General features: G+C 55.2%; 47 protein-coding genes. 25 read left to right on the forward strand and 22 right to left on the reverse strand.

The features are described from left to right. From CUC53_RS05780 to CUC53_RS05800, 5 genes are all read left to right on the forward strand, one after another. A partial coding sequence (locus tag CUC53_RS05780) for a 3-hydroxyacyl-CoA dehydrogenase family protein (protein WP_236757878.1) occupies positions 1-890 on the forward strand: 890 nt, incomplete at its 5' end. A gap of 21 nt (positions 891-911) precedes the next feature. Beyond that, complete coding sequence (gene fadA / locus CUC53_RS05785; protein WP_100293272.1) at positions 912-2,075, forward strand: acetyl-CoA C-acyltransferase FadA; 1,164 nt, start codon at positions 912-914, stop codon at positions 2,073-2,075. A gap of 261 nt (positions 2,076-2,336) precedes the next feature. After that, positions 2,337-3,059 (forward strand): response regulator, encoded by a 723-nt coding sequence (locus CUC53_RS05790; RefSeq protein WP_167386694.1) that lies wholly within the window; start codon positions 2,337-2,339, stop codon positions 3,057-3,059. Then, the gene (locus tag CUC53_RS05795; RefSeq protein WP_167386695.1) at positions 3,056-4,489 is read left to right on the forward strand and encodes an ATP-binding protein; all 1,434 of its coding nucleotides are present in this window, start codon (positions 3,056-3,058) and stop codon (positions 4,487-4,489) included. The genes CUC53_RS05790 and CUC53_RS05795 overlap by 4 nt, the downstream gene beginning before the upstream one ends. A 5-nt stretch (positions 4,490-4,494) precedes the next feature. Continuing rightward, positions 4,495-5,733 carry an ABC transporter substrate-binding protein gene (locus CUC53_RS05800; protein WP_100293274.1) on the forward strand — a complete coding sequence of 413 codons (1,239 nt, stop codon included), beginning with the start codon at positions 4,495-4,497 and terminating at the stop codon, positions 5,731-5,733. Between the two features lie 58 nt (positions 5,734-5,791). Here the strand turns inward: CUC53_RS05800 and CUC53_RS05805 are convergent, their stop codons facing one another. Continuing rightward, the gene (locus CUC53_RS05805) at positions 5,792-5,983 is read right to left on the reverse strand and encodes a hypothetical protein (protein WP_100293275.1); all 192 of its coding nucleotides are present in this window, start codon (positions 5,981-5,983) and stop codon (positions 5,792-5,794) included. A 171-nt stretch (positions 5,984-6,154) separates the two neighbouring features. Between CUC53_RS05805 and tusA the strand changes: the two genes are divergently transcribed. Then, the gene (gene tusA / locus CUC53_RS05810; protein ID WP_100293276.1) at positions 6,155-6,400 is read left to right on the forward strand and encodes a sulfurtransferase TusA; all 246 of its coding nucleotides are present in this window, start codon (positions 6,155-6,157) and stop codon (positions 6,398-6,400) included. Between the two features lie 20 nt (positions 6,401-6,420). After that, positions 6,421-6,768: a RidA family protein gene (locus tag CUC53_RS05815; protein ID WP_100293277.1), complete on the forward strand. Its 348-nt coding sequence runs from the start codon at positions 6,421-6,423 to the stop codon at positions 6,766-6,768. Positions 6,769-6,841: 73 nt separating this feature from the next. On the opposite strand, the gene CUC53_RS05820 is transcribed toward CUC53_RS05815, so the two are convergent. Then, positions 6,842-7,498, reverse strand: coding sequence for an OmpA family lipoprotein (locus CUC53_RS05820; RefSeq protein ID WP_100293278.1), 657 nt, complete (start codon positions 7,496-7,498; stop codon positions 6,842-6,844). A 139-nt stretch (positions 7,499-7,637) separates the two neighbouring features. After that, the gene (locus CUC53_RS05825; protein WP_100293279.1) at positions 7,638-8,210 is read right to left on the reverse strand and encodes a DNA-3-methyladenine glycosylase I; all 573 of its coding nucleotides are present in this window, start codon (positions 8,208-8,210) and stop codon (positions 7,638-7,640) included. Between the two features lie 211 nt (positions 8,211-8,421). Here CUC53_RS05825 and glyQ point away from each other — a divergent pair, with 211 nt between their 5' ends. The 3 genes from glyQ (at position 8,422) to CUC53_RS05840 (ending at position 12,685) form a co-directional block, all read left to right on the forward strand. Beyond that, positions 8,422-9,366, forward strand: coding sequence for a glycine--tRNA ligase subunit alpha (glyQ, locus tag CUC53_RS05830; RefSeq protein WP_100293280.1), 945 nt, complete (start codon positions 8,422-8,424; stop codon positions 9,364-9,366). 9 nt (positions 9,367-9,375) lie between these two features. After that, positions 9,376-11,445: a glycine--tRNA ligase subunit beta gene (gene glyS, locus CUC53_RS05835; protein WP_100293281.1), complete on the forward strand. Its 2,070-nt coding sequence runs from the start codon at positions 9,376-9,378 to the stop codon at positions 11,443-11,445. Between the two features lie 283 nt (positions 11,446-11,728). Then, a complete protein-coding gene (locus CUC53_RS05840; RefSeq protein WP_100293282.1) occupies positions 11,729-12,685 on the forward strand; it encodes an FRG domain-containing protein in 957 nt (318 codons plus the stop codon). A 227-nt stretch (positions 12,686-12,912) separates the two neighbouring features. Here the strand turns inward: CUC53_RS05840 and CUC53_RS05845 are convergent, their stop codons facing one another. After that, positions 12,913-13,053, reverse strand: a complete 141-nt coding sequence (locus tag CUC53_RS05845) for a hypothetical protein (RefSeq protein WP_167386693.1) — start codon at positions 13,051-13,053, stop codon at positions 12,913-12,915. A 255-nt stretch (positions 13,054-13,308) separates the two neighbouring features. On the opposite strand from CUC53_RS05845, the gene CUC53_RS05850 reads away from it, so the two are divergent. Further along, positions 13,309-13,935 (forward strand): lysoplasmalogenase, encoded by a 627-nt coding sequence (locus tag CUC53_RS05850; protein ID WP_100293284.1) that lies wholly within the window; start codon positions 13,309-13,311, stop codon positions 13,933-13,935. Positions 13,936-14,039: 104 nt separating this feature from the next. Then, the gene (locus tag CUC53_RS05855; RefSeq protein WP_100293285.1) at positions 14,040-14,354 is read left to right on the forward strand and encodes a putative signal transducing protein; all 315 of its coding nucleotides are present in this window, start codon (positions 14,040-14,042) and stop codon (positions 14,352-14,354) included. Between the two features lie 7 nt (positions 14,355-14,361). Here the strand turns inward: CUC53_RS05855 and CUC53_RS05860 are convergent, their stop codons facing one another. Further along, on the reverse strand, positions 14,362-15,645 hold the full coding sequence (locus CUC53_RS05860) for a dicarboxylate/amino acid:cation symporter (RefSeq protein ID WP_100293312.1): 1,284 nt from the start codon (positions 15,643-15,645) through the stop codon (positions 14,362-14,364). A gap of 743 nt (positions 15,646-16,388) precedes the next feature. Here CUC53_RS05860 and argE point away from each other — a divergent pair. Then, positions 16,389-17,585 (forward strand): acetylornithine deacetylase, encoded by a 1,197-nt coding sequence (argE, locus tag CUC53_RS05865; RefSeq protein WP_100293286.1) that lies wholly within the window; start codon positions 16,389-16,391, stop codon positions 17,583-17,585. Between the two features lie 71 nt (positions 17,586-17,656). Beyond that, positions 17,657-18,955, forward strand: coding sequence for an MFS transporter (locus CUC53_RS05870; protein ID WP_100293287.1), 1,299 nt, complete (start codon positions 17,657-17,659; stop codon positions 18,953-18,955). Between the two features lie 160 nt (positions 18,956-19,115). Here the strand turns inward: CUC53_RS05870 and CUC53_RS05875 are convergent, their stop codons facing one another. Both CUC53_RS05875 and ftnA read right to left on the reverse strand, forming a co-directional pair. Beyond that, entirely contained in the window at positions 19,116-20,300 is a 1,185-nt protein-coding gene (locus CUC53_RS05875; RefSeq protein ID WP_201796720.1) for a BaiN/RdsA family NAD(P)/FAD-dependent oxidoreductase, read from the reverse strand. 149 nt (positions 20,301-20,449) lie between these two features. Continuing rightward, complete coding sequence (gene ftnA / locus CUC53_RS05880) at positions 20,450-20,974, reverse strand: non-heme ferritin (protein ID WP_100293289.1); 525 nt, start codon at positions 20,972-20,974, stop codon at positions 20,450-20,452. A 551-nt stretch (positions 20,975-21,525) separates the two neighbouring features. Between ftnA and CUC53_RS05885 the strand changes: the two genes are divergently transcribed. Further along, complete coding sequence (locus CUC53_RS05885) at positions 21,526-21,960, forward strand: universal stress protein (protein WP_100293290.1); 435 nt, start codon at positions 21,526-21,528, stop codon at positions 21,958-21,960. 74 nt (positions 21,961-22,034) lie between these two features. On the opposite strand, the gene CUC53_RS05890 is transcribed toward CUC53_RS05885, so the two are convergent. After that, a complete protein-coding gene (locus CUC53_RS05890) occupies positions 22,035-22,964 on the reverse strand; it encodes a LysR family transcriptional regulator (RefSeq protein WP_100293291.1) in 930 nt (309 codons plus the stop codon). Positions 22,965-23,055: 91 nt separating this feature from the next. Between CUC53_RS05890 and CUC53_RS05895 the strand changes: the two genes are divergently transcribed. Next, the gene (locus CUC53_RS05895) at positions 23,056-23,937 is read left to right on the forward strand and encodes a DMT family transporter (RefSeq protein WP_100293292.1); all 882 of its coding nucleotides are present in this window, start codon (positions 23,056-23,058) and stop codon (positions 23,935-23,937) included. Positions 23,938-24,387: 450 nt separating this feature from the next. Here the strand turns inward: CUC53_RS05895 and cspE are convergent, their stop codons facing one another. Next, complete coding sequence (gene cspE / locus CUC53_RS05900) at positions 24,388-24,600, reverse strand: transcription antiterminator/RNA stability regulator CspE (RefSeq protein ID WP_100293293.1); 213 nt, start codon at positions 24,598-24,600, stop codon at positions 24,388-24,390. A gap of 907 nt (positions 24,601-25,507) precedes the next feature. Between cspE and CUC53_RS05905 the strand changes: the two genes are divergently transcribed. Beyond that, complete coding sequence (locus CUC53_RS05905) at positions 25,508-26,284, forward strand: glycosyltransferase family 2 protein (RefSeq protein ID WP_100293313.1); 777 nt, start codon at positions 25,508-25,510, stop codon at positions 26,282-26,284. 144 nt (positions 26,285-26,428) lie between these two features. On the opposite strand, the gene ilvC is transcribed toward CUC53_RS05905, so the two are convergent. Further along, the gene (gene ilvC / locus CUC53_RS05910; RefSeq protein ID WP_100293294.1) at positions 26,429-27,910 is read right to left on the reverse strand and encodes a ketol-acid reductoisomerase; all 1,482 of its coding nucleotides are present in this window, start codon (positions 27,908-27,910) and stop codon (positions 26,429-26,431) included. A 119-nt stretch (positions 27,911-28,029) separates the two neighbouring features. Here ilvC and ilvY point away from each other — a divergent pair, with 119 nt between their 5' ends. From ilvY to ubiA, 4 genes are all read left to right on the forward strand, one after another. Then, positions 28,030-28,923: an HTH-type transcriptional activator IlvY gene (gene ilvY, locus CUC53_RS05915; RefSeq protein ID WP_100293295.1), complete on the forward strand. Its 894-nt coding sequence runs from the start codon at positions 28,030-28,032 to the stop codon at positions 28,921-28,923. A 240-nt stretch (positions 28,924-29,163) separates the two neighbouring features. Next, entirely contained in the window at positions 29,164-31,755 is a 2,592-nt protein-coding gene (locus CUC53_RS05920) for a bifunctional acetate--CoA ligase family protein/GNAT family N-acetyltransferase (RefSeq protein ID WP_100293296.1), read from the forward strand. Between the two features lie 132 nt (positions 31,756-31,887). Then, positions 31,888-32,424 (forward strand): chorismate--pyruvate lyase family protein, encoded by a 537-nt coding sequence (locus tag CUC53_RS05925; protein WP_100293297.1) that lies wholly within the window; start codon positions 31,888-31,890, stop codon positions 32,422-32,424. Continuing rightward, positions 32,421-33,290 (forward strand): 4-hydroxybenzoate octaprenyltransferase, encoded by an 870-nt coding sequence (ubiA, locus tag CUC53_RS05930; RefSeq protein ID WP_236757879.1) that lies wholly within the window; start codon positions 32,421-32,423, stop codon positions 33,288-33,290. Before CUC53_RS05925 ends, ubiA begins: the two co-directional genes overlap by 4 nt. A gap of 50 nt (positions 33,291-33,340) precedes the next feature. Here the strand turns inward: ubiA and CUC53_RS05935 are convergent, their stop codons facing one another. Continuing rightward, positions 33,341-35,293: a ligand-gated channel protein gene (locus tag CUC53_RS05935; protein WP_167386696.1), complete on the reverse strand. Its 1,953-nt coding sequence runs from the start codon at positions 35,291-35,293 to the stop codon at positions 33,341-33,343. 323 nt (positions 35,294-35,616) lie between these two features. Between CUC53_RS05935 and pncC the strand changes: the two genes are divergently transcribed. The 3 genes from pncC (at position 35,617) to CUC53_RS05950 (ending at position 37,819) form a co-directional block, all read left to right on the forward strand. Beyond that, entirely contained in the window at positions 35,617-36,108 is a 492-nt protein-coding gene (gene pncC, locus CUC53_RS05940; protein ID WP_100293299.1) for a nicotinamide-nucleotide amidase, read from the forward strand. An 80-nt stretch (positions 36,109-36,188) separates the two neighbouring features. Further along, positions 36,189-37,256 carry a recombinase RecA gene (recA, locus tag CUC53_RS05945; RefSeq protein WP_100293300.1) on the forward strand — a complete coding sequence of 356 codons (1,068 nt, stop codon included), beginning with the start codon at positions 36,189-36,191 and terminating at the stop codon, positions 37,254-37,256. 41 nt (positions 37,257-37,297) lie between these two features. After that, the gene (locus CUC53_RS05950) at positions 37,298-37,819 is read left to right on the forward strand and encodes a regulatory protein RecX (protein ID WP_100293301.1); all 522 of its coding nucleotides are present in this window, start codon (positions 37,298-37,300) and stop codon (positions 37,817-37,819) included. Positions 37,820-37,843: 24 nt separating this feature from the next. Here CUC53_RS05950 and CUC53_RS05955 read toward each other — a convergent pair whose 3' ends face one another. Beyond that, positions 37,844-38,254 carry a hypothetical protein gene (locus CUC53_RS05955; RefSeq protein WP_100293302.1) on the reverse strand — a complete coding sequence of 137 codons (411 nt, stop codon included), beginning with the start codon at positions 38,252-38,254 and terminating at the stop codon, positions 37,844-37,846. Positions 38,255-38,366: 112 nt separating this feature from the next. Then, positions 38,367-39,596, reverse strand: a complete 1,230-nt coding sequence (locus CUC53_RS05960; RefSeq protein ID WP_201796721.1) for a benzoate/H(+) symporter BenE family transporter — start codon at positions 39,594-39,596, stop codon at positions 38,367-38,369. Positions 39,597-40,030: 434 nt separating this feature from the next. Here CUC53_RS05960 and CUC53_RS05965 point away from each other — a divergent pair, with 434 nt between their 5' ends. Then, a complete protein-coding gene (locus tag CUC53_RS05965; RefSeq protein ID WP_100293303.1) occupies positions 40,031-41,698 on the forward strand; it encodes a DUF342 domain-containing protein in 1,668 nt (555 codons plus the stop codon). Positions 41,699-41,923: 225 nt separating this feature from the next. Here the strand turns inward: CUC53_RS05965 and CUC53_RS05970 are convergent, their stop codons facing one another. The 9 genes from CUC53_RS05970 to CUC53_RS06010 all read right to left on the reverse strand — a co-directional run. Further along, a complete protein-coding gene (locus CUC53_RS05970; protein WP_100293304.1) occupies positions 41,924-43,657 on the reverse strand; it encodes an SWIM zinc finger family protein in 1,734 nt (577 codons plus the stop codon). A gap of 75 nt (positions 43,658-43,732) precedes the next feature. Then, a complete protein-coding gene (locus tag CUC53_RS05975) occupies positions 43,733-44,944 on the reverse strand; it encodes a J domain-containing protein (RefSeq protein ID WP_100293305.1) in 1,212 nt (403 codons plus the stop codon). 407 nt (positions 44,945-45,351) lie between these two features. Next, positions 45,352-48,501 (reverse strand): type I restriction endonuclease subunit R, encoded by a 3,150-nt coding sequence (locus CUC53_RS05980; protein ID WP_100293306.1) that lies wholly within the window; start codon positions 48,499-48,501, stop codon positions 45,352-45,354. A 311-nt stretch (positions 48,502-48,812) separates the two neighbouring features. Beyond that, positions 48,813-49,982 (reverse strand): SIR2 family protein, encoded by a 1,170-nt coding sequence (locus CUC53_RS05985; protein WP_100293307.1) that lies wholly within the window; start codon positions 49,980-49,982, stop codon positions 48,813-48,815. Continuing rightward, the gene (locus CUC53_RS05990) at positions 49,982-51,352 is read right to left on the reverse strand and encodes a restriction endonuclease subunit S (RefSeq protein ID WP_201796722.1); all 1,371 of its coding nucleotides are present in this window, start codon (positions 51,350-51,352) and stop codon (positions 49,982-49,984) included. Before CUC53_RS05990 ends, CUC53_RS05985 begins: the two co-directional genes overlap by 1 nt. 95 nt (positions 51,353-51,447) lie before the next feature. Then, positions 51,448-52,497, reverse strand: coding sequence for a PDDEXK nuclease domain-containing protein (locus CUC53_RS05995; protein WP_100293308.1), 1,050 nt, complete (start codon positions 52,495-52,497; stop codon positions 51,448-51,450). Then, complete coding sequence (locus CUC53_RS06000) at positions 52,487-52,693, reverse strand: hypothetical protein (protein WP_100293309.1); 207 nt, start codon at positions 52,691-52,693, stop codon at positions 52,487-52,489. The genes CUC53_RS05995 and CUC53_RS06000 overlap by 11 nt, the downstream gene beginning before the upstream one ends. Further along, positions 52,690-54,393: a class I SAM-dependent DNA methyltransferase gene (locus tag CUC53_RS06005; RefSeq protein ID WP_100293317.1), complete on the reverse strand. Its 1,704-nt coding sequence runs from the start codon at positions 54,391-54,393 to the stop codon at positions 52,690-52,692. The genes CUC53_RS06000 and CUC53_RS06005 overlap by 4 nt, the downstream gene beginning before the upstream one ends. A 177-nt stretch (positions 54,394-54,570) precedes the next feature. After that, positions 54,571-55,538: restriction endonuclease (locus tag CUC53_RS06010; protein ID WP_100293310.1), on the reverse strand; the 968-nt coding region annotated here is incomplete at its 5' end.

A 55,538-nucleotide genomic window follows, 5' to 3' on the forward strand; every position in this document is an offset into this window, starting at 1 on the left:
GTGACGACGCCGTGCTCGCCAGCAACACCTCCACCATTCCCATCTCCCTGCTGGCCAAGGGGCTGAAGCGCCCGCAGAACTTCTGCGGCATGCACTTCTTCAACCCGGTGCACCGCATGCCACTGGTGGAGATCATCCGCGGCGAGCAGACCTCCGATGAAACCATCAACCGCGTGGTGGCCTATGCCGCCGCCATGGGCAAGTCCCCGGTGGTGGTCAACGACTGCCCGGGCTTCTTCGTCAACCGGGTGCTGTTCCCCTACTTCTTCGGCTTCAACAAGCTGGTCGCCGATGGCGCCGACTTCGCCGCCGTCGACAAGGTGATGGAGAAAGAGTTCGGCTGGCCCATGGGCCCCGCCTACCTGCTGGACGTAGTCGGCATCGACACCGGTCACCATGCCGGTGACGTGATGGCGCAGGGCTTCCCGGCACGCATGAGCAAGGAAGGTCGCACTGCCATCGACGTGATGTACGAAGTGAACCGCTTCGGTCAGAAGAACAGCAAGGGCTTCTACGCCTACGAGCAGGACAAGAAGGGCAAGCCGAAGAAGGTGGCCGACGCAGCTAGCTACGAGCTGCTGGCCCCCATTGCCAAGCCGAAACAGGATTTCGACAAGGACGCCATCATCGCTCGCATGATGATCCCGATGATCAACGAGGTGGTGCTTTGCCTCGAAGAGGGCATCGTTGCCACGCCAGCCGAAGCCGACATTGCGCTGGTCTACGGGCTGGGTTTCCCCCCCTTCCGTGGTGGCGTGTTCCGTTATCTCGATACCATCGGGTTGGCCGCTTATGTGGCGCAAGCCGACCAGTATGCCGACTTGGGCCCGCTCTACCGCGTCAGCGACCGCTTGCGCGAGATGGCCGCCCAAGGCAACACCTTCTACTGATTGCCCAAAGGAGATCCATTGATGAAAGACGTAGTGATTGTCGACTGCATCCGGACCCCGATGGGCCGGTCCAAGGGCGGGGCCTTTCGCCACGTGCGGGCAGAAGATCTGTCGGCACACCTGATGACCTCCATCCTGCTGCGTAACCCCAAGCTCGACCCGAACGAGATTGAGGATATTTACTGGGGCTGCGTCCAGCAGACCTTAGAGCAGGGTTTCAACATTGCCCGCAACGCCGCGCTGCTGGCGGGTATTCCCAAGCAAGTGGGGGCGGTCACCGTCAACCGGCTGTGTGGTTCCTCCATGCAGGCGCTGCACGATGCGTCCCGCGCCATTCAAGTGGGCGATGGCGACATCTTCATCATCGGCGGCGTCGAGCACATGGGCCACGTACCGATGAATCATGGGGTAGACTTCCACCCCGGTATGGCCAAGTCGGTGGCCAAAGCCTCCGGCATGATGGGGCTGACTGCCGAGATGCTCGGCAAGCTACACGGCATTAGCCGGGCGCAGCAGGACGAATTTGCGGCCCGCTCCCACCGCCGCGCTTATGCTGCGACCGTGGCAGGGCGCTTTGCCAAGGAGATCGTCGGGCTGGAAGGCCATGACGCCAGCGGCGCCCGCTTCTTCTACGACTACGACGAAGTGATCCGCCCAGAGACCACGGTCGATGGCCTAAGCCAGTTACGGCCCGCCTTTGATCCGGTCAACGGCACCGTCACTGCTGGCAGCTCTTCAGCGCTGTCCGATGGCGCCGCCGCCATGCTGGTGATGAGCGCAGATCGCGCCAAGGCGCTCGGCCTCACGCCCCGCGCCAAGGTTCGGGCCATGGCCATCGCTGGCTGCGATGCCGCCATCATGGGTTACGGCCCAGTACCGGCGACCCAGAAGGCGCTCAAGCGGGCTGGCCTGACCGTTGGCGACATCGACCTGTTCGAGCTGAACGAGGCGTTTGCCGCCCAGTCGCTGCCCTGCGTGAAGGACCTCGGGCTACTCGATAAGCTGGAGGAGAAGGTCAACCTCAATGGCGGCGCCATTGCCCTCGGTCACCCGCTCGGCTGCTCCGGTGCACGCATCTCTACCACCCTCATCAATCTGATGGAGGAGCAGGATGCCACGCTGGGGGTGGCCACCATGTGTATCGGTCTGGGTCAGGGGATCGCCACCGTGTTTGAACGGGTCTAGACCCGACCCGCACGCGCAATGTGAACAAGTAGTGAGCTAGGTGAAATCGACCTAGTAGTGACTTACGGTGGTGGTGCCATCTTGCAACGCCACCGACTGGATCTGCGCGTTGGCCGCTCTCGCTTGAGGCGGCCTTTTTTTTGTTTTCAGTCAGTTAGCGTTAATGGCCGATCTTGGCCTGCACATTTGATAGGACGCTAACTTGCTTTTTGCGGTCCCGACAGGTTCAATCTGCACAAAAATGGGTGGATACACATACATATGTCAATGAGCAAACAGTTGCTGATCGTCGATGACGACCAAGAGATCCGCGAGCTGCTCAACGAGTACCTGACCCGAGCGGGCTTTGCAGTATTAACCGCAGCAGAAGGGGATGAGATGCGCCAGCAACTCGCCCTGCACAGTCCGGACCTGATTATTCTGGATATCATGATGCCCGGCGACGATGGGTTTACCCTCTGCCAACAGATCCGGCGTGACTCTCAAGTGCCCATCATCATGCTGACTGCCGCCTCCGACGAAGCCGATCGGGTGATCGGCCTTGAGCTGGGGGCCGATGACTATATCGCCAAGCCCTTCAGCCCCCGCGAGCTACTCGCCCGGATCAAAGCGCTGCTAAGGCGCGCCGAATTTCGCCAGCCAGAAAAAGAGAAGGAGCCGAGCCGCCGCCTGCGGTTTGCCGAGTGGACCCTCGACACCCTGAGCCACCAGCTCACCCGCGACGACGGCAGCCTGTTGGATCTCTCTGGCAGCGATGCCCAGTTGCTTGGCATGTTGTTGCAACAACCCGGGGTGGTACTGGATCGGGATACCATCTCCGATGCGACCCGTGGCCGCGAAAGCCTGCCGATGGAACGGGGGATCGACGTGCAGATCAGCCGACTACGCCAAAAACTGGGGGATAACGGCAAGAGCCCACGGATCATCAAAACCATTCGCGGCAGCGGTTACATGCTGATCGCCGAGGTACACGAGCTGCCATGAGCCACACCTGGTCGTGGCGGGCACTGCTGCCCCGCTCCCTGCTGTCACGGATGATCTTGCTGCTATTGCTGGCGATTTTGTTGTCGCAAACCATTTTGACCGGCATCTGGATGCAGCAGATCCAAAAGCGTGAGCTGGAAGGGATGCTCAGTACCTCCCGTAACTTGGCCATGTCGGCCGCGTCAACGGTCAGCTTCTTTAAGTCACTGCCACTGCAATATCGCCATATCGCGCTGGATCAGTTGCGCAATATGGGCGGCAGCCGCTTCTTCGTGTCGCTCAACGAGGATGAAATCCATATTCGGGCCATTCCCGACAGTGAGCGCAAAACGCTGGTGCTGCGGGAAGTGCAAAAAGTGCTAGCCGGTAAACTCTCCGATGCGATGACGATCAAAGTCGATTTTTCCCGGCCCGATGAGTTGCACGTCTTTAACAACGAGACCCTACTGGCTGACTTACCCTCCTCGTGGGCACGCTATGCCTTGTCGCTTGAGCCTCTTAATCCGCCAATTTTGGTGACGCAGATTGAGATCAAACCGGGAGAGTGGCTCTATCTGCCAGCGCCTTACATGACGCTGGATGACACCGTGATGCCAAGCAATCAGCTGCGTTTTATCGCCCTGATGACGGTGTTTCTCTGTTTCTTCACCTTTATGTTGGTGCGCTGGCAAACTCGGCCACTGCGCCGCCTCGCCAAGGCCGCCGTCAATTTAGGCAAAGATATCGATCAGCCTCCTCTCAAGGAAGAGGGGGCCTCGGAGATCGTGGCGGCAACCCGCGCCTTTAACATCATGCAACACCGCATTCGCCGTTATATCGATGATCGGGAGCGGCTGTTCAGCTCGATTTCCCACGATCTCAAAACCCCCATCACCCGGCTGCGGTTGCGGGTTGAACTGCTTGGTAATGAGCAGCAAATTGGCAAGTTCAACAAGGATCTCGACGAGCTAGAGCTGATGGTGAAAGGGGCGCTGCAGACGGTGAAAGAGACCGATATTCACGAGAATATCGAGCAAATCGACATCAATGCCCTGCTTGAACAGATGGCGGAGTCGCTCAATCTTCACGACCAACGGCTGACCATCGAAGGCCACTGCAAGTGGCCCTATCGTGGCAAGCTGCTGGCCCTCAAGCGCTGCATCGGCAATCTGTTCGATAACGGCATCCGCTATGGCCAACGGGTACGCGTCATCATCATGGATGACGCCGAGATCCTGACCCTGTTCATCATGGATGAGGGACCCGGCCTGCCCCCCGACCAGTTTGAACGGATCTTCGAACCCTATTATCGGCTCAGCACGGATCAAGCGGGCTCAGGCTTAGGTCTGGGGATCGCCCGCAACATCGCCCACGCCCACGGCGGCGATCTGGTGCTGGAAAATCGTCCGCAAGGTGGTTTGCAAGCCACGCTCTCGTTACCAAGGCAGTAAATGGTATGAAATGGTGTCTGTTGTCCCTTAGCGCGCTGCTCTCCCCTGCGGTGAGTGCGGCGCAGGTCGAGGTGCTCCATTGGTGGACCTCGGGTGGTGAGGCCCGTGCAGTGGAAGTGCTCAAGTCACAATGGGTGGCGCAAGGCAATCAGTGGAGCGATTTTGCCGTACAAGGGGGCGGCGGCAAGAGCGCCATGACGGTGCTGAAAAGTCGCGCGCTGGCCGCCAATCCGCCGGAGGCCGCCAACCTGAAGGGCTACGAGCTCAAAGAGTGGGCCGGATTGGGCTTTTTGCGCGATCTAACCCCCATGGCTGAGCAGCTTGGTTGGTATGATCAACTGCCACCAATGATCCGCGAGAGCCTGAGCCAACAGGGGGCCCTGATGGCGGTGCCCACCGGTATCCATCGGGTCAACTGGCTGTGGCTCAACCGCAAGGTATTCGAGCAGCAGCAGCTGACTCCGCCCGGCGACTGGGCCCAGTTTGTCACCATCGCCGAGCAGCTCAAGCGAGAGGGCATCACCCCGCTCGCCATCGGCAATGAGCCTTGGCAGCTCGCAGTGTTGTTTGAAGTGGTAGCGCTGGGGGAAGGGGGCAAGGCCTTTTACCGCAAGGCGTTTCTCGACCAAGAGAGCGCCACCCTGACTGGCCCCGACATGGTGCGGGTGCTGACTCGCTTCCAGCAGCTGCGCAGCTATGTGCCGCAAAAATATGCGGGGATGAAGTGGCATCAGGCAACCAATCTGCTGGAAAGTGGTGGGGCGGCGATGCAGCTGATGGGGGACTGGGTCAAAGGGGAGCTGAGCGCCGGTCACTATCGGCCGGGCGAAGACATCATCTGCCTGCCAAGCCCCGGCAGCCAAGGGCTGTTTAGCTACAACCTCGACTCCATCGCCCTGTTCAAACAGCGCGACCCGGCCCAGAACCATGCCCAAAACCAGCTGGTTAACCTGCTGATGACCCCGACATTCCAGCAGCAATTTAACCAAGCCAAAGGCTCGATCCCGGCGCTCATTAAGCTGGATATGAAGGGATTTGATCGGTGTGCTATTCGATCTCATCAAGATTTTTTACTGGCAGAACAGCAAGATAGTCTGTTACCCAGCATGGCCGAGGGGATGGCCGTGCCGACCAACATGCGCCAAGCGATCATGGATGTGCTCAGTAGCTTCTTTAACGACCCCAGCGCAGATCCGCAGCAGACTGCGCTGCACCTAGAGCGGGCCATGCGCTCGACCCGCTGATCGCCATCAATAACAAAGGCGGCATCATGCCGCCTTTGTTCGCTCCTGCCGGTGAGGGTCAGGATGGATCGTTTTCATCTTCATCATCATCGTAGCAATCGCTAAATTCGATCCAGACCCCTAATCCCACCATCACTAGGGTACCAAACCAAGTGCCGGTATTACCGATTGGACTCCCCATCACCATCATGGCGAAAGATAAAAAACCCATGCCTGCATAGGCTTGTAACCTGCTGTAAGAGACCTGCATATTCACACCTCCTTGTTGAATATGGTTCAATTTTTATATTACTCATAAGCAGCAAACTCGGTAGGAAAAGCGTGAATTTTAGTGAGATGTGCTGCCTTATCAGGGCTTTGTTTGATTATTTTTTAGCCCTGAGTATCATTGGCCGCCGAATAGCGTGAGGGTGGATAATAGATGAGTGATTTATTCTGCGGTGCAACCCATGAGCTCGATGCCATCGGCTTGCGCTGCCCAGAACCCGTGATGATGGTGCGTAAAAAAATCCGCCTGATTGGCGAAGGGGAGACCCTGTTGGTGCATGCCGATGATCCATCCACCACCCGCGATATTCCCAGTTTCTGCCGCTTTATGGATCACACCCTGATTGCCAGCGAGACAGACCAACTGCCCTACCGCTACCTGATCCGTAAGGGTCAGTAATCCCGAGCAACGGAGTTCCCATGCCCACTATTACCCGAATCGGCACCACCCAGCGTTGGTCTGATGTCGTCATCCACAACGGCACCCTCTACGTGGTGGAAGTGCCCGCGACCGATGAAGCGGATATTCACCAGCAAACCCGCGAAGTGCTGAGCAGCCTGCAACGCCTGCTAGAAGCCAATGGCTCCGGCGTCGACAAGATCCTGATGGCCAATATTTATCTCAAAGACATTGGCGACATCGCGGCGTTCAATGCCCTGTGGGATCAGTGGATTCCTACTGGCACCGCACCGGTGCGGGCCTGTGTGCAAGCGCGCCTCGCCCATGAAGGCTACAAGGTGGAAGTGCAGCTGACGGCTGCTGTTTAACTTAGCGCCCGCCGCAACCGAAAAGGCCCCGCCATTGCTGGCGGGGCCTTTTGCTACCTGAACCTCGGGCGACTTAGGCGGTCGGCGTCAGGGTAATGGTCACGCGGCGGTTCTGCGCCTTGCCCTCGGCGGTGCTGTTGCTGGCAACCGGCTGATCTGGGCCAACGCCCGTGGTGGCGATACGGCTACCGGCCACCCCGTGGCCAATCAGCTGGGCAGCGACGGAATCCGCCCGATCACGGGAGAGCTTCATGTTCAGGTCACGAGCACCAGTGCTGTCGGTGTGGCCAACCACGTTCAGGCGAGTTTTGTCGAACTCGGCCACCACCATGGCGACGCCAGAAAGGGTGTTGGCGCCAGCGGCTTTGAGCTGGGAACTGGCGCTATCGAAGGTAACGTTGTTGGGCATATTGAGGATCAGCTCGTCACCATTACGGGTGACGCTCACCCCAGTGCCTTCAAGCTTCTCGCGCAGCTTGGCTTCTTGCACGTCCATGTAGTAGCCGATACCGCCACCCAGCGCCGCCCCTGCGGCCACTCCAGTCAGAATCCCCTTTTTGCGATCCCCTTTGCTGGAGGAGAGCGCCCCGACCGCCGCCCCCGCAGCGGCGCCAGCCAGCACGCCCCACGCCCCTTTGGAGGTCTGGGATTCGCCAGTGTAGGGGTTAGTTGTACAGCCACTGAGGGCAACGGTCAGCGCCAACGCTGGCACCAAAATTTTGGCTCGCATGAAAAAACCTCTAGTAATCATCTAATCCGGCCCTATGCCGGGTGCCGAATTGTAACCTGCCTGCACGCCATTGCCTGACGCAAGCCTGAATTAACCGCGAGAGTGGTGTCTTTTTGCACAACTAACAGGAATGCCCCAATTAGCGCGGCAGCTGACACTCGCGGTGGCAAGGACAGCTGACCAGATGATCGTTCACCATTCCCACCGCCTGCATAAAGGCGTAACAGATGGTGCTGCCGACAAAGTTGAAGCCGAGCTTCTTGAGCGCCTTCGCCATGGCATCCGACTCCGCTGAGGTGGCCGGAATATCGCCGTTACCCTGGCGCTGGTTGACCATGGGGGCACCGCCGACAAAGCCCCACAGGTAATCGGCAAAGTCGATGCCCTGCTGCTGCAACGCCAGATAAGCGCGGGCATTTCTGATGATCGACTGCACCTTGAGTCGGTTGCGGATAATGCCGCTGTCCTGCATCAATCTATCCACATCCTGCTCGTCGAACTGGGCAATCTGCACCGGATCAAAGTCGGCATAGGCGCGGTAATAGCTGTCAGTGCGCTTCAAGATGGTGATCCACGACAGCCCCGCCTGCTGGCCGTCGAGGCAGAGCTTGGCAAACAGCTCGCGGGCGTCATAGACCGGCCGGCCCCACTGCTGGTCATGGTACTGAATATATTCTGGGTCTTTGGTTACCCAGGCGCAGCGCAGTTCCATCCTACGTATCTCCGGTGATTAGGTTGATACCCGAGCGGCTCATGGCGCTGGGCAACGTGGCGCGTAAAGCGCCAATATCGACGGCGTAACGGGGCTCAATCTCATGAATCCCCTGCAATTTCGCCTATTATCCGACCATGCCAGACGGTATACTCCCTCGGTTCACATTCAGCAAATCTTGCTCTGATTTTCACTTCGCGCGAAAAAAATTATGCAAAAATTCGATGTCAAAACCTTTCAGGGCCTGATCCTGCAGCTGCAGGACTATTGGTCCCGCCAGGGCTGTACCATCATTCAGCCGCTGGATATGGAAGTGGGTGCCGGTACGTCCCACCCCATGACCTGCTTACGCGCGCTGGGCCCAGAGCCCATCGCCTGCGCCTACGTGCAACCGTCCCGCCGTCCGACTGACGGCCGCTACGGTGAAAACCCGAACCGCCTGCAGCACTACTACCAGTTCCAGGTGATCATCAAGCCTTCCCCCGACAACATTCAGGAACTCTATCTGGGCTCCCTGAAAGAGCTGGGCATGGATCCTGAAATCCATGACATCCGCTTCGTGGAAGACAACTGGGAAAACCCGACACTGGGTGCCTGGGGTCTGGGTTGGGAAGTGTGGCTGAACGGCATGGAAGTGACCCAGTTCACCTACTTCCAGCAGGTTGGCGGCCTCGAGTGCAAGCCGGTCACCGGCGAGATCACCTACGGTCTCGAGCGTCTGGCCATGTACATTCAGGGCGTAGACAGCGTCTACGATCTGGTCTGGTCTGACGGCCCGCTGGGCAAGACCACCTACGGCGACGTGTTCCACCAGAACGAAGTGGAGCAATCCACCTACAACTTCGAACACGCCGATGTGGAGTTCCTGTTCCACTGCTTCGAGCAGTACGAGAAGGAAGCCCAGAACCTGCTGGCACTGGAAAAACCGCTGCCGCTGCCTGCCTACGAGCGCATCCTCAAAGCCGCTCACTCCTTCAACCTGCTGGATGCCCGCAAGGCCATCTCGGTCACCGAGCGTCAGCGCTACATCCTGCGCATTCGCACCCTGACCAAGGCGGTGGCGGAAGCCTACTACGCCTCCCGCGAAGCGCTGGGCTTCCCGATGTGCCAGCGCAGCGACGAAGAGCGTCAGCGCAGTGAGAACAAGCAAGGTTAAGGAACGGACATGGCACAACATACATTTCTGGTAGAGATCGGTACTGCTGAGCTGCCGCCCAAAGCCCTGCGCTCCCTGGCCGAAGCCTTTGCCGACAACCTCAAAAGCGAACTGAGCAAGGCCGATCTGGCCTTCGGCGACGTCGAGTGGTTTGCTTCACCGCGCCGTCTGGCGCTGAAGGTGCACGAGCTGGCTGGCGAACAGCCGAGCAAGAGCGTCGAGAAGCGCGGCCCAGCCGTGGCGCAGGCGTTCGATGCCGATGGCAAGCCGACCAAGGCTGCCGAAGGCTGGGCCCGTGGCAACGGCATCACCGTTGAGCAGGCAGAACGTCTGGTTACCGACAAGGGCGAGTGGCTGGTTCACACCGCCAAGGTCGAAGGCCGTCCGGCCGTCGACCTGCTGGGCGAACTGGTTGCTGCTGCACTGGCCAAGCTGCCCATCCCGAAAATGATGCGCTGGGGCGACAAGACCATCCAGTTCGTGCGTCCGGTGTTCACCGTGACCCTGCTGCTGGATGGCGAGCTGGTTCCCGCCACCATTCTGGGTATCGACTCTGCCCGCACCATTCGCGGTCACCGCTTTATGGGCGAGAGCGAGTTCACCATCGACAACGCCAGCCAGTACCCGCAGATCCTGCTGGAAAAAGGCAAAGTGGTTGCCGACTTTATGGTGCGCAAGGCCAAGATCAAGGCTGACGCCGAAGCGGCCGCTGCCGCCTTCGGTGGCGTTGCCGATCTGGATGACGCTCTGCTCGAAGAAGTGACCGCATTGGTCGAGTGGCCGGTGGTGCTGACCGCCAACTTCGAAGAGAAGTTCCTGGCCGTTCCCGCTGAAGCGCTGGTTCACACCATGAAGGGTGACCAGAAGTACTTCCCGGTCTACGACAAGAACGGCAAGCTGCTGCCGAAGTTCATCTTCGTCACCAACATCGAGTCCAAAGACCCGAGCCAGATCATCAGCGGCAACGAGAAGGTGGTTCGCCCCCGTCTCTCTGACGCCGAGTTCTTCTTCAAGACCGACCTCAAGCAGACTCTGGCCTCCCGCCTGCCGCGCCTTGAAACCGTGCTGTTCCAGCAACAGCTTGGCACCGTCAAGGCCAAGGTCGAGCGTATCGAGACCGTCGCCGGCTTTATCGCCGAGCGCATCGGTGCCAACGTGGCTCAGGCCAAGCGTGCCGGCCTGCTCTCCAAGTGCGATCTGATGACCAACATGGTCGGCGAGTTCACCGACACCCAGGGTGTCATGGGGATGCACTACGCCCGTCACGATGGCGAAGACGAAGCAGTGGCCGTGGCCCTCAACGAGCAGTACATGCCGCGCTTTGCCGGTGATGCCCTGCCGTCCGGTCTGGTGGCCTGCGCCGTCGCGCTGGCCGACAAGTTCGACACCCTGGCCGGTATCTTCGGCATCGGCATGCTGCCCAAGGGTGACAAAGACCCGTTCGCCCTGCGTCGCGCCGCCATCGGTGCCCTGCGCATCATGACCGAGAAGCAGCTGGATCTGGATCTGGTTGAACTGGTTGAAGAAGCGGTACGCGTCTACGGCGACAAGCTGACCAACAAAACCGTCGTTACCGACGTGGTCGACTTTATGCTGGGCCGCTTCCGCGCCGCCTATCAGGACGAAGGCATCGGTGCCGACGTGGTGCTGGCCGTACTGGCCCGCCGCCCGACCCGTCCGCTCGACTTCGACCGTCGCGTCAAGGCCGTCAGCCACTTCCGCACGCTGGATGCCGCACTGGCACTGGCTGCCGCCAACAAGCGCGTGAGCAACATTCTGGCCAAGGTCGAAGGCGAACTGCCGACTGCCGTCAAACCGGAACTGCTGGTCGATGCTGCCGAGAAGGCGCTGGCCACCCAGGTTGCCGAACTGCAAGGCGAACTGGCCCCGCTGTTCGCTGCCGGTGACTATCAGGCCGCCCTCACCCGTCTGGCCGCCCTGCGCGAGCCGGTCGATACCTTCTTCAACGAAGTGATGGTGATGGCCGACGACGAAGCCCTCAAGGCCAACCGCCTGGCGCTGCTGAACAACCTGCGCAACCTGTTCCTGCAAGTCGCGGATATCTCCCTGCTGCAGTAATTACGGTTTGTTAGCAACATCTCAAAACGGCGCCTTAAGGCGCCGTTTTTTATTATATGGATACACGAAATAGGGTGTGTAAGTTCTTATCGGCATATATGAATAACGGCAATATGACTGAAAATAAAGTAAAATCCACAACTTCCTTTTAGAAGGACACAAAAATAATCTAATGTCATAATTAATAAAATTAAAGTTACATCACATATTTAATTAAAATTTTTGATATGAATAAAAGACTATAGTAGTATTTTTCTCAACTCATTATTTTATATGGGAATGTATGAAAATAAATAACCAAACCAATCCGATTGAAATTAAATGTGTTGCAGACGCAATATGGCTAGCGACTTCAGAAAAATCACACAACTCTAAAAATTGGTGGTTTAGGGGGCACTCTAACTCAAGTCATAAGCTTATCCCAAGTCTATTCCGCCCCGTCAATGGTAATTACTATGATGAAAATAAACTAATCAGTGAATTTGTTAGAATTCATCCAGAAGCTAGAGAACGCCACACCGATACATTAGAGCTTTTGACATATGCACAACATTACGGATTACCAACAAGACTTCTTGATTGGACAGAAAACGTATTAGTTGCTCTATATTTTGCTTGTTCTGGAGATAAAGATATCGATGGGCGACTATTCTTCTTACCAGATTACATAGAGGATATATATTCCTTTGATTATTACAACTTTAATTTCGGCGAAATACTAACAAGAGAATTGATATTACTCAATGATGCTGATGATTTAAGAGAACTTTTCATTAAAGTTTTCAATATAATAGATGAACGTAATATTAGCTTCATTCGAAATCAGATAGCAATAAATAACAAGCCACTTGAGCAGCTATTGACACCTCAAGGTAACTTCCGCGGACAGCCCATAAATGTAGGCTTCGATTTAATTTTCAATGAGCTTCGTGGTGGTACAAACTACAGAATAAAACATGCAGGCTTCATGTATTCACCTAAACGTTTAAATAAAAGACTAATAACCCAACAAGGCTGTTTCACCTGTCACACTGGAAAAATACTAGCGAACAGACAATACATTAACATAAATGATGAGTTTGATAAAATGTCTCGCTCTTTTGTTATACCTAAAAAATTCAAAGACAAAATATTAAAAGAGCTTTCCTTCTGTGGGATCTATGAGGCGTCATTATTTCCTGAGTTGGAGTATCAAACAAAATATATTAAAAACTATTCACTTTTCGATACAAAATGGTAGAGCTCGTAGGTTCGATTAGCCATCAGGCGTAATCGGACGTTCGCGTACAGGACTGAAGATGGGACTCCCACCGATCTGTAGTAGCATAGTGAGTGTGGCCACGAAACTGCGCAAGGAGCTTGCGATTGGACAGAAAGTGGCTACGGCAGGACGGGTATGGGTCGGTCGATTATCACTGCTATTGAAGCTATGACGTCACATACCCTAAGTGTTTGTGCAGATAAATTTTACTCGGTTCTTTCCTGCTCTTGCAGCTTGCTTAAGGTCTCTTGCTCAAGAGGGTTCAGCCCTAATTGCTCACAAGCTTGCTCAAAATTTATCCCTAAGTGACACATCATGATATCAATCGCGGGCAGATAATTTTTCATTGTTTCCTCCATAGCACACCTCCAGATTATTCCCTTATGCATCAATAAGGGGCAACTACGCAATTAGACTTTAGATGTAGAGCACCACGTCATTACGTCACTATTTCATGCTCGACTCGGTCAACGTGAGTAGTACGCCGACACGGTGTTTATCGCTGCGGGAGGCAGGTGCAAAACACTGACACCAAGTAGCCTAATTTGTTAGGCTGCTTATGCCTCAGAATGAACGCCGGTTGAATAAGAGGAAGGTAGGGGATGCTGTTAAGCTTTTTGATCATTGCCTCAGGCTGGTGGCATGTTCGTGTAGCACACAGATCAAACATGCCACATTTTGGCCTGAGTAAGCCATTGACCATGTTGCTTATTATCGCATTGGCGTTTGGCTATCAAGGGTATGACCACGATGGTTCACACGCTTGGATTTTACTTGGCCTGTGCCTTTCACTGGCTGGCGATGTGCTGCTGATGTTACCGCACCAGCGCACGATGCAGGGCGCTGCTGCTTTTCTAGTTGCCCATCTTTGCTATATTGTCGGTTTCGCACAGGGCCCTTTGCTGCTGAATCTATTGGATGCACTGTTACTGCTGGTCGTCGCGGGCGCTTTATTTGGTTTACTGTGGGGTAAACTGGGGATTGTCCGGATCCCAGTGTTTCTCTACATATTAACCATTATCGCTATGGTGTGGGTTGCCGCTGGAACATGGCATGCATCGTTGACGGCAGGTAGCGCCGCTATATTCGTAGGGTCGCTACTGTTTCTTTGTTCCAACAGCATCCTTGCGCTCTACTATTTTCGCCAGCCGTTTCCCTATGCCAAAGCGTGGGCTACCAGTAGTTATTTTGCCGCTCAATTTTTAATTGCGGCCTCTCTGGCAGCATAACGGTCAGCGTCATAGTGATAGAACACTGATTGCTTGTGATGAGACTTTTGCTCATTTTGCAGGGTTTCATTTTTTGTGGTTTTTATCCTGATTAAGGGGCTGGCATGGATAACTGGATCAATCTCTATAGAGCATCACACACCCTTGAGGCCCACGCGCTGAAAGGGGCGCTCGAAGTCGAAGGCGTTGCCGTGCGGCTTAATGGCGATGGGTTATCCGGAGCGCTGGGAGAGCTGCCGGTAGATTTACTTCAAGTAACGCTACTTGTTCGGGCAGAGGATCGCAGTAAAGCGGGCCGGGTCATCGAGCGCTATCAACAGCGGCAAGGTAATGGTTGGTTATGTGGACAATGCGGGGAAGAGAATGGCGCTATCTTCGAAGTTTGTTGGTGCTGCCATCACGACCCTCACGATAATTAAATTCGACTCAGCGCACGGTAAAATCAATGTCCTCGCCTGCACTTACGTCGCTATACACCACGACATCGAGCCCTTTTTCACTTTGCGCGACTAATACAGAAACCACGATGTCACCGGACACATTAACCGTCGTGCGTGCCATATCAAGCAGCCTGTCGATCCCGGCAAGCAATGCCACCCCTTCTAATGGAATGCCTACCGCCGCCAAGGTCAGGGATAACAACAGGAGCCCAGCTCCTGGTGTTCCTACAGTCCCTATGCTGGCTAAGGTGGCAATGATAACAATGGTGACGTAATCCCCGAACTGCAGATCAACCCCAAACGCTTGTGCAACGAATAATGCAGCAACACCTTGGTAGAGCGCCGTGCCATCCATATTAAAAACGGCACCAATCGCTAACACCTTTTCAGTGATCACATGGCATACCCCCAGCCGTCTTTCCGCGCAGGCGAGACAAGTGGGTAACGTCGTCATGCTAGAGCTACTAGTAAAGGCGACTGCCTGTGCATCAACGATGCTTTTGAAATAATGGATCGGATTTAAGCGCGCTAAGAGCAAGAGCATGAGCGTGTAAACACCAAAAACATGGAGTATGCAGCCAAGATAGAGGACACCGATCACTTTGAGTAATGGCAGCAGGAGTTCAAGCCCATGGATACTGACCATCCACGCCATCAGGGCGCAGACACCATAGGGTGCTAGTACCATGATCATTTGGAGCAGCTTGAACATGCCTTCTGCCAGTGAGGCAAAAAATAAAATCGCAGGCCGGCCACGACGACCACTGGCATTAAGAGAAAACGCCAACGCAATCGCAAAGATGATGATGGGTAGTATCTTATCCCCAGCAATGCTCCAGTTTTGGCTAGCTAGCGCGCGTGAGGCATCTTCATCGATTAACATAGCTGGGGCCAACGGTGTGGGCTGCTGATAAGCCCCCAAACCGGCACCACTCCCCGGCTCCAATAGCCAGCCCATCATCAAGCCAATACCGATAGCCAACGCGGTGGATAGCAGATATAGCCCAATGGCTTTACCCCCGACCCTATCTAGCTTCTTACTTTTCAGTAGTGACGTAGTACCCGTAATGATCGAGCAAAATACCAGCGGAATCATTAATCCCTGAATTGCACTGACAAAGTAAATGCCGATAGGCCTAACCCATTGCGCTTGCTCACCAAAGGTCAGCCCAACACCGATGCCCACTGACATACCTAACAATGTCTTGAGCCAGAGCGGGCGGCAAGTCCAGAGGCGACAGAGCCTGATAAGCAGTCCTTGGGATAGCATGACATCCATGTCCTTGTAATTACCTAAGAGGTACATCCTCACGGCGTTAACGAGCAGCGGGGCTTGTTAGCAGATTAACGATAAAGTCCCATCGCGCACTAGCACTAGGCCTTGGTAAAGCGCCCATTCCCTGCATTCATCGCAACCTGCTGAGGTCATTCAATCCTAAAAAACTCAGCAGGCTGCTGGTATTTTTAACGCACAACGCGCTATATGAAAACAGTTTACATTTGCGACACATCATTCATCGCGGGGAGCAAGCCGCCCAAACAACGCGCCTAAGCCCCCACGACGAACCGACGAATATATGCTCTGTCGACCTTTGTCCAAGATACTTTAGCGGCCAACGCTGGGCCTCACGCCGAGTAACATCTTTTAGCCCAACATACGGGAGGATCGGCCAGCATCGGTTTTACTGTTGCATCACCGTAACGACGAACATCATCAGGCAAGGGAAATCTTGGGACATCCACCCTTGGTAGCCTTTCAGTCGCGCCGCTAGCACTCAGATGGGTGTCCCAGAATCTCCTTTGGTTGATCGTTACGTGACTGAGCACCCTAAAATGACCAATAAATCAACAAACAAAAAAGAGCTCGCATGGAACACAATTTGTAAGCGTCACTTCTCAGCTCAATGAAAAACCAGATATTTCAGTTAGTTGGCAGTGGTATGATCCCACATTCGAGTATGTTACAGAGTGACCACTAACAACGGGTCTGCCACCCATCATTAAGGAAGGAATATGCCTGATCAATTAGGGAACACGGTAACGCCAAGCACCGCCACTCTCGACTGGGTCAAGAAACTGATTGAGATTGATACCACCAGCAGAGAATCCAACCTTGGCTTAATCGAGATGGTGCGTGATGCCCTGCAAGCACAAGGGGTAACCAGCCACCTCACCTTTAACGCCGAGCGCAATAAAGCCAACTTGTTTGCGACCTTGCCAGCAGCAGATGGCCGAACTCAGGGTGGGATCGTGTTGTCAGGTCATACCGATGTCGTACCGGTTGACGGGCAACAGTGGAGTAGCGACCCATTCAAGCCAGTCGTGCGTAACGAGCGGTTATACGGGCGTGGCACATGCGATATGAAAGGGTTTATCGGCACCGCGCTGGCACTGCTCCCCCACACCTTGGCTCAGACCTTACAGCAGCCCATCCACCTTGCCTTTTCATATGATGAAGAGGTGGGCTGTTTGGGTGCCCCGCACATGCTTGCTGATTTGCAACGACGTGGTCTCCAACCTGCCGCGTGTGTTGTCGGCGAACCCACATCAATGCAAGTGGTGGTCGCCCATAAAGGTGTCAACGCCTTCCGTTGTCATGTGCACGGCCATGCTGCGCATTCGTCATTAACCCCAACAGGTTTAAATGCCATTGAGTACGCCGCAAAGTTGATCTGCTTTATTCGAGAGTTGGCGAATGAAATGCGTGCGCAAGGGCCGTTTGATCAGGCATTTGATGTCCCTTTCACAACCGCCCAAGTCAGCCAAATTCGAGGCGGCGTAGCGATCAATACCGTGCCTGACTACTGCACATTTGATTTTGAATATCGCAACTTGCCCACGGTACAAGCCCAGTCAATTTATGCACGCATTCACGCGTATGCTCACCAAGAGCTGTTGCCGCTGATGAAAGCAGAGCATGAATCGGCACATATTATGTTAGAAACCTTGGCGCAGGCCCCGTCACTGGAAGCCTCGGAACAAGCGGCAATCACCCAACTGGCTCGTGCCTTAACGCGCCATCACGATATCCGAAAAGTCGCTTATGCGACCGAGGCGGGACAATTTCAAGCACTCGGCATCCCGACGATTGTGTGCGGTCCCGGCGATATTATGCAGGCGCATCGCCCTGACGAATTTGTCAGCCTAGAGCAACTCGCCCGTTGTGAGCAATTTTTAAAACAACTAATACAAAGCCAAACTATTGGATAAGCCGCTTACCCAATATTTATCACGGTATCAGCGAAGGCTTTTTTATATTATTAATTTATTTGGATGATCATATGCAGCCCCAACACACCTCAACCGCCCCCCCTCAAACCCCGTGGAAAGTCATTACTGCCGCGTCAATTGGTAATGCCTTGGAATGGTTTGATTTAGTGGTTTACGCCTCGTTTGCCACGATTATTGGCAAATTATTTTTCCCTTCTGAAAATGACTATGTGGCGTTATTAACGGTCTTTTTAACCTTTGGCTTGTCCTATATCGTGCGGCCTTTAGGCGGCATAGTATTGGGCATCTATTCAGATCGCCACGGCCGCAAAGCCGGCATGACGTTATCCATTGCGTTAATGACCGTGGGTACATTTATGATCGCATTCATGCCAACCTTTGCGCAAATAGGGGTATATGCCACCGCAGGGATTGTGATTGCCCGCTTAATTCAAGGCTTTTCGGCTGGCGGCGAGTTTGGCAGTTCAACCGCTTATTTAGCCGAACAGAATCGTAAGCGTCGTGGTTTTTTTGCCAGTTGGCAAATTGCCAGCCAAGGCTTAACCGTGGTGCTAGCCTCAGCATTTGGCGCGGTCTTGACGTCACAATTAACCCCAGAACAATTAGAAAGTTGGGGCTGGCGCATTCCTTTTATCTTTGGTTTAAGCATTGGCCCAGTCGCTTATTACATTCGTACTCACCTGCATGAATCCAGTGAATTTACTGCGGAAAAAGTCGAAGATAATCCATTAGTCAGCACCGTTAAAAACCAAAAATCACAAGTGCTGATCGCCCTCGGGTTAGTGGTGTTAGCAACAGTTTCAAACTATTTAATTTTATATATGCCGACGTATGCGAAACGGGAATTAGCCATCCCGCAAGAGCTGGCCTTTATTGCCACCCTTGTTACCGGCAGTTTGCAATTTATTTTCTCACCCATTTTTGGTCATCTATCAGATCGTATTGGTCGTTTAAAAATCATGACCACCGCTGCCTTTTTATTCTTGATATTAGGTTATCCGATGTTTGCTTGGCTAACCTATTCGCCCCAATTTTCAACCTTGCTGATGGTTCAAAGCGCCATGGGGATTTTACTCGCAGCCTATTTTGGTTGTTTGCCGGCATTGATGACCGAATTGTTTCCTGCCCAAGTGCGAACCACTGGGATGGCGCTGAGTTACAATTTATCAGTGACATTTTTTGGTAGTTTTGCGCTAGTGATTATTACTTGGTTAATTCAAGTCACAGGCAGCAAACTCGCCCCCAGCTTTTATTGGATGTTTGCGGCGACGATTAGCCTAAGCACCCTGCTGGTGTTGGCCAGAATATTACGCAAACGGCCTGAAATGCTCAGACACATGTCGACGTAACCCCATCCCTTATTCAGGGAAAAGATATTTCGTGGTCAAGGTTGGGCTGAGCAACGCGAAGCCCAACCTTCGAGATATAACACTGCAGGTAATAAAGTGGGTGTCCCAGAATTTCCAGAATGTTGGTGCCCCAAGCGACTCACGTTATGGCACTGCACCGCTAGCAATATTGCCCCGCCACCCAGCCAGAGGACCAGGCCCACTGGAAGTTGTAGCCGCCGAGCCAGCCGGTCACATCCACCACTTCGCCGATGAAGTAGAGACCCGCCACCTTGCGCGCCGCCATGGTCTTGGAGGAGAGCTCGTTGGTATCGACGCCCCCTAAGGTCACTTCAGCAGTGCGATAGCCCTCGGTGCCGTTGGGCAGGATCTGCCAGTCACCCAGCAGGTTGGCCACCGCCTCCAGCTCCCGCTCGTTGTATTGGCGCATCGGCTTGCTGACCAGCTGACCCAGCTCCACCAGCTTGTCGACGAAGCGCTTGGGCAGCTCGCGCCCCAGCACGGTTTTCAGCTCCTGCGCCGGGTGCGCCTGTGCCCACTCACGCAGGGCGGCCGGAATATCCAGCTCCGGCAGCAGGTTGATGTGGATCTTCTCACCGGCATGCCAGTAGGAGGAGACCTGCAGGATAACGGGACCGGAGAGGCCGCGATGGGTGAACAGCATCGCCTCCTTGAAACGAGTGCCATCCTCGGCGGTCACCGCCACCGGCAGACTGATGCCCGCCAGATCGGCGAACGCCTCTTTCTCCGCCTGATGGAGGGTAAAGGGCACCAGCCCTGCGCGGGTCGGCAGCACCTTGAGACCGAACTGCTCCGCCAGCTTGAAGCCATAAGGGGTAGCCCCCAGCTTGGGCATGGAGAGGCCGCCGGTCGCCACCACCAGCGAGTGGCAGCTGATCTCACCCTTGCTGGTGGTCAGCACGAAGCCCTCGTCCTGTTTGCTGACGGTGAGGATCTCGGTCTGGAACTGCAGGGTCACCCCAGCCCAATCGCACTCAGTGAGCAGCACATCGACGATCTCCTTGGCGCTTTCGCGGCAGAACAACTGCCCGAGGGTGCGCTCGTGATAGTTGACCCCGTGGCGATCCACCAGATCGATGAAGTCCTGCTGGGTGTAGCGGGCCAGCGCCGACTTGCTGAAGTGGGGATTCTCCGACAGGTAGGCGTGAGCGCCCGCCTGATGGTTGGTGAAGTTGCAGCGACCACCGCCACTGATGAGGATCTTGCGGCCCGGCTTCTTGGCGTTGTCGAGCACTAGCACGGAGCGGCCACGGTAGCCTGCCTGCGCCGCACACATCAAGCCAGCCGCACCAGCTCCAATCACCACCACATCGACCTGCTTCATCATCACTCACTTATCAAAAGAAAAACGGCACTTGGCCAGAACCGTGATTGCCTCTGGCTGACATAACAACGGTGACTGCACACCAGAATAAATAACGGCCCTTAAAAGGGCCGTTATTGTACTGGCGCAGCACTCAGTGTCCAAGACTATCAGGCGTTGCTGTCCATGATGCTGGCAGGGGCGCCCTTGGCCAGTTCGGCCAGCTCTTTATCGATGAAGTAGAGGCCTTTGCCATCTTCACCCACCAGACCCAGACGGTCGACGATGCTTTTGAACAGCTTCTCCTCTTCATGCTGCTCGGCCACATACCACTGCAGGAAGTTGAAGGTGGAGTAGTCCTGAGTCGTAAAGGCAACATGGGCCAACCCATTGATGCATTGGGTGATGTGGTATTCATGTTCGAGCGTAGTGCGGAAAATATCCCCTAGCGACTTGAACTCATGGGGCGGGGCGTCGATGGCACCTAGCATCGGCATGGCGCCGGTCTCGCTCACATAGGTGAACAGACGCTCCATGTGCTGGCGCTCCTCAACCGCGTGCTGGCGTAGGAAAGTCGCCGCCCCTTCAAAGCCCTTGTCTTCACACCAGGCACTCATCTGCAGATAGAGGTTGGAGGAATAAAACTCCAAATTAATCTGCTCGTTCAATTTTTCGATCATCGCTTTGGCCAGCATCTTGTCTCTCCTCGTTGATTTGGTATCGATTGTCGCCACACCGTGGGCGTGAATCAACCCATTCGCACGAGAAGATCCCATTGTCACCAAAAGGAGCTCAAATGGATTGTTTTTGGTGCTGCTTGATTGCGCCAAGCAACCGATGGGGCTGACAGACGTTCAATGAAATCAACATAACGCTATGATTTTATTTGGTAAAATTACTTATTTAAAAGGACCGCAACACTGTATTGAGGTTGGGGGGCGGCAAAACAAGAGGGAGCGCGAGGCTCCCTAAGTGGTCTTCATATGCTTTTTGTTCTGTTGTGTTCATTGCGAAGCACAGGGCTATCCTATTGTGCCCCTGCCGCTTGAACAAGAGGGTGGATGTGACCTCCGTCAAACTCCGGTTTAATGGATGGCTAAAATTGGGCGATGGATCACCTAGAAGACTTTATCAGGGGCTAAAAGAAACCTATCTTAGGCGCGGCGTTGGGCTGGGCCAGTGAGACCATGCCAGCGGTAGCACCGCGCGATATTAGTAAGCGCAAGTTCGGTTAAGGAGATACCCCATGAGTGGAACCTATTACAAACACGTACTGGCTGCGATTGACCTATCGGAAGATAACCGCAAGGTGATCGAGAAGGCCGTTGACCGCGCCCGGTCTAACGGTGCCAAGTTATCGGTCATCCATGTCGATGTGGACCTCAAAGATCTCTATACCGAGATGATCGATATCGATATCGATAACGTGCAGGATCAGGTGATTGCTGAGGCGAAAGAGAAGCTGGAGGCTTTCTTAGCATCCGTCGACTACCCGATAGAGAAGAAACTGGTGATTTGTGGCGATTTGAGCGAGCGCGTCAATCAGGCCGTTAAGGAGTACGACATTGATCTGTTAGTGTGCGGCCATCGGCAAAGCTTCTGGAGCTTACTCACCTCCAGCGCCCGTCAGCTAATGAACACGGTACCTTGCGACATGTTGGTGGTGCCGTTGCAAAAATAGTTTCCCGCCCGATCTCAAGCTCCAGTAACACTCTTTGTCTTGTTACTGGAGTGGCTCACAGCCTACTGGCCGCGCTACCCCGCTGAATGTCCGTATAAGTCACCGGCTAACTGGTGCAGTAAGCGCTTAAACCAGCCAATGGCTTGGTCGTGAGCCGTAAGTGGATGCCCTGCCATCAGATAGACGATAGGGATAGCCGGTTCGAGCTGGTGCAGTTGGAGTGGATAGTGATGGCAGAAATGCCGACCTATCATCTCTGGCACCACCACCAGATAGCGGCCAGTGGCCATCAGCGGCGGTACCGCCATAAAGCTCGGGAGCCTCACCCCCAGCTCCCGCGCTACCCCAAGACGAGCTAGCCATAAATCGACCATTGCTTGGCTGTGGCCCCAGCTGGAAGTATGAATATGAGGGCGGCTCACCAGTTGTTCAGGGCCGAGTACCTCGGGCAGCTCGCTGCCAATTGGCGACAAACAGACCAACGGATTGCTGAACCACTCTTCTTGCCACAACCGAGGCGAGAGGTGGTTAGCGCCAGCAAAACCGATCACCAAATCCAACCCCCCCTTCTCCAGCTCCCGCTCGTAGTCGCTGTCCGCTAGTTCGCAGACTTCCAGACGGCAAAGAGGGGCTTGCTGATAAAGCAGGTCGACTAAGGCAGGTACCATGCCATGCTCCACTGAGCCTGGCGTGGCAATGCGAAAAATGCGCCGTGCCGTGGTGGGATCAAAGCCTGCGGCTTGGCGTAGCCCCTGCTCTAGCATGGCCAGAGCTTGGCGTATTGGTCCCGCGAGGGCTTTAGCCCGCTCCGTGGGCATCATTGCTCGGCGGCTCATAATAAATAAGGGATCATCAAGTGCTATTCTCAGTCGGCCGAGCGCATGGCTCACTGTTGACTGAGAAAGGTGAAGCTGCTCGGCTGCGCGTGTCACGTTGCGCTCTTGCATCAGGGTGTCAAACACCGTGAGGAGGTTCAAATCAAGTCGAGCGAGGGAGATATCCATCGATAATAGCCATAGCAGAATGCCAACAATTCATTTTTGACATACTAGCAGATTACCTAGAATGCGCAGGCTCAATCTATTGGAGATGAACATGCGTAGTTATCTGTTGTTACTGGCCATTGGCTTGCTGTGGGGATCACAATTCATCTTCATGCATCAAGCGGTCACCGAACTGCCCCCCATTTTAGTCGCCGCTGGTCGTGCCCTCTGCGGCAGCTTGACCCTAGGTCTGCTCTGCTTATTCATGCGGCTCAAAAGTGAACATACCCCGTGGCGTACTTACATGTTGATTGCCCTGCTCGATGCCACCATTCCGTTCATCATGGTGGCGTGGGGCCAGCAATATGTGGATAGCGCCGTCGCTGCCGTGGTGATGGGGTGCATCCCATTTGTTACCATTTTGATGGCTCCCTTGTTTGTCTCTGGCGAAAAAATCACCAAGAGCGGCTTATTGTCAGTGCTGATCGGCTTTATTGGGGTCTTGGTGCTGTTCTGGCCTAAGCTGGCCCAGGGCATGAATGCTGGTTTGCTCGGCGCTATGGCCATCTTGCTTGGCGCGAGCTGCTTCGCTATCGGTCTGTTGATGATCAAGCGTTTTGCTAAAGATCATCCCGTCGTAGTGGCGCGTAATATCCTGATCTCCTCGGCCATCCAGTTGTTACTGGCTGCGCCCTTGGTCATCGACCTGAGCACGGTCACGTTACCGAGCCATCACACCTTGAGTGCTATCACCATGCTAGGGGTGTTTTGTACCGGATTGGTCTACTTCCTCTATATGGCGCTGATCCAGCAAGCGGGGCCGACGTTCGCCTCTTTCAGCAACTATCTGGTGCCCCTATTTGGCGTCATGTTAGGCGCCTTATTCCTTGGCGAGCAGATACAATCCACGACTGGGGTGGCGCTGGCGCTGATCCTCGGTTCCGTTGCGATGAATCAATGGGCGCAGCAGCGCCGTAGCCAGCAGGCGTCATAATCACAACGAGAGGGCTGCCGTCGTTAGATTGCAGCCCTTGATCGCGACACGTGTGTTTAATAAGTGGCAACGCAGCCATTGGCTGAGTGTCGTTGATGCAAGCGGAGCGTGGGAAGTTCGGCGATAGATGTGGAAGACGATCCATCAAGCAGCAGTTATCTGCTGGCAGGTCCACAATGCGCTGTTGTTACGTCGGATTACGTGGCGGGTCGTACAGAGTCAATGAGACGGGTAGTGTTGGAGGAAGATGCTAAAAAACGCCCGCCGAACGAAGTAAACATGATTTAAAACAACTCAATATAAGATGTTTTGCATGAAATGCTTACTGAGCACCACCAGATGAAGTGAGTATCTCATCATGGTGTAGGCTATTCGAGCCTTTGGGGCTGGGGCGTTTTTATCAAGATAGGTGGCTTATACAACAGAGACCATAAGCCAACTAAGAGTCAATTACAGAGCAACAACGTTAGCTGCGGCAGGACCTTTTTGGCCTTGCTCGATGCTGAACTCTACACGCTGACCTTCGTCCAACGTTTTGAAGCTAGTGGACTGGATGGCAGAGAAATGTACAAACACATCTTTGCTACCGTCAGCAGGAGAGATAAAACCGAAACCTTTCTCAGCATTAAAAAACTTAACGGTACCAGTCATTTTGTTAGACATAACATTTTCCTTAAATAATATGGCTATAAGCCCAATAAAAACACATGACGGTTCATTAGCAACACGTTACGGAGCACTAAAGAAAAATAGTTTTTGATAACTCGTTTTTAAATTTACGATTGCTTTTATGCCTAAGATTATTTTTCTTTTACAAGAAGAATAAGTATCTTTGGTTTTAGCGCACCGATAAAAACAAAGCATATCAATACTGCTTAATTAAAATGACTGCCTAACATAATTAAAACCAAACTAATGAACTATCCGAATAATTAGAACACGTGTGCTTTACTAAAGCAAACGTTAATGTTGATATAATTTTTTTAGTGGCCAACAGACTGTATTAAAAGACATTCAATATTTTTAGCTCACCCAGCATCGGTCAATATGACCATCCTACTTGTTAGGAAACGGTTAGGGAGATGCTTCAATTGCTTAGATATTAGGGATTTCGCCCCTGCCAGCATGTCGAGGATTGCCACCCCTTAACGTGAGCATGAGTTGTATGCCATTTTATGGACTCACGAAGCTTGAAAAGTCTCTGGGGACAGCAGGTATCGTGGGCGTTATTACCAACCGATTACCTGATCATAGAAGGGCACTTCATTAAGCCTATTTTTACTTACTACCTTTGCCATTCGAGGCATATTTTGCGTTGGATATAGACGGTGGCTTCTATCCACCATATCTAATGATACCTACTTAGAAAGAGCTAGTACCATCGTGCGCTTCTATAATATCAATCTCGGTGTGATTACCTCCTAAATCGAGCCGCTGATACGATTAACTGGTAACCCGCCATTGCCGCAGCCTTTTCCGCTGGGTCATGCCCCGATCAGGCTTTTAGGCTAGAATGGGCGCCATTTCGAGCATGACCCGCCAGCCGGGCAATAACTGTGAGCGCCATTTTGTGAAAAAACCGACTCTGGCTGCCGTTCTGATCGTCAAGAATGAAGCCGACAACCTGCGCCTGTGCCTCGCCTCCCTCGACGGGCTAGTGGACGAGATCGTCATTCTGGACTCCGGCAGTCAGGACGAGACGCCCGCCATTGCTGCCGAATTTGCGGCCCGTTTCTTCGTCAACGACCAGTGGCCGGGCTTTGGCAAGCAGCGCCAGCTGGCCCAGTCCCACGTGCAGTCCGACTGGGTGCTGTGGCTGGATGCCGACGAGCGGCTCACCCCTGAGCTGAAAAGTGCCATCGCCAAGGTGATGGCCAATCCGGCCAGCGATACCATCTACTCTATCCCGCGCCTCTCCTGGGTGTTTGGCCGTTTTATTCGCCACAGCGGTTGGTATCCTGATCGGGTGCTGCGCCTCTATCCGAAGGCGCTCACCGGCTACAACGACGCACTGGTGCATGAGAAGGTGGCGGTGGGCGCCAACATGCAGATCGTCAAGCTGGATGGTGACCTGCTCCACTTTACTTATCGGGATCTGGAGCACTATCTGGTCAAATCCGCCGGTTATGCCCGCGCCTGGGCTGATCAACGCAGCGCCCGTGGCAAGCGGGGCTCCCTCAGTCAGGGGCTGATCCACGCTGTCGGCTGCTTTCTCAAGATGTATCTGCTCAAAGCGGGTTTCCTCGATGGCAAGCAGGGACTACTGCTGGCCATCCTCTCCGCCCACTCCACCTTGGTCAAATACGCCGACCTGTGGGTACGCCAGCAGCCACAGCAACCGGAATAACCCCAGCCTGCACAACACTGCCAGCGGACAATCTGGGCCAATAAAAAAAGACCCCCTTCAGAACGAAGGGGGTCTTTTCACACTGAGCCCCGCTTATTTTACGAGGCAAGTGGGCGTGCCAAGCAAGCTCGGCACAGTCAGCATTTAGCCGCCTACCGCGATGCGCTTCATGTCTTTCATGTAGCCACGCAGCACCTGACCAATCTGCTCGATCGGGTGGTTGCGAGTAGCCTCGTTGGCCGCCAGCAGGGCTTGGTTATCAACGCTCTGGCACTCAGCCTTGCTGGTACCCAGATCACCGGCTTTCAGGGTTGGCATAAAGTGCTCACGCAGCAACGGCTCTGCGGCATAGGCAAACAGGTAGTTACCGTACTCAGCGGTGTCAGAGATCACCACGTTCATCTCATACAGGCGCTTACGTGCCACGGTGTTGGCGATCAGCGGCAGCTCGTGCAGTGATTCGTAGTAGGCAGACTCTTCATAGATGCCAGACGCCACCATGGTTTCAAATGCCAGCTCAACACCCGCTTTGACCATAGCCACCATCACGATGCCATTGTCGAAGTACTCTTGCTCGGCGATCTTGCCCGCATAGACAGGTGCGTTTTCGAAGGCCGTTTTGCCGGTCTCTTCGCGCCAAGTCAGCAGTTTGACGTCATCTTCAGCCCAGTCGGCCATCATGCCGCTGGAGAAGGCGCCGCCGATAATGTCATCCATGTGCTTCTCAAACAGTGGGCGCATCAGGGTCTTGAGCTGCTCAGAGAGCTCGAACGCACGCAGCTTGGCTGGGTTAGAGAGGCGGTCCATCATCAGGCTGATGCCACCCTGCTTGAGGGCTTCGGTGATGGTTTCCCAACCGAACTGGATCAGTTTGCCAGCATAAGCAGGGTCAGTGCCTTCTGCGACCAGCTTGTCGTAGCAAAGCAAGGAGCCCGCTTGCAGCATACCGCAGAGGATGGTCTGCTCGCCCATCAGGTCAGATTTCACTTCTGCCACGAAGGAGGATTCCAACACCCCAGCACGGTCGCCGCCGGTGGCAGAAGCCCACGCTTTAGCGATGGCCATACCTTCGCCTTTAGGATCGTTCTCTGGGTGAACAGCGATCAGGGTCGGCACGCCGAAACCACGCTTGTACTCTTCACGTACTTCAGTACCTGGGCACTTGGGCGCCACCATAACGACCGTCAGGTCTGAACGGATTTGCTGGCCTTCCTCAACCACGTTGAAACCGTGGGAGTAACCCAGCGCCGCGCCCTGCTTCATCAGCGGCATGACAGTTTTGACAACGTCGGAGTGCTGCTTGTCAGGGGTCAAGTTCAGTACCAGATCGGCGGTCGGGATCAGCTCTTCATAAGTACCTACCGCGAAGCCGTTATCAGTGGCTTTCTGCCAAGAGGCGCGCTTCTCGGTAATGGCGGCTTTACGCAGGGCATAAGCGATATCCAGCCCGGAGTCACGCATGTTCAGACCCTGGTTCAGACCCTGAGCACCACAGCCAACGATCACCACCTTCTTGCCCTTCAGCGCGTTGCAACCGTCAGCAAATTCTGCCCGCTGCATAAAACGACATTTACCCAATTGGGCCAGCTGCTGGCGCAAGTTCAAGGTGTTGAAATAGTTAGCCATAGTGATTACTCCGTTCAATGGATTTGGCGCCGCGATCACGGCATGTCGACCCACTATAGCGCGGGACACACATTGCCTGAACTGATATATTCGAAACAGTATATTGCAGGAATTGAAAGATGGATTTGCGCAATCTTGAGCTGTTTCTTCACTTAGCCGACTCCCTCCACTTTGGCAAAAGTGCCGATGCCATGGCGGTCAGCCCCTCCACCTTGAGCCGAGCCATTCAGCGGCTGGAGCAGGAGACCGGCTGTGTGCTGTTCGAGCGAGATAATCGCTCGGTACGCCTGACGCCCGCAGGGGAGAAGCTGCGCCAGTTTGGTGGCGGCCTGCTGCAAGAGTGGCGCCAGCTCAAGCAAGAGCTCAAGCTGCGCGACGAGCCCTTGCAGGGCAGATTGCGGGTTTTCTGTTCCGTCACTGCCAGCTATTTTCTGCTGCCTGAAGTGTTGGCCCGTTTTCGCCGTCGTTATCCCCAGTTAGAGATCAAATTAGAGACCGGTGACCCCGCACTCGCGGTGGAGAAAATCCTGACGGACGAGGCGGATCTGGCCATCGCGGCCCGCCCCGACGCGCTGCCTGCCAAGCTGGAGTTTGCCAGCCTGCAGCGGGTGCCCTTGGTTTTTATTACGCCCCGCCAAGCGCCCCAGCTTAACCAGTGGTTTCGCCACGGGGAGCCGGATTGGGAGCGGCTGCCGCTGATCCTCTCCGAGCAAGGGCTGGCCCGCAAACGCAGTGACCAGTGGTTTCGTAACAAGGGGATCTCCCCCAATATTTACGCCGAAGTCGCAGGCAATGAGGGGATTGTCGCCATGGTGGCGCTCGGTTGTGGCGTTGGGCTGGTGCCCGCAGCGGTCATCGATCACAGCCCGCTGGGGGACAAGGTGCGGATCGTCGATTTAAAACCCGCGTTCAAACCATTTGATGTGGGGATCGGGGTGCTGAAACGGCGTTTAGAAGAGCCGCTGATCCGGGCCTTCTGGGATACCGCTCAAGATCACGCCACCAGTCGCTAATTCCTGACCCGCGGGCAGGCGATCAGCCTCCCCGTGATCGCCTGCTAAAAAGGGGGCGCGCGGGGTTTATCAAGATAACAAGCGTTGCCAATTTGCGCCCGTCGCGCGCTCGAAATCGGCCCTGACTGGGTGTACGCTCCATCATCGGTGCCCTCTCTGTGACCCATTTGGCGGCGCCCATCAGCCCTACTGAGATAAGTTGTTAGACGATCGTCATCCCCCTCTGCAACGGGAGTCACTATGGAAAGCTGCGGTCTGGACCGGCTGTTTAAGCCCCACTCAATTGCGGTCATTGGCGCCTCTGCCGATCCCAACAAGGCAGGCCATGTGATCGTGCGCCACCTGCTCGCGGGCCATTTTTCAGGGCCGATCCTCCCCGTCACACCCCATCATAAAGCGGTCGCTGGGGTGTTGGCCTATCCCAACATTGCCAGCCTGCCATTGGCACCCGATCTCGCCATTCTCTGCACCCGACGGGAGCGGGTGCTGACGCTGCTCGATGAGCTGGGTCGCAAAGGCGCAGGGGCCGCCATCATCTTGGCGGGGGATTTTTCCGACCATGAGCGCCAGCAACTGAAGCAGGTCGGCCAACAATATGGCATTCGCTTGCTCGGCCCCAACAGCATGGGGATGTTGCTGCCCGGTCAGGGCATTAACGCCAGCTTTTCACCGATTGCCGCCAAGCCGGGACAGGTCGCCTTTCTGTCGCAATCCGCCGCCGTCAGCACCACCATTTTGGATTGGGCCAAGCAGCACGAGCTGGGCTTCTCGGCCTTTATCTCGCTGGGGGATCACTGCGACATCGACTTTGGTCAGCTGCTGGATCAGCTCTCGCGCGATAGCGTGACCCGCGCCATCTTGCTCTATATGGATAAGCTGCACGATGCCCGCCACTTTCTCTCGGCGGCGCGAGCCGCCTCCCGCAACAAGCCTATTTTGGTGCTCAAAAGTGGCCGCCATGATCCCGCCCATGGCCTAGATAATGTCTATGATGCCGCCATCCGCCGCGCAGGGATGCTGCGAGTGCGAGATACCCATGAACTGTTTGCCGCCGTCGAAACCCTGAGCCACTCGATGACCCTCAAGGGGGAGCGACTCGCCATCATCTCCAATGGGCGGGGGCTGGCTAATATGGCGGTGGATGTGCTGCTGGGACGGGGTGGCAAACTGGCCCGCACCCCGCTCGACATTGGCAGCGATGCCACCATCACCACCTATCAGGACGCGCTGGACAGCGTGCTACAGGAGGATGGCATCGACGCCATCCTGATCATCCACGCCCCCTCGCTCACCGCGCCGAGTGCCCCGCTGGCCAGCCATCTTATTGTCCACCTCAAGCAGCACCCACGGGCCCGCCGTTTCAACATCCTCACCAACTGGGCTGGCGAATATTCGGCACAAGAGGGGCGCAAACTGTTTACCGAGGCGGGTATCCCAACCTATCGCACCCCCGAAAGCGCCATGGCGGCTTTTATGCACATGGTGGAATATCGCCGTAACCAGAAGCAGCTGATGGAGACCCCCGCATCACTGCAAGGCCATCAGCTCAATGTCGAGCTCTGCCAGCAATTGATTCAACAAGCCCAAGCACGCCAACAGCGGCGACTTGATACCCATCTTGTGCACCCGATTTTGCAGGCATGTGGCCTATCCACTCTGCCCACTTGGATCGTCAGCGATGCCATCGAGGCCGCCTTAACCGCCGAGCAGATTGGTTATCCGGTCGCGGTTAAACTGCGCTCACCAGACATCCTCCATAAATCGGCAGTGCATGGGGTGATGCTGAATCTGCGCACCTCCGCTGAGGTAGCACACGCCGCCGATGCGATTTTGGATCGGGTAAAACAGCACGACCCGGGGGCCCGCATCGAGGGCTTGCTGGTGCAGCGGATGGCCCGCCGCAGCGGCGGCTTGGAGCTACGAGTGCGGATTCAGCAAGACCCGGTATTTGGCCCGGTAATCTTACTCGGCGAGTCGGGCAGTGAGCCGCACGAGATGGTGGCCGCGCTACCGCCGCTTAATCAGGCGCTGGCCCGCTACCAGATCCTCGATGCCCTGAAAAGTCGCAAAATCCGCGAGCAGGCGACCCTGACGCCGCTCGATATCGACGCCCTTAGCCAGGTGTTGTGCCAACTCTCAGCGCTGCTGCTCGCCTTTCCCCAGATCCGCGAACTGGATTTGCACCCGCTGCAAGCCTGTGACGACGAGATGGTGGTGTTAGATGCCAGCCTGACGCTGGCCGATCCCGGCCAGCCCGTCAGCCATCAGCTGGCCATCTCCCCCTATCCCACCGAGTTGGAAGAGGGGGCCTGGCTCAAGGATCAGCGCCATATTTTACTGCGGCCGATCCGCCCAGAAGATGAGCCCGCCCATAAGCAGTTCGTGCGGCAAGTGTCAGATGAAGATCGCTATAAGCGCTTTTTTGCCGATGTCGGCGAACTGGGCCACGAGGAGCTGGCCCGGATGACCCAAATCGATTACGACCGCGAGATGGCGTTTGTGGCCGTGGGGCAGGATGGTGAGCTGCAAGGGCAAATCGTGGGAGTGGTGCGCGCTATCTCGACCCCAGACTTGAGCGATGCCGAGTTTGCTATTTTGGTCCGATCCGACCTCAAAGGGGTGGGCCTTGGCAAACTACTGCTGGAAAAAATCGTGCGCTACGCCACCGAGCATGGCATTGGCCAGCTCTCGGGCATGACCATGCCCAGCAATCGCGGCATGATCAATTTGGCCAAACGCTTAGGGTTCAAGATTGATGTGCAGATGGAAGAGGGGGTCGTCAATATGGCGCGCCCCTGTGCCGCCCCCCCAGCGGCCGTTACACCGGATTAAACCGATGGGGCGCGGCGGATAAATTGGGCTCTTTTGCGACCATTCCAGCGGAGGTTCTTACAATTCGCTGCTGATTTACGGATAATAAACCGGTTTTTAACCTGAACACGGGAATCTCTGGATGGTGATGTTGTGAAGTCCGAGCCGACTGCTCCTCTTATTCCCATCAGCGAGTGGTTATCCCCCGAATGCTGCGAGTTACCCACCTCTTTACGCCCTTGGTTGCTAGAACGTGGCTCCATGACGCAGCGCCTGCGCCGCTACAACCGCCACTTTTCGGTCGAGTGGCTGGGTAATGCTCCCGTGCAGCTCAGCCCAGACGAGCAACGCTGGGTGGCATCACCCGAGCCCACTGGCTATTGCCGCACCGTGACATTACATGGCGATGCGGGGCCAGTGGTGCTGGGTTGGACCCTGTTTAGCCATGCCGCTTTGCACGGGTGTGGCTTGGCCGAGTTGGGCCATCAACCCTTGGGTGAGCGGGTGTTTGATGGCGAGCCGGTGCGGCGTGACCAACTGCAGCTGGCGCGGTTTGCGCTCGCTACGGGGGCGAGCGGTGAGGTAATCCAGCTGTGGGGGCGGCGCTCCCGGCTGTTTTTGGGGCAATGGCCGTTGCTGGTGCACGAGCTGTTTTTGCCCTCCCTGATCATAAACAAGGAGCTGGAGTGAATTTGTTGACCAAGGAGCGGGGACTGGCCTATGTGCAGTTGGCCCGCATGGATAAGCCTATCGGCACCTTGCTATTACTGTGGCCCACCTTGTGGGCGCTGTGGCTCGCAGCGGATGGGATGCCGCAATACTGGGTGCTATTTGCATTTGTGCTCGGGGTATTTTTGATGCGATCCGCTGGCTGCGTCATCAACGACTATGCCGACCGCCACTTCGATGGCCACGTGAAACGCACCGCTGGCCGCCCGCTGCCGACCGGCCGCGTGGCCGCCAAAGAGGCATTGATGTTGTTTGTGGTGTTGGCGGCCATCGCATTTGGGCTGGTGTTGACCCTCAACACCCTGACCATCGCGCTGTCGTTTGGCGGCTTGCTACTTGCCATCTGCTACCCGTTCATGAAGCGTTATATTCCGATCCCCCAGTTGGTACTCGGCTTGGCCTTCTCTTGGTCGATCCCGATGGCTTATGCGGCGCAAGCCAATGCCTTGCCACTGGCCGCTTGGCTTATTTTTACGGCCAATTTGCTGTGGACCATTGCGTACGATACCCAGTACGCCATGGTCGATCGGGACGATGACCTCACCCTCGGCCTGCAATCGAGCGCCATTATGTTTGGCCGCCACGACAAGTTGGTGATTGGTCTGCTGCAATTAGCGACCCTGCTGATGTTGCTGGCCGTTGGCCAGCTCATGCAGCTAGGTGCTTGTTATTACTGGGGATTGCTAGGGGCTGCCGTGCTATTTGTCTACCAGCAGCGGCTGATCAGCGGGCGGCAACGGGACGCCTGCTTCAAGGCGTTTCTCAACAATAACTATGTGGGCGCTCTGATATTTATCGGCCTGCTGCTGGATCGACTGCCCAGCTAGTCGGCCGACTCGGTTAACCGCCGCCATCACGGGTTGATGGCGGCATCTGCTTAGAAGTTGTAAGTCAGGCCTAGGTTGTAACGGCGACCATCAAGCACCGTGCCGTAACTGCTGTAATCCACCGTTTTATCAAACAAGTTGTAGACCCCAGCCGTCACGTTCAGCTGTTTGTTCGCCTTATAGACCAACCCAGTATCAAAGAAGGTATAAGACGGGGTGCCCTCCGCCATCCGCACCCGGCTCAGGTACTCTGACGTTTTGCCCCGGAAGTTGACCCGCGACCAGAACCCCAGCATCTCATTGGCTTGCCAATCTAAGGTGCTGTTGAACATGTGGCGTGGCATCTGGTTTAACGCGCGTCCCGCCAGCGGGCCACTCTTTTGCTCAGACTGGGTGAAGGTATAGCTGGAGCTCAGCGACCAGCGATCATTGATCGCCCAATCCATCATGCTCTCCACCCCGCGCATGTTGGCTTTATCGACGTTGATGCGATCGCTGATAAAGTCGTAGCTGTGGCCATTGAGGGTACAGGCGGGGTCGTTCTTGCTAGAGCAGCGGCGCACTTCCGAGATCTTGTTTTTGAAGTCGGTGTTAAACAGAGTCAGCCCAGCATTGAGCCCCGCCTGCCCATCCCACAATACCCCCAACTCGTGGCTGACACTGGTCTCGGGTTGCAGGTCTGGATTACCGACCAGCACCCCATCCAAGCTACCGCCGCCCGTCACCTGCCCCCACCCTGCGGCGGACATCCGCAGATCCGGTGAGCGATAACCCGTTGATATGCCGCCTTTTAGCGTCCAATCATCGGCCAGATGCCAGACCCCATACAGCCTTGGACTCCAGTGCGAGCCATAGTTTTGATCCCGATCCATCCGCACCCCGCCGGTCAGGGCAAACTGCTCGGTCAGCGACCACTCATCTTCGACAAACAGCGCCCAACTCCAGCGGGTCAGCTGAGTAGCCGGATTCGCTACTTGCAGCCGGTTGCCCTGATCGTGCAAATCTTCATAGCGATATTGGCCGCCGACGCTCAGGTAGTGATCGCCCAACATCACTTGACTATGGGTATCTGCAATGGTGTTGGTGAGCTCCATTTCGCGGCCGGGGTTAGTATTGACCTCCTGCTGCAGATAGCTGCTGGATGAGCCGAACTCATACTGACCATCATGGGTTAAGGCATAGTTGGTGCGCTCGTAGCGGTTGAGGCTGGTTTGGGCGCTAGGATTGATCGAACTGCCCGGTGTCCGATCCCGATCTTGCAGGCTGCGGCTCGCTTCGAAATCAAAACGATTACGCGCATCAGGGGTGAAGCTAACGACCGCCGTGCCACTGCGGGTCTCTTGCTCGGCATATCCTTGCAGGAACTTATCTTCAGCCCGATGGGCCAACTGGCCATTGAGCCGCAGCCCCAAGGTGCCATCAATCAGCGCACCTGCGGTGTAGGCATTAGTTTGAAAGCTGTCTCCGGCCTCCTTGTTTTCTTGGAAGGTCGAGTCAGCGTGTACCGAGCCTTGCCAAGCTAGGTTCGCGGTCTTGCGGGTGATCACGTTAATCACCCCCCCCATCGCATCAGAGCCATAGCGAGAAGACATGGGGCCACGCACCACTTCAATCCGCTCGATCGCTTGTAACGGTGGCAACCAGCCCTGCTCAATACCCGGTCCATCGCTATTTGGGCGAGTGCCGCGGCTATCAACCTTCTTGCCATCGATCAGCATCAGCGTGTATCTGGAGCCCATTCCCCGAATGCTGATATCGCTGCTGCTGCCACCACCGGTCACCACTACCCCTGGCACATCCTTGAGGGCATCAGTGACATCGCGGTAGGCCCGTTTTTCCAGCTGCTCTCGGGTGATCACCGAGATCGTCGCAGCGGAGTCTTCGATCTTCTGCTGGAAGCCCGATGCCGTTACCACCATCACCTCACTCTCTGCCGCATACGCCTGAGCACTGAGGGCTGCACAGATCAACACAGAGAGTGGATTAGGATTTATTTTTCTCATCGCTAGCCTGAACCTTTAAGTCGGAGAGTGGCGTAGTCCTTCACTTCACTCGAAAAGATCGACGTCAGCCTCCTGCCGACAACCTGATTGATAAAACACTCATTTTAAAGACATTTTATTCATCGGCAGGCATTGTAAACAGCAAGAGAGTCCCAATCAAATGATAATCGTTATCATTGCTTTTCGTTGTTATCTAGAGACACCCAGCTGACACAACGTGATTCACCATGCCAACAGGATCTGTAACAAGCGCCATGGGACGCGGTTGCGAGCCAGCAGGTCGGCTTGCATAATGTGCCACTGCACGCAACAAGGAGGCACAGATGACACTGGACGCAGAAATAGAGCAGCTGGCGGTTGAGCTCGGCCAACGCCTGAGCCAGCGCAATGGGCTGGCAGCCACCGCCGAATCTTGTACCGGTGGCGGCGTCGCTACCGCCATCACCGATATCGCCGGCAGCTCCGGTTGGTTCGATCGCGGTTTTGTCACCTACACCAACGAGGCCAAGCAGCAGATGCTGGGGGTCAGTCGTGACAGCCTTAAGCACCATGGTGCCGTGAGCGAAGCCGTGGTACAGGAGATGGCCCGTGGCGCACTGGCGCACTCATCGGCCTCGGTCAGCGTCGCCATCAGCGGCATTGCAGGCCCCGGCGGCGCCACTGCCGATAAACCGGTAGGCACCGTCTGGTTTGCTTGGGCAGATCGCCACGATCATCACCACACCCTGCAGGCACACTTCGATGGCAACCGCCGCCAAGTACGCCAACAAGCGGTCAAACAAGCACTGCTGGGGCTGCTCACCCTGCTCAAATAAATTGGGCTTGATACTGTATGAATAGACAGTATACTTAGCCCAACTTCCCCCCTTAATCACGATTTCCAGCGGAGAGTGGCATGGATCAGAACAAACAGAAGGCACTGGCGGCAGCACTCGGTCAGATTGAAAAGCAGTTCGGCAAAGGCTCCATCATGCGTCTGGGCGACAGCAAGACCATGGACATTGAAGCCATCTCTACCGGCTCCCTTTCGTTGGATGTCGCCTTAGGGATCGGTGGCCTGCCCTGTGGCCGCATCGTCGAAATCTACGGCCCAGAATCCTCTGGTAAAACCACCCTTACCCTACAAGTCATTGCCGAAGCCCAAAAAATGGGCAAGACCTGTGCCTTCGTGGATGCAGAACACGCCCTCGACCCCATCTACGCTGGCAAGCTGGGGGTCAACGTCGATGATCTGCTGATCTCCCAACCCGATACCGGGGAGCAGGCGCTGGAAATCTGCGACATGCTGGTGCGCTCCAACGCCGTTGACGTCATCATTGTCGACTCCGTGGCAGCGCTGACCCCGAAAGCAGAAATCGAAGGGGAAATGGGCGACTCTCACGTCGGCCTGCAAGCCCGTTTGATGTCACAAGCGCTGCGCAAGCTGACCGCCAACATCAAAAACGCCAACTGCCTGTGCATTTTCATCAACCAAATCCGGATGAAAATCGGCGTCATGTTCGGCAGCCCAGAGACCACCACCGGCGGTAACGCGCTCAAGTTTTACGCCTCCGTCCGTCTGGATATCCGCCGGATCGGCGCCATCAAGGACGGTGACGAAGTGGTCGGTAACGAGACCCGCGTCAAAGTGGTCAAGAACAAGGTAGCCCCTCCCTTCAAACAGGCTGAATTCCAGATCTTCTACGGCGCGGGTATCTCTAAAGAAGGCGAGCTGGTCGACTTGGGCGTCAAACACAAACTGATCGACAAAGCGGGGGCTTGGTACAGCTACAACGGCGAGAAGGTTGGCCAAGGTAAGGCCAACGTCATGAAGCTGTTCGCCGAGAACAAAGCCATGGCGGCCGAAGTAGAAGCCCGCCTGCGCGAGTTGCTGCTCTCCGGCGCCGCCCCAGTAGAAGGCAAACCCGCTGCTGCGGCTGAGTACGACGAACTTGAAGCAGAAAGTGAACAAGAGTTCGAATAAGCGTGAAAGGAAGGCCGAGTTAATCCTCGGCCTTGTCATTTATGGTTGATCTATGTGCAGCTGATGAGCCGAGTAGCCAACAGGCTACGCCAGAACCGACCCTCGCAGAGCAGCTCGCATCTGCCCGCACCTTTGCCATGCGCAGCCTGGCTCGCCGTGAAAGCGCCGAGTCTGAACTTGCTAACCGGCTGCGTCAGCAAGGCTACCAAGCACAGGTGATCGACGCGGTGGTCGAGCACTGCCGCAGTTACAACTGGGTCAATGATCAGCGTTACGGCGCCATGGCGGTGCGGGCTGGTGCCGCCAAAGGCCATGGTCCCCTTAAAATCCGCTTCGACTTACGCCGCAAAGGACTAGACGACGACCAAATAGACACCGCATTCGAACAACCAGAGCTCGATTGGTTTGAACTTGCGTTGCAGCTGCTCACACGGCGCACCGATGCAACCGAGCTGGCCGAGTTCAAACTGCGGATGAAATGGCTTAACTACCTACGCAGACGAGGATTCACCCAAGAGCAAGCGCATTACGCCGTTACCACGCATCAAGCCAATTCACGCTAACCGGCCGCACCAAACGTGGCACCGTCATTCACTTCCTTCATTCCCTTCAGGTACTGCTTTCTGGTTGTGCAGTGTGGCGGCAGCCCGCTCGGTTTGAATAGGTGAAAGCAGGGCTGCTGCGCGGTTGGCGCAGCGAATCAGATCAAGGTTGGCAGCGTGCCAGTCACGTAGAGGGCAATAAGCACAGTTCGGGTGAATTCGATGAGCCATCAGGCGTAATAAGAGATTCGCGTAAATGGATGCTTTTGCTAGCGCAACAAATCGCGTTTTTCCCTTTAGCTGGCCACCGAGGCAGACATGTTGTAACTGAGAGCCACGAAGCCCGACGTTTACCACGAAATATCTTTTCCCTGAATAAGGGGAAATTTTACGTCGATATATGTCCGAGTATTTCAGGCCGTTTGCGTAATATTCGACCATGTAAAACTTGGACATTCACCTCATTCCAACATTTTACTATTCAACTGGAGAACAAGAGAGACGCAGCATAAATAGACGTCACACACGGCTCAATCTGATTCTTGCAGCCTTTATTAGCGTGATAATTTCAGCGCTGCCAATATTTACCCAACTTACTGAAATCACCATTCAAAAAAACATAAGCGAACAAACCAATCAAAGCCCCCCAAAATGCGCCACCAATTCCTAAAAATTTAATGTTGGCAGCAGTAGCAACAAAAGTAATCAAAGCTGCTTCACGAGATTTTGCTTCAGCCATTGCGGTCGAAAGGCTATTAACTATAGTTCCCAGCAAAGCCAAACCAGCCAAAATGGCAATAAACGTGTTAGGGAAAGCCATAAAAATACGTGCAAGCGTTACCCCAAAAATACCAATTAACACATACAATAAACCGCAAGATATACCTGCAATCCAACGCTTAGAAGGGTCTTCATGAGCTTCCTTACCTGTACATATAGCAGCGGTGATCGCGGCAGACGTTACCGCAGTTGAACCGAAAACAGACATAATCAAAGAACCCAAGCCAGTTACCGCCACGATCGTATTGGCGCTAGTTTTAAAAGAATCATTACGTAACACCAAAATCCCCGGCATGTATTGCCCAGTTAAGGTAATTAAAAAAATGGGGATAGCCACACTCAACAAAGCCTGTATAGAAAAAACGGGAAAGGTAAACACAGGTTTTGCAAACGCAAACGTGATGTCCGATAAATCCATACGCTGTTGTAACAACAAAAATCCCAAACCCAATAAAAAAATACCAAGAACGGCATAGCGAGCTGTAAAACGCTTTAACAACACATAAATGACCATTAAAAATCCGGCTAAAATAGGTTCAACCGTAATCGTGCCAAATGCAGCAACACCAAATTGCAGCAAAATACCCGCTAATAAACCAGCCGCAATACCTGAAGGAATAATACGAATAAGTTTTTCAAAATAACCTGATAAGCCCAATACAATAAACGCAGCCGCTGAAATCATATAAGCGCCTATTGCTTCAGCATATGATGTGGTTGCAAACGCTGTAATTAAGAAAGCAATTGCAGGTGTTGACCAAGCGGTAATGATGGGTTCACGATGGCGCCAGCTTAAAAAAAGGCCTGTTACACCCGCACCAATGGACGCTGACCAAACCCACGAAGCCGTTAATTCAGGACTTAAATTAGCCGCTTTAGCCGCCTGTAAAATTAAAACAAAGGTGCTGCCATAGCCGACAATAATCGATACAAAACCAGCCACAACAGGATGAAGCACGCTTTTTAGGTGCAAGAAGAAGCTGGATGAAAACATATCCGAACGTGAAAGGGGATTCATAAAAACACTTTCTGTGATTTTTAATAATGGTGTTGGATATTACGCTCTCACAATAGATCTTGCAGCTGTTGTGGATTTTTTAATGCCAAAGCTAGGACACCCCTCTTTTGTGATGCAGCATAAGGCTATCGCATGGCGCGGAGCTGCATGCTAGGGAATAAGGTGGATGTCCTCACTCCTGCTCCCTCCTTACTTATCCTGTTAGCTTCCTCGTTTTGTTTATGTTGATAAACAGAACGGATAGATGGCGTTAAAGGTCGACCACATCTGGCCGCTAAAAATGCAACATCTATTTCAAAAGTTTGAGCTTCATCCGCTCAAGCGTCATCCAGCCACCGAGATGTGAATGAGTGTTCATCTGTTTCTAATGACGACAGCCGTCTACGAAACGTAAATCATATCAACCTTGTTTCACTGACCATCAAGGATGAAACGTGCTGAATAAAGAGTGGTTAATACAAACATCTGACGCGGGGCTTGTTTCATTAAAAATTGCGGCAGGCTTAACACGGCCCACCTCAGAATTGGCGGTGCAAAGGCTGCTGTCAGCCTCCCGTTATACGCGCTACCAACCACTCCATGACGGCATCAAACAAGCCGTTGTTCTGCTTAACACACTGCTGACGGACCCCTCCACGCCCATTCCCGAACCTGAAATTAATATCGCGCAACGACATGATGCAGAAGTACTCATTGAAATTGAAAAAAACGGCATGAGCGCCAGTGCCGATATCACCGTGGATTGGGGGGGGAAGCCACTTGGCATGACCCAATTACAAGAGGCCATCACCGCCAGTGGGGTCAAAAAAGGGCTCATAGGGAAGATCCAGCTGCTTGCTGGACTCCAAACAGCACAAATCGCGAGCCCCGGCAGTCACGTTAAAATGCTCATCGCCAAGGGACAAGAGGCCATCAACGGTCAAGATACTCTCTTTGAACGGCTGGTTGAAACTCCCGCAGAACGTATTCTAAAACCCCGAGAAAAAGAGCAGGGCAAAATTGATCTACGTGATTTAGGCTCCATCATCACGGTAAAAATAGGGGCACACCTAATGCGGCGCCATCCTGCCACCTTGGGCACGCCGGGGTTCACCGTCACAGGGCAGGAGTTAGCGCCAAAACCAGGCAAAGAGAGCAGCATGAGTGCAGGTGAAGGCACTTGTTTCGCCCTGCATGACAACGATCTGCTGATTGCCGCACGAGCAGGACTACCATGCGAAGATAAGTGCGGCATGAGAGTAGATGATGTTCTGAACGTCAAAAATGTAGACGCCCGCCATGGTCACGTCACATTTGAAGGCGGGCTGTTAGTGAACGGCGACATTCGGCCAGGAATGAAAGTAAAGGTCAGTGGCGACATAGTTATCAGCGGTTTTGTCGAGGGCGGTGTGATCGAAGCTGGCGGTAATATCACGGTCAACAATGGCATCATCGGCCGCTGCAATGAAGAGGGTGAATATCTCTGCCGACTCACCGCGCAAGGTTCCATTCAAGCGCGCTATGCCCAGTATGCTCAGCTCAAAGCAGGAGGGAATATCGAGGTACAAAGCCAACTCACCCATTGCCACTGCATCAGTGGCCAAGACATCAGAGTCGGCGACAGTGCGATGCAAAAAGGCTATCTACTCGGTGGCATCACCACCGCAGCCCACTTAATTATGGCCCCTGTTTTTGGGGTATCTGCGGCAAACCACACCCAGCTACGTATCGATGGTGGCTATCAAGAATACAAAGAGCGAGAGCGCACATTGCGTGCTCAGCGCACGGCTTGCCAAGAACAGCTCGATAAACTCAAGCATCTCCTCATCAAACTGGTGCAGCTCCCGATCCAGCAGCGTAATCCTGAAACATTAAGAAAAATCAAAAGAATACGAGATCAAGAAGTGGCGAAACAGCGCAGCATTGAATTAGAACTGGTCGCCAATCAGGCAGAACTAGAGCGCCTAATGGCCACCATGGATATCATTGCCACCAAAAAAGTATTGCCCGGCGTCACCGTCGAAATGGCGCACCACAAAATGCGAGTCGACATTGAACACAGTGCCATTCGCTTTTTGATTCGGGATGAACAGCTCATCATGCAGCCTTACGATGGCAGATAAGCACCACTGACCGCCTTAGGTGCCATCACCTTATCTCCTCCGACAGGGTGACTATCCCGCCCGCCCTCAACGTTGCCCAATCTGCGCACCCATTTTCAAAACTGACCAGCAAAGCCATCGTCCACTAACCGGCTAGCTTCAAGAGGTTGCAATAACCAAAACGGGCCTGTAACTACAGGCCCGTTTTGCTGGTCAGAATACCCTCTCCTATGCCGTGCCAACAGCTCAGAAGCAGGAAGAGAAATGCTGGTCCACCAGCTTGATAAAGTTGCGCTTGCGTTTGTATTCGGTCGCCAGCGCCCTGAGCTGCTGGCTAAAACTCTCTTGTAGCGCCTTGTCATCCCCCAGTGACGGCTCCCGCTTGCGCAGCGCCGCCACCGCTTGCTCATAGCCATCGTTATGACCTGTGGCCACATAACAGGCGGCAACTCGGAAGGTATAACTGATGGCCAGCAGCGGATTGTCAGGGGCGATCTTGTCCGCCAGGATAAGGAGCAGCTCTGGGCTTATCTTGTGAGTGGCCACCCACTCGCAAGCATCCTGAACCCGATCCAGCTCCAGATAGAAGCGCACCAGCGCATCCTGATGAGAGGATAAATTGAACGGCTGCCTGACCGCAGTCTGATCCTTGAAGCACTGCTCGACCCAGAGCAGCAGGGTCTCGTCCTGCCACGCCAACTGCTGTTGCAACTGGCGCAGCCGCTTGAACCCGTCAAAATGGGGCTCCCGCTTAAACCCTGCCAAAGCCAGACGCCATGCCCGCCCCTTCTCGCCAAGGGCGATAGCGAGCCGGATCTCGACCTCATCGCACTCACGCTTTTCATGGGGTGATACCGCCAGCTTGCGCGCCTTGGCGAGCCAAAATTCCCCCTCCAGCGGCTCGTTATGCTCGCAACAGATATTGCAGATCCGGAGCCAATCCCATGGCGTGCTGGCGATACTGGCCAGCAAGGTCAGCTCGCGCCGCCAGTCACCGGCGGCGCGAGCCGCATCCAGCAAGGGGCGAGCATAGCGTTGCAGCGCCCAGTCACGCTCATGGCCAGGCGCTTGTGCCGTCCGCACGCTGGCCAACTGCTGCTCGCAGCGCGCCAGCAAGGCTGGACTGTGCACTATGTCACCAAACGCCTCCTCTTCTGGGAAGATATCCTGCGGCTGCTCGATGAGGTGAGTAAACAGCCAGTCAACCTTGTCACTCTCTGGCCAGGGCAAGCCCGCAAAAAGCACTGGGAGTCGCTTGCAAATCGCCAGCTCCAGCTCACAGCGATCCCCGTTGGAGTCATCGATATGCAGCAGTACCTTATTGAGCCGTTCCAGCGCGTGACAGGTCAACTGCCACTGTTGCTCAAGTGGCAGGGTGTCGATCCCTTCCCAGATCTCGTCAAAGAGCTCGGCAGCGTTCATAAAGTAGTCGCTCACCTCCTGCCACTCCCACACATCCCGCTTGGGCAGCGCCTTGTTGATCAGGGTTTTCAGCTTGGCAGGTGAGAACGGCTGCTCACTCAGCGCCACTTTCCTCAACCAATAGTTCCAGCGTGTCGGGTCGCGCCGGCTCTCATCGATCAGCATCTCGATCAACACCGGTTTCTCTTGCTGCTCGAAATAGCTGCGCAGTTTGGCCCGCTCATCAGGCAGCTGTGCCACCGCCCCCGGCTCACTGTCCAAACCACTTAGCTGCATATTGAAGGTCAGCGCGGTGGCGATCCCGTGTTTGCAGAGCGTCTGATAGCTGGCAGCGGGGCAATTGCAGTGGCTCACCAGCGCCTGACCGACCTCCAGCCTGACCCGATAGACATGGCTGCCCAGCACCCGTGCGGTGATTGTGTCGCCATCCCGGCTAAGCTGCTGTACCGCCCCCTGGCTGGCCAGTTTCATCCCCTTGGCAAAACTGGCCTCACTACTTTGCGCCTTGAGTTCGGCAATATCGATCAGTGCTGGGCACTCTGGGGAACGGCGGGCCAAAGGAGCCTCCTTATGTGACGTGAGTGGCGTAATGATGGTCAGAGGATGTGATGGCACCCATCCGGGTACACCGATTTAACGAAAGAACATCTCATCAAAGCTCCGCTCTTCATCCCAGATGACGTGCTGACGCGCATCCCAGCGTTCGGCCAGATAAGGCTTGAGGGTTGCTAGGCTGGTGATGGTCGCCAGCTGCCCGTGCAACTGCTTGATGTCGCGTTGCAGATAGTGCTGGTGCTCCTCGAACGCGAGATCCGTCTTCTTTTTGGAGCGCTGCTTGAACTTGTGCAAGACCGCCCCCAGCACCCCGTCGACCCCATCGTAATAACGGGCTACCAGCTCATGTTGCTTCTGTTTGAGTGCCGGATTAATGGCTGCCAGATTCTCTTCACTCAGCAAGTTATCTGCCTCGGGCAGATGGCTGTGAGCCAGGTGCAGCAGGGTAAACATATCCCGCTTCTCCCACGCTTGGATCAGCTCTCCCATCAGGCGGGTCTTCTCTTCGCGCTTAAGCGGGTCTTGCTCCCGGTCGGGATGCAGCGTCATCGTCAGCTTGCGATAGAGCTGTTTAAGGCTTGAGTTATCGAGCAGTTGCTCAACCTTGGCAACCTCATCCGGATGGGCTGTGCCATGACGGGCCTGCCACTGTTCGAAGGTCTCGTCACTGGCAGAGGGGTCATCGGCAAAGGGGTCATCGCCACGGTCCGGCGCGTCATCATCCCACTCATGCTCATCACCGCCCCGTTTTTGGGCCTGGGCCTGCATATAGTCGCGCAACTTCTCGGGATTTCTGACCATCTCGCGCAGCAGCTCGATATCGTCGGGGCGCTCACCGAACGCCTCTTGCAATATGTCGCTGATAACGTCGCATTGGGCCTCGATCATCTCCTCATCGAACTGGCTGACGCTGCCCGCTTGCACCGCCATATAGAGTGACTCCAGATCCAGCTCCCCGCGAAACGGGTTGGCTTCAAGATATCTCATCAGATCTTCAATCCAGCCATGGAGCATCTCGCGCTGCCACTGGGTAAAACTCTTGCGGGCGGTGAAACAGGCCAACCGCTGGCACAACTGAAAAATCAGCCCGCACTGCTCACGCTCCAGAGGCTCAATGTCGCTGACAAAGCGCTGATAGATATCCGCCCCTTCTTGCTCCTGTTTGGCCAGCTTGGCCTGCAGCTTTTCGATGGCTTGCCACTGACGATGAAAATCGGCCAAGGCTGGACTCTCGTGGCGTGGCACGGCCGTTTTGCCCTTGGCCGAGGTTTTACTTTTGGTCAGTGACATGAACACTCCAGATTAAAATAGGGACGGTGGCTACCGTGGCGACGGCAGATTATCAGAGGGAGATGGTGACGACTACCCGCGCGACATTGGCCATGTTGCGGTGAGGTGGCGATAATGTGGCGGTGTAATTCACGTTGTTCATTACACCCTACGACGCGGATTTTTGGGTTGCCCGTTGGCGCGGTTTGGCGGAGGCCCGCTCGGCTTGAATGCGGGGCAGCAACGTAGGGTGCAATAAGCGAAGCGCATTGCACCACTTTTGCACCTTCCGTTCGGCCATGTTGCGGTGAGGTGGCGGTATCATTCACGTTGTTCATTACACCCTACAATGCTGGGCCTCTCTCGCACATCCTGCATGTTGAGTATTCGCCGAGATCAAAGGGGCTAATGCCAGCCCCCAACTATGTTTACTGGCTCCAAGCGTTTGATAATACTTCTGCTTGCTTCAGGACCATCTCTATAGCATCAGGTTGCTGGTCTGGGGGGTACCGCCATTTCTGCAAGCATCGCCGCACCAAAATGCGGAGCTTGGCTCGCACGCTTTCACGGACTTGCCAGTCCACTGTGGTACTGGCACGCAGCTTTTCGGTGATCTCGGTGGCTATCTTCTTTAGCACCTCGTCGCCCAACTCACGCACAGCGCTTTCGTTATTAGCCAGTGCGTCGTAGAAGGCGATTTCATCATGGCCGAGTCCCAGCGCAACTTCCCGCGCCAGGGTGGCCTGAAACTCCTTGGCCATCTGGATCAGCTCTTCGATGACCTGAGCGGTTTCAATCGCGCGGTTATGGTATTTGCGCAACGTTTCTAGCAGCCGGTCACCGTACTTTTTCTCCTGCACCACATTGTTGCGAGTTCGTGCTTTGATCTCATCGCGCAGCAGCTTTTCCAGCAGCTCCACCGCCAAGTTGCGGCTGTCCATCTGGCGGACGTCTTCGAGAAACTCGTCGGACAGCAGCCCGATATTCGGCTTGTCCAGCCCTGCCAACGCGAACACATCGGCCACACCATCCGAGATGATGGCATTGTCTAGGATCTGCTTGAGCGCGCTGTTCTTCTCAGCGTCACTGCGCTTCTTGTCCACGGTGGTGAACTTTGCAATGGCCGCCTTGATGGCTGAGAAGAAGGCGATCTCCTTGCGCAGAGCCCCCGCCTCGTCCAGCGTACCGCACAGCGAGAAGGCCTTGGCCACCGCCACCATGGTGTCGAGGAAGCGTGTCTTCCCGTCTTTGAGCCCGAGGATGTGGTTAGCTGCTGGCACCAGCAGCGGAATAGCCTGAGTCTCGAACGCACCGTAGTCAAAACCGTGCATCATGCCGCGCAAGATGTCCATTTTCTCCAGCAGCACCGCCAGTGCTTCGGCTGCGTTATGCGTCGGGTCGCCCTTGCCCTTGGCATCGGTGTAAGTCTTGAGCGCAGCTTTCAGCTCGTTGGCGATACCGATGTAATCGACCACCAGACCGCCCGGCTTGTTCTTGAAAACCCGGTTGACGCGGGCGATGGCCTGCATCAGGTTGTGGCCCTTCATGGGCTTGTCGATATACATGGTGTGACAACAAGGCGCGTCAAACCCCGTCAGCCACATATCACGCACGATCACCAAGCGGAGCGGGTCGCTCACATCCTTAAAGCGCGCCTCCAGCCGCTTCTTCACCTGCTTACTATACAGATGCGGTTGTAACAGCGGCTTGTCAGCGGCCGATCCCGTCATCACGATCTTAATCGCTCCCTTATCAGGATCGCTGCTGTGCCATTCAGGGCGCAGCGCAACGATGGCGTTATAAAGCTGCGCGCAGATGTCGCGGCTCATGGATACAATCATCGCCTTACCATCAACCACCGAGACGCGTGCCTCGAAGTGTTGGATGAGATCTCGGGCCACCTGCTGAAGCCTTGGCTCCGAACCCACCAACTTTTCCAAGGCCGCCCACTCGCTCTTGGTTTTCTCGCGGTTCGCAATGTCCTCTTCGTCTTCGACGACCTCTTCCACCTGCTCGTTGAGCGTGTCGATTTCGGCCTGGTTCACATCAAGCTTGGCCAATCGGCTCTCATAGAAGATCGGCACCGTCGCGCCATCGTCCACCGCATCCTGAATGTCGTAGATACTGACGTAATCGCCAAACACCGCGCGAGTGTCTTTGTCCTCCAGCGCAATCGGCGTACCGGTGAAGCCGATGAAAGTCGCGTTCGTGAGCGCATCGCGCAGGTGCTTGGCATAGCCGAACACGTACTTGCCAGTCTTAGTGTCCAGCCGCCCCTTGGTGCCGTACTGGCTACGGTGAGCCTCGTCCGAGATCACCACGATATTGGTGCGGCCAGAGAGCAGTGGATGTGTCTCTTCATCCTCCAGTAGCGCGAACTTCTGCACCGTGGTGAAGATGATGCCGCCGGCTTCGCGGGATGCCAGCATTTCGCGCAGCTCATCACGGTCGCCGGCTTGAACCGGGATGGTCTTGAGCAGATCGCTGGCAGCACTGAAGGTGGCAAACAACTGGCCGTCCAGATCGTTACGGTCCGTCACTACCACCAGCGTGGGATTTTTCATCTCGGGCTGTTGCAGCAGTTTGCCTGCGTAGCAAGCCATGGTGATGCTCTTACCCGAGCCTTGGGTATGCCAAACAACGCCCGCCTTGCGTGAACCCGGCTTAACCACCTTGCCATAGGTAGCCCGTTCTTCGTCTACCGCCGGCAAGCCCTTATCGGCTTCCTGCGTGGCAATCACCGTGGCCCGCACCGCCTCGCGCACGGCATGGAACTGGTGATAGCCCGCGATCTTTTTGATGATGGCATCGCCATCCTGCTCGAACAGCACGAAGTGGCGCACGTAGTCCAAGAACAATTCCGGCTTGAAGAAGCCGCGCACTACCGTTTCGAGTTCCATCTGTAGGCGAGGCCGGTCGTCTTCGTTGGCGATGGTGCGCCAAGGCAGCATCCGCTCTGCATTGGCGGTCAGCGAACCCACGCGCGCCGTCCAGCCATCGCTCACCACCAGCGCAGCGTTGCTGTTGAACAGGTCGCCGATCTCGTCCTTGTAGGTCTGCAACTGATTGAAAGCGTCCCACACATCGGTCTGCTCATTGGCGGGGTTCTTCAGCTCCACCACGGCCAGCGGCAGGCCGTTCACAAACGCAATCACATCTGGGCGGCGTGGCTGCTTGGTGCCGGTGATGGTGAACTGGTTTACCACCAGAAAGTCGTTGTTGCTGGGTTGGGCGAAATCGATGAAGTGCACCAGGTCACTCTTCTTCTCATCGCCCTGTGCAAACTCAACCATCACCCCGCTGAGCAGCAGGCGATGCACGCTGCGGTTGCGCACCACCATCTGTGGTTCACTTACCGACAAGAGTGCATGTACCGCTTGATCCAAGGCTGAGGGCGGCATATGCGGATTGATGCGGGCCAACGTGGTCAGTAGGCGCTCGCGCAGCACCACCTGCCGGTAGTCGGTGCGCTCGGGGGCGCTGCTGTCGGGGGCGATATCTGGGCCGTGGGCAAAGCGCCAGCCTGCCTCCTGAAACCAGCCGATGCACAGTTCTTCGAGTTGTTGTTCGTTCAGCACAATTGCTCCCTCTCTTCGCCGTTACCCTGCTTGTGCGTTACCGTGGTGTTATGTAGCGGGGAATGTCCTGCTTGACGGATGCCCACCGGCGCTCTAGCACTTGCCTCAATACGACCGACGCCTCTGCACCCTGTGTACGCGTCGGTTCTCATGTCTGCATCACTTATGGCCATAGCGCCCACTTTTCCCACTCCACAAATACCCCAACGTCAGCCAATGAGATCCGCTGGTTGGCCAATACAGGAAACGCCTTGGCCAATCCTGCGGTTGCTGTAATTGGTCTGCAAACGAGAGCCAGGGTTTGATGGGTTTCATCCAAACACCACCTGCTTGTGTGCCACGGCAATGGCAAGCCTAAGAACCTGATCCAGCAAGCTGTGATCCGGCTTGCCATCGGCACCTTCGGGAGTGGCGTACCAAAGTGGCCGAATCTTCAACTGCAACAGACGGTCTTCCTTGCGGGCCCGCTCTTGCGGTGTGGCGGGCTCGTTCAGTAGGGCAAAGTGATCCGGAATTTCAAATGCCCCCTCGTCCACTACAGACTTGAACAGATCAAGCGTCTTGTCCTGCTCTAGACTACAACCCAGAAATAACAGTGAGTGACTGATAAAAATTTGCCGCAGCGCCCTGGGTAACTGATTCTGGAATGCGATAGGTGTGCCACCAGCCTCTCCGTAGGCCGCCTGGTATTGCGCTTGCGTGAACACATGGGTGTTGGCTTGCCCGGCGTCGCCATGCAGCTTGAGGATGCAACGCTCACCACGCAACAAGCGCTGCACAAAATTGTTACCGGCCTGGGTGCCGTACATGTAGCCGTCTAATGAATCCCCTTTTTCCTTGAACAAGTCTTCGATGACTGTGTCGAAATTGGTGGTAACTATGCAGCCGTGGGCAAGCTGAGGGAGCAGTGTAACTGGTCCGGTAATCGTGCCGCGCTGACGAAATTCGGTCTTGATGAAATGCTGTACCTGCTGGGCTGCCGCATCGTGTAGCACTTGGGCGGCTTGCAGGTAGTCGTATTGCGCCATCAGCGGTTCAATGTCCTGCACCCCTAGACCATCCAGCTTTTGCGCGATCTTGCGTAGGGCCTCGCCCCACATCGGATAACCACAAGCTTTGGACAGTCCGGCACCGACAAAAGGCGCAATCCGCCCAAACCGAATCGCATCCACCAAATCAAGAAACACAGCTTGTTGATCCGAGTCCTTGATAAAGGCTGTAGCAGCCTCGTGCTGATTAACCTGGCACTGCCCCTCCCAGTGATCCAACTCATCCAGATAGGCGTCACGTTCCACCCAGTACAGGGCATCGCTCACCTTCACCAGATATTCATGCTCCGGGTCGCGCAGGCTCCTGAATGTCAGCGGTTCAGCCTCATCCAGCACGGCGTTGAATTCCTGATTAGACGCATACGCCGCTTGTAATGCCTCCTCGACCTTATCAACGATCAGCTTGTTTTCACGTAGCTTTTTGATGTCCATCAGGCGGCCCCGGTGGATTCGGCGAGTGTTTTGACGGACAACTCGCCGGAGAGCAGTTTGGGGAGAAGGGTGTCGCGAAGCTCAGAAAGGGATTTATTTTGCGATCTCAGGCTGTCGATGTAAGCGTAGTGCGGCCTTAACTTAGCTGAAAACGCAACCATTAGAGGCTCGTCTGGACATGGAAACCTCCAACCCATAATGGCGTTTTTGTCCCCACGTGGCATCTTGGCGCCTTTGGCTGTACGGGTCATGAACTCAAAAAACGCATCTTGGTACATCAAGTTGTATACAAACTCAGTCCACTGAAAATCAGCAGGCTTAAATGCCAGCACATCTGCGGAGCGCCCACCGTCAAAGCGTGCCATCCAAATTTTCTTGAAGTACGGACGAATGTTGGAGATAAGAACATGCCCCACCTTGAAGTTCGGAACTGTAGCCACAGATGGCAACGAGGTAGCACGAGTAATACCAGCCCTGTTCTCAAGCATATTTTCCGTGGAAATGTAAAGGTCCTGAGTCAATGACGAGACCTCAACCTTCCCAGTGGTAAATTCCGCAATGTCAGCTACTGACTTGAAAGCCCACCCCTTCGGAATTTCCCCCAACTCCGACTCCTCCATCGCATCAGGAAACAACGCAGCGGTGGCGGCGAGTTGCTGGTATTGCTCGGGCGGCAGCGTATCGAGTTCAACCTCGGCCTTACCGCTGATAATGCTCATCGCAGCGCGCAGCGGGTCGCGGCCTTCGGCTTTGGCGGCGATCTTGACTTTGACCGGGTCGAAATCGACAAACCACGATTTGAAGAGGGCTTGCGCCATGGCTTCAAGGGTTTGGTTGATACGGCGATTGAGGTCGATTTTTGAGTCGAGGTCGCCAAGGATTTTTGCGATGACTCGCTGTGAACTTGGTGGAGGAAGCGGGACTTCAATGGATCGAAGAGTACTTAACGGTTGACCAATGCCAGGAGTACCAACTTGCGAAGCATTCTTGAGCAATTCGTGGCGCCCAGCGGCCGATTTGAAAAAATAATAAATGTAGTCAGGTTCTGCCTTGGAACGATCACAGGAAAGTGTCATCAGGCTCGACGACATTACATACCTAGGGAACTGGTCTGGAACTATCCCTACTTCACCAATAGCGCCACGATGAGGAAAGACGAGATCTCCAGGATAAACACAGCAATTTGACAAGTCATCCGCAGTCTTTTCCGAAACATAGACCCACTCCCCAGAGAAAACCTTGCCTCCTGTTAGGTTGGTTCCACGAATAACTGGAACACCTGAATAGGTATAAGCATCACTCTTCATTCTTGAGCCGAATGGTCCAATGGCCGTTCTTGCGGCGAACTCTGAAACTGCCTTAGAAGTCATATCCCAACCCCGCCAAGTTCTTCTTGATTTCAACTTCCTGCTTGGTGCTTTCACCAAATTGCTGCGCCAACTGCGCCGTCAGGCGGGCCATGTTGCTATTCATTGCGCTCCCCCAAATCAGCCGCCAGCTCCACTTCCAGCGCTTCAATGCTTGGCAGTTTGTCGCGCAGGGCTTCGGGCAGGGTGTGCGACAAGGTATAGGTGGCCAGACCGAGTGGTTTCTGGATGTCGGACAGGGCATATTCCGCCACCAGCCGGTCTTTGCTTTTGCACAGCAACAGGCCGATGGTGGGTGCATCGCCTTCATTGCGCAGTTGTTCGTCCACCGCTTTCAAATAGAAATTGAGCTTGCCCGCGAACTCGGGCTCGAAGTCCACGGTTTTCAGCTCCACCACGACGTAGCAGTGCAGGCGGGCATGGTAGAAGAGCAAATCGAGAAAAAATTCACGCTCGCCGACTTGCAGGGGCACCTGCCGCCCCATGTAGGCAAAGCCTGCCCCCAGTTCCAGCAAAAAATGGGTGATGTGGTCAATCAAGGCCCGTTCCAGTTCGCGTTCAGTGTGCTCGGGGGTGAGTGACAAAAAGTCGAACACGTAAGGGTCTTTGAGCACTTGGGTAGCCAAGTCAGATTGCGGCGCGGGCAGGGTGTGGGCAAAGTTGGTCAGGGCGTTGCCATCGCGCTGCCAGAGGCCGCTTTCGATCTGGTGGGTGAGTACGCTGCGGCTCCAGCCGTGGGTTTGGGTTTGCTGCACGTAATACAAAGCTTCGGCATGGCGCTGACATTTGCTGATGATGGTGAGGTTGTGGCCCCAGGGGATGCTGACTAATTGGGCAACAGCCTGTTGCCCAATTGCACTGCTAGCCCAAAAGCTGTGCCATTGGCGAATGTACTTAAGGTTGCGCAGTGAAAACCCTTTTATCTCAGGGAATGCCTGCATCAGATCTTGGCTGAGATGCTCCAAGAAGCCGCTGCCCCATGCTTGGGCCGCTTGCTTGGCTTGGATGTCGGCACCCAGCCCCCAATAAAACTGGAGCAACTCGGTGTTCACTGCCACGGCGGCTTTGAGCTGCACTTGGCGGAAGCGGGTTTTAAGGTCGCTCAGCCATTGACGATAGCTGGCGGGCTCAGTCACTTTATTGGCCATTATTCTGCTTCTCCAGTACCACAAAACAGAGGTACTCGTTCATCACATCCAGCGCGATGGCTTTGCCGGCTTGCAGGGCGGCAAGATGCGCCTCTGTCAGCATGAATACGTCCCCTCCCCAACGCTTGCCAAAGGGCTGCTCGGTCGTTTCCGGATCGAACGGTCTCGTCACAATGGCTGTGCGTGCATCGCTCATAGTCCGTACCCCAATCCCGCCAAGTTCTTCTTAATCTCCTCCTCCAGCGTGGCGCTTTCGGCAAATTGCTGCGCCAACTGGGTTGTTAGCCGGGCCATCTTGTCGGCAAAGGCTTCGCCGTCCTCCTCTTGCGCCTGTGCTCCCACATAACGCCCCGGCGTCAGCACATGCTCGTGCTTGCGAATGTCGTCCAGCGAAGCTGAATAGCAGAAACCCGGTATGTCTTCGTAGCCCTCATCATGCTGCCAAGCGTGGAAGGTGTCGGCGATCTTCTTGATGTCATCCACGGTGAAGTCGCGCAGTACCCGATCTTTCATATAACCAAGCTGGCGGGCGTCGATAAATAGGAACTGACGACGGCGGTCGCGCTTTTTCTTGTCGAGATTGAAGCCGTTGGCTTTGTCGCGGGTTAAAAACCAGATGCAGGCGGGGATCTGGGTGTTGGTAAATAACTGGCCGGGCAGCGCCACCATGCACTCCACATAGCCATCTTCGATCAGTTTTTTGCGGATCTCACCCTCGTTGTTGGTGTTGCTGCTCATCGAGCCGTTGGCCAGCAGCAGCGCCATGCTGCCAGTGGGGGCGAGGTGGTAGAGCATATGCTGCAACCAGGCAAAGTTGGCGTTGCCTTGTGGCGGCGTGCCGGCGATCCAGCGCGGGTCGCTATCCAGCTTAGCGCTCCACCACTCCTTCATATTGAAGGGCGGGTTGGCCATCACGTAGTCGGCGCGCAGGTCGGGGTGCAAGTCATTGAGCATGGTATCGCCGGGCTGGCCGCCGAAGTTAAAGTCGAGGCCCCGAATGGCCATGTTCATGGCCGCCAGCTTCCAGGTGGTGGGGTTGCTCTCCTGGCCGTAGACGCTGATCTGGCCGGTTTTGCCTTTGGCAACTTTGCCGCCGTGCTCGGCGATAAACTCCTCGCTCTGCACAAAGAAGCCGCCCGAGCCCATAGCCGGGTCGTACACCCGGCCCTTGAAGGGCTGCAACATCTCGACGATCAGGGTAACGATGCTCTTGGGCGTGTAGTACTGGCCGCCTTTCTTGCCTTCGGCCAAGGCGAATTGGCCGAGGAAGTATTCGTAGACATGGCCGAGGATATCTTTGCTTTTGAGGCTCAGCACTTGCCCGTGGTAGCTGGGCTGACTGAAGTTAGTGGCAGAGAAGTGGGCAATCAGATCTGCCAGCTTGTGGCTCTCTATTTCGGTGCGCGCGAACTCTTTGTCGAGCACATTTTTGAGCTTGCCATTCTCGCGCTCCACCGCTTCCATGGCGTTGTCGATCAGCCAACCGACGGTGCGCATCTTTTCGGGAGTGTCTTTGCCCGGCACGTTCCAAGGCAAGGGTTCGCCAGGTGGCAGCTGGGCTAGATCACGCAGGGTTTGCCAGCGTGCCTCAAAAGGCACCCAAAACACGTTCTTTTCGGTGTAGTAGTCGCGCACCTCCAGCTCGGCGGCGATATCGGCCTCGTAGTCATCGGGGAAATCAGCCGGATCCATGTAGTAGTCATGGTCGGGATCGCGAAACTGGGTGTTGAGCTCGGTCTGCCGTTCTTCAAAGGCATCCGACACATACTTCAGGAAGATCAGACCCAGTACCACATGCTTGTAACGCGAGGCATCCAGAGAAGAACGCAGCTTGTCGGCGGCGGTCCAGAGCTTTTTCTCTAGTTCGTCGAAAAATTGCTTTTCAATATCTTTCACGGTGTCTTCCAAATCGGTGAGTTGAGCTTGAGTTGAGCTAAAGACGCAAGACGCGATGAAGGTTAACCATATCTGCATACCCTGCGTTTTTGATGGGCGCAGAATACCACAGGGTTACTGGTGCTGGCGGGCTTTCGAAACCTGTTACATCACCTGAAATCTTGGTTGCCATGGTCGTCACTCTTCCAAAAAGTAATCGGAATCCAGGGTCTTGATGGTAAGGGTCTGGCGGGTGGTGACGCCGACGCCATATTCGATCATCAGGGCCGCGAGGTGGGCGCCGTCGATCAGCACGATGCGCTTCTCAATCAGCCCGACATACTCCTGCGCCTCGCGGCTAAAGCCGGAGGTGGTGATAAAGACCCCCTTGCGGGCTTTGTGCAGATCCAGCGCGCCGGCGAAGGCTTGGATCTCGGGGCGGCCGACGGTTTTATCGGTGTAGCGCTTGGCCTGTAGGTAGATGGAGTCAAGCCCCAGCCGATCCTCTTTGATAATGCCGTCGATGCCGCCATCGCTGCTGTAGCGGGTGGTGTGGGCAGCATCCTGCTGGCTGCCGCCATAGCCCATGGCCACCATCAGATCGACCACCAGCTGCTCGAAAAAACGGGGGGAGAGGGCCAAGATCTCGGCCAGTAGATCGTCGGCCAACGCCTGATTGATGGCGGCCAGCGCCTGCTCGATCTGCTCTTGTGGCGTTGCCGATAGGCCATAAGCATCATCACTGGTCTGAGAGCCAGAGGGACTATCGGTTAACAGATCGGCCAAAGATGCCGCTGCTTCCTTGCGCGACAGGCCATCGGTCTCGTAGAAGTCGTTAAATTCAGAGAACTGGGCCAGATAGCGATTGTCGATGGTCTGCCCCGAGGCCAGCGCCGCGCGGCCCCGCTCGGTGATCAGACACTGGCCGCGTTGGGGTTGGCTGATTAACCCCGCCTTGACCAGATAGGTCTTGGCCCAGCCCACTCGGCTGCGCACCGTGGTTTGGCGGCCGCTTGGCAGGGTGTCGGCCAGTTGCTCGGCGCTAAAGGCGTAGTGGCGGCAAACCCGCTCATGCACTTCACGCAGGGGACGGGTGATGCCATCGGCCAAGCTCATCAACAGCACGGGCAGCATGGCTTCATAGCTGGGCAGGGTCTCTTTCATCG

Origin of the sequence: Aeromonas cavernicola, assembly GCF_002795305.1 — a bacterium.
GTDB classification, from domain to species: domain Bacteria; phylum Pseudomonadota; class Gammaproteobacteria; order Enterobacterales; family Aeromonadaceae; genus Aeromonas; species Aeromonas cavernicola.

Excerpts from the sequence above, each read along its gene's own strand:
- CUC53_RS05795 (WP_167386695.1), top strand. The coding sequence starts at position 3,056 with ATGAGCCACACCTGGTCGTGGCGGGCACTGCTGCCCCGCTCCCTGCTG.
- glyQ (WP_100293280.1), top strand. The coding sequence starts at position 8,422 with ATGCAAAAATTCGATGTCAAAACCTTTCAGGGCCTGATCCTGCAGCTG.
- CUC53_RS05995 (WP_100293308.1), bottom strand. The coding sequence starts at position 52,497 with ATGGCCAATAAAGTGACTGAGCCCGCCAGCTATCGTCAATGGCTGAGC.
- tusA (WP_100293276.1), top strand. The coding sequence starts at position 6,155 with ATGAGTGATTTATTCTGCGGTGCAACCCATGAGCTCGATGCCATCGGC.
- CUC53_RS05960 (WP_201796721.1), bottom strand. The coding sequence starts at position 39,596 with ATGAATCCCCTTTCACGTTCGGATATGTTTTCATCCAGCTTCTTCTTG.
- CUC53_RS05855 (WP_100293285.1), top strand. The coding sequence starts at position 14,040 with ATGGATAACTGGATCAATCTCTATAGAGCATCACACACCCTTGAGGCC.
- CUC53_RS05845 (WP_167386693.1), bottom strand. The coding sequence starts at position 13,053 with ATGAAAAATTATCTGCCCGCGATTGATATCATGATGTGTCACTTAGGG.
- CUC53_RS06000 (WP_100293309.1), bottom strand. The coding sequence starts at position 52,693 with ATGAGCGATGCACGCACAGCCATTGTGACGAGACCGTTCGATCCGGAA.
- CUC53_RS05955 (WP_100293302.1), bottom strand. The coding sequence starts at position 38,254 with ATGTCCAAGTTTTACATGGTCGAATATTACGCAAACGGCCTGAAATAC.
- CUC53_RS05935 (WP_167386696.1), bottom strand. The coding sequence starts at position 35,293 with ATGAGAAAAATAAATCCTAATCCACTCTCTGTGTTGATCTGTGCAGCC.
- CUC53_RS05820 (WP_100293278.1), bottom strand. The coding sequence starts at position 7,498 with ATGCGAGCCAAAATTTTGGTGCCAGCGTTGGCGCTGACCGTTGCCCTC.
- CUC53_RS05875 (WP_201796720.1), bottom strand. The coding sequence starts at position 20,300 with ATGAAGCAGGTCGATGTGGTGGTGATTGGAGCTGGTGCGGCTGGCTTG.
- fadA (WP_100293272.1), top strand. The coding sequence starts at position 912 with ATGAAAGACGTAGTGATTGTCGACTGCATCCGGACCCCGATGGGCCGG.
- CUC53_RS05815 (WP_100293277.1), top strand. The coding sequence starts at position 6,421 with ATGCCCACTATTACCCGAATCGGCACCACCCAGCGTTGGTCTGATGTC.
- CUC53_RS05805 (WP_100293275.1), bottom strand. The coding sequence starts at position 5,983 with ATGCAGGTCTCTTACAGCAGGTTACAAGCCTATGCAGGCATGGGTTTT.
- CUC53_RS05985 (WP_100293307.1), bottom strand. The coding sequence starts at position 49,982 with ATGGACATCAAAAAGCTACGTGAAAACAAGCTGATCGTTGATAAGGTC.
- ilvY (WP_100293295.1), top strand. The coding sequence starts at position 28,030 with ATGGATTTGCGCAATCTTGAGCTGTTTCTTCACTTAGCCGACTCCCTC.
- glyS (WP_100293281.1), top strand. The coding sequence starts at position 9,376 with ATGGCACAACATACATTTCTGGTAGAGATCGGTACTGCTGAGCTGCCG.
- pncC (WP_100293299.1), top strand. The coding sequence starts at position 35,617 with ATGACACTGGACGCAGAAATAGAGCAGCTGGCGGTTGAGCTCGGCCAA.
- CUC53_RS05990 (WP_201796722.1), bottom strand. The coding sequence starts at position 51,352 with ATGACTTCTAAGGCAGTTTCAGAGTTCGCCGCAAGAACGGCCATTGGA.
- CUC53_RS05870 (WP_100293287.1), top strand. The coding sequence starts at position 17,657 with ATGCAGCCCCAACACACCTCAACCGCCCCCCCTCAAACCCCGTGGAAA.
- ilvC (WP_100293294.1), bottom strand. The coding sequence starts at position 27,910 with ATGGCTAACTATTTCAACACCTTGAACTTGCGCCAGCAGCTGGCCCAA.
- cspE (WP_100293293.1), bottom strand. The coding sequence starts at position 24,600 with ATGTCTAACAAAATGACTGGTACCGTTAAGTTTTTTAATGCTGAGAAA.
- recA (WP_100293300.1), top strand. The coding sequence starts at position 36,189 with ATGGATCAGAACAAACAGAAGGCACTGGCGGCAGCACTCGGTCAGATT.
- CUC53_RS05840 (WP_100293282.1), top strand. The coding sequence starts at position 11,729 with ATGAAAATAAATAACCAAACCAATCCGATTGAAATTAAATGTGTTGCA.
- CUC53_RS05885 (WP_100293290.1), top strand. The coding sequence starts at position 21,526 with ATGAGTGGAACCTATTACAAACACGTACTGGCTGCGATTGACCTATCG.
- CUC53_RS05895 (WP_100293292.1), top strand. The coding sequence starts at position 23,056 with ATGCGTAGTTATCTGTTGTTACTGGCCATTGGCTTGCTGTGGGGATCA.
- CUC53_RS05860 (WP_100293312.1), bottom strand. The coding sequence starts at position 15,645 with ATGCTATCCCAAGGACTGCTTATCAGGCTCTGTCGCCTCTGGACTTGC.
- CUC53_RS05920 (WP_100293296.1), top strand. The coding sequence starts at position 29,164 with ATGGAAAGCTGCGGTCTGGACCGGCTGTTTAAGCCCCACTCAATTGCG.
- ftnA (WP_100293289.1), bottom strand. The coding sequence starts at position 20,974 with ATGCTGGCCAAAGCGATGATCGAAAAATTGAACGAGCAGATTAATTTG.
- CUC53_RS05975 (WP_100293305.1), bottom strand. The coding sequence starts at position 44,944 with ATGTCACTGACCAAAAGTAAAACCTCGGCCAAGGGCAAAACGGCCGTG.
- argE (WP_100293286.1), top strand. The coding sequence starts at position 16,389 with ATGCCTGATCAATTAGGGAACACGGTAACGCCAAGCACCGCCACTCTC.
- CUC53_RS05790 (WP_167386694.1), top strand. The coding sequence starts at position 2,337 with ATGTCAATGAGCAAACAGTTGCTGATCGTCGATGACGACCAAGAGATC.
- CUC53_RS05850 (WP_100293284.1), top strand. The coding sequence starts at position 13,309 with ATGCTGTTAAGCTTTTTGATCATTGCCTCAGGCTGGTGGCATGTTCGT.
- CUC53_RS05950 (WP_100293301.1), top strand. The coding sequence starts at position 37,298 with ATGGTTGATCTATGTGCAGCTGATGAGCCGAGTAGCCAACAGGCTACG.
- CUC53_RS05890 (WP_100293291.1), bottom strand. The coding sequence starts at position 22,964 with ATGGATATCTCCCTCGCTCGACTTGATTTGAACCTCCTCACGGTGTTT.
- CUC53_RS05800 (WP_100293274.1), top strand. The coding sequence starts at position 4,495 with ATGAAATGGTGTCTGTTGTCCCTTAGCGCGCTGCTCTCCCCTGCGGTG.
- CUC53_RS05825 (WP_100293279.1), bottom strand. The coding sequence starts at position 8,210 with ATGGAACTGCGCTGCGCCTGGGTAACCAAAGACCCAGAATATATTCAG.